We start from the raw sequence: 57,671 nt of genomic DNA, 5'->3' as shown, positions 1-57,671 counted from the left end.
ACCAGGAAATTGGTAACTACCGTTCATTCGCTCAATACGGTACAGGACAAACTGTTAATAATGGCGCCGCTGTAATTACTTTATTACCGGCTTACCTGGGTAACCCCGATTTGAAATGGGAAAGAACCAAGCAATTTGATGCCGGTTTAGAGTTAGGCTTGTTTAATGACAGGGTTAATTTGAATGCTGATTTTTACATACGTAATACCAGCGATTTGTTATTACAAACGCCTATTCCATGGTCGGCAGGTTTTACCACATCCAACGTTTATAAAAACGTAGGCTCGGTTAGAAATACAGGTATCGAGCTAAGCCTGAATACCGTGAACGTTAAAAGTAAAGATTTCGAATGGTCGAGCACATTATTGTTCACCAGTAACAAAAACGAGGTTACCAAGTTGAATGATGGCAATGCCGATATCTTCCCGGGCCCTAACTTCTTAGGCCAGAACTACGTGATCCGCGTAGGCGAACCTATTGGCTCATTCTATGGTATGACCAGGCTGGGTACTTACAGTGATTCACCTGCGGATATTGCTGAAGCTGCTAAACATGGTTTAAAAGCAGGTGATCGTAAATACATTTACAATGCCGATGGCAGTAACTATTACAGCATCATCGGCCGTGCCAACCCTAAATGGACAGGTACTGTAAGCAGCACCATGAAATACAAAAACTGGGATTTTTCATTCGATATCCGTTTTGTACAAGGTGTAAATACAGCAGCTAACTTTAAACACTCGGTTGAAGACAGGCAAACCATATCAAACAGTTTAGCTACTGTATTGAACGGCTGGACGCCAACCAATCAAAACACTTTTGTATCGCAGGTGCGTAATTACAAATACGCGCAAGATTCGCATTTTGATACCTGGTGGGTAGAAGATGGTTCATTCATCCGCGGTCAAAACTTTGTATTGGGCTATAGCTTGCCGGGCGCTGCCTTGCAAAAATTAGGAGTAAGCCGTTTCCGCATTTATGCCAGTGTACAAAACTTGTTCGTAATTACCGATTATACAGGTTACGATCCGGAGGTTGATACCTTTAATAACAGCTATGGTTCAAATCCTGCGTTTTCACAAAACATTGATTTCTTCGCTAACCCTCGTCCGCGCGTGTGGAACCTTGGTTTACAGGTAGGATTTTAATACTTGCGGATATGATCAATAAGGATAGAAAAACAGCAGAGAAGGATTTAGTACAAACCATCTAAAATCGAATTAAAATGAAAAAATTAAGAAATATATTAATTGTGGCGTGCGTGTTGTTAACATGCTCATGCAAAAAATTCCTGGAAGAAAAGCCGTCATCTTTCTTAACCCCCGAGTCTGATCTGTCGAGCGCTAAGGTAGCACGCGCGTTGGCCTATGGTGGTTATCAGAATTTACAGGGATTGTTAACAGGCCAATCGGGCTCGTACGGTGGTAATACCTGGAACCTGATGGAATTTATGACCGGTAAAGCCAATAGCGATTTGGGGCAAACAGGTTTTGTAAACTTTCAAAACCTTATTTACAGTAATACTTCGTTCTATTTTGACACATGGTGGCAACAAATGTATTTAGGCGTAGGTGCAACCAACCTTGCCATACAAAGAATACCAACCATTAACGCAGCCGGCCTTACCGAAGTTGATAAAACCAACTTATTGGCCGAGGTACGTACCTTACGCGCATTATATTATTTTTACCTGGTGCGTATGTATGGCGCAGTGCCTAAAATAACCGAACCGGCTAAAGATTTGAACCTGAATGTGCCGCGTGTGGCAGCTAAACAGATCTATGATGAGATCATCATCCCTGATTTGCTGGAAGCCGAAAAATCAACCCTGCCATGGAAAGATGTAACCGGTAAGGTATCGATGGGCGCGGTAAAATCATTACTGGCCGATGTGTATTTAACTTATGCAGGTGCAGCTATTAATGGCGGGAACCAATATTACGCCGAATCGGCCAAACGCTCGTTGGATGTAATTAAAAATGGCGGCTATACCTTATTTAACGAGTATACCGACATGATTAATCCGGCCAATAAAAACCAACAGGAATTTATTTTCCAGGTGCAGTTTGCAGCCGCGGTTCCTATTACCAATCCGCTTACCCCGCTTACTATTCCTAACTTTTCAACCATCTCTAAATACTCGGATGAGTATGGGTCGGTATATCCAACAAACCAATTTATTGCGTCGTTCCCGGCAGGTGATAAAAGGGTGAAAGAAAAACAATTCTTTTACACCAGTTATAAGAGTATTAAGGACAATACCATCATCACCTTCAAAAATCCATACATATACAAATGGTTTGATGTGGGCGCTGTTACTAATACAGCTAAGTCAGATCTGAACTATACCATTTATCGCTTAGCCGATGTAATGTTGCTCTATGCTGAAGCATCAAACCGTGCCGAAGGCTCACCAAATTCAGATGCCCGCGACTACGTAAATGCCATCCGCGACCGTGCCGACCTTGCCCCGATTGGCGCATTGGGGCAAACCGCGTTTGAGCAGGAGGTTTGGGTGCAACGCTATTACGAACTATGCTTTGAAAACAAAATGTGGTTTGATATGCTGCGTACCCGCAAAGTGCATAATGATGTTACCGGTGCCTGGGATAATTTTGTTGGCCACACTACTGTGTTCGGCAAAACCTTTACCGAGAAACAATTACTGTTCCCGCTGCCTAAGCAGGAAACAGACATTAACCCTAACTTATTGCCAAATAATCCTGGCTTTTAAATAGGTTGTGTTTTAAAAGGAAAAGGAGGCTGCATTGCCTCCTTTTTTTGTTTAAGGTAATATGTAAACCTAATATCCCAAGTGTACATGCTTTTTACGCCCATTTGCAATGAGTGCTTAACATGGGCTTGAGATTGCATCGTAAGAATAAAAAAACTCAAACTAAGCAGCCTTATCCGTTTGAGCTGTAGTTACGGCCTTTTTTCTCTTCAATATCTTTGAGCTTATTAATACGCCTTTGCTCCAATTTTTCTAATTTATTATTCATGTTATTGCGTGCGTCGTTGCGCTTACCGGCATCTTCGTATTTACCATTATTGTACTCATCCATTATTTCCTTTTTCTCGGCCTTGTAAAGAAAGTCGAGGGTGCTTATGTCGAGTTTATAGGTGAAGGTTGCCAATACCTTTTCAAAATCATCCGTGCCATATTTGGGTTTGTCTGAATCTGCATTTTTTAAAACGTCGATCGTCATGGCATATATCTTTACTGTATAAGTTTTAATCAGATTATGTATTTCACCACTATCGGCCCTACCATTAATCTCGGTACTTTTCGCGTTTTGCATTGATGCAAGACTTTTTTCCAACGATGTCACTATGCTATCGCGCTGATGTTTGGACATCTTCACCATTACAGGCAAATTGCGATAATCGGGCATCATATCTTGCGCCCATAAATTGGCGTACGAGAATACAAGTACAAAAATGATGAAGAGATTTTTCATGATAGAACAGGCTATGGTTAATTTTTTAAGTAGGAACTTAAAAGTAATAAATTATTTTATATCAAGAGTTACTACTAAAAAGAGCGTCATTGCTTCGGTCCTACTACCCATGACGTGTTAAGAAACTGTCATTCTGAACGCAGTGAAGAATCTTCTTCGCTATGCTTATCTACGATAGATGCTTCGTTCCTCAGCATGACAGTGGAGAGGGGGAGCCATCGTAATTTTACCTTCAAAGTCAAAAAGGAATTAAAATTCTCGCAATGACGAGTTTTTCTCTGCCCATTTTTCTCCTCTTGCGCTCATTTGCAATGAGTGCTTAACATGGGTTTGCGATTGCATCGCACCTAAAACAAAAAAAGCCTCCCCGCGAGGGAAGGCTTCCTGAATATTTAATTCCGTTGCCGGAGATTATTTTTGTTGTCTGCGGATGATGTTTAATGCGCCACCGGCTTTAAACCACTCAATTTGCTGAGCGTTGTAGGTATGGTTAACCGCGAATGAATCTTCGGTGCCATCAGCATGGTGTAATACTACGGTTAACTGTTTGCCCGGAGCAAATTCGGTTAAGCCCAGGATGTCGATCTTGTCGTCTTCCTGAATTTTATCGTAATCGGCAGTGTCGGCAAAGGTAATACCCAGCATACCTTGTTTTTTAAGGTTGGTTTCGTGGATACGGGCAAATGATTTTACCAGTATGGCACGTACACCCAGGTGACGTGGCTCCATGGCAGCGTGCTCACGTGATGAACCTTCGCCATAGTTCTCGTCGCCCACTACTACAGTACCAATACCGTGTGCTTTGTAATCGCGCTGGGTAGCCGGTACCGGACCGTATTCGCCGGTTATCGCGTTCTTAACACTATCGGCACTATTGTTAAAATAGTTGATAGCGCCAATCAGCATGTTGTTTGAAATGTTATCAAGGTGACCACGGAACTTCAACCACGGACCAGCCATCGAAATGTGGTCGGTAGTACATTTTCCTTTAGCTTTGATCAGCAATTTCAGGCCTTTCAAATCTGTACCTTCCCATGGTGAGAAAGGATCAAGCAGTTGCAAACGTGCCGAAGTTGGGCTAACCTTTACTTCAACCTGGCTGCCATCTTCGGCCGGGGCCTGGTAGCCTGCATCTTCTACCGCGAAACCTCTTACCGGCAGCTCGATACCTTGTGGCTCGTCAAACTTAACCTGCTCGCCGTTTTCGTTGGTTAACGTATCTGTAAGTGGGTTAAAAGTAAGATCGCCGGCGATAGCAAACGCGGTTACAATTTCAGGTGATGCCACAAAAGCGTGGGTATTAGGGTTACCATCCTGACGTTTAGCGAAGTTACGGTTAAACGAAGTGATGATAGAGTTACGGCGTGTAGGATCATCTGTATGACGGGCCCACTGACCGATACAAGGACCGCAAGCGTTAGCCAAAACTACACCGCCCATTTCGGCAAATGTACCCAGGTAACCATCGCGGTCAACAGTGTAACGCACCAGTTCCGATCCCGGAGTGATGGTAAACTCTGCCTTGGTTTTCAGTTTTTTATCGATAGCCTGTTTAGCGATTGATGCCGAACGGGTAATATCCTCGTAAGATGAGTTGGTACAAGAACCAATCAAACCAACCTCTAAAGCGGTAGGCCAGTTGTTCTCTTTAACCGCGGTAGCGAATTTAGAGATAGGCCATGCCAGATCCGGAGTGAACGGACCGTTAACATGCGGCTCAAGCTCGCTCAGGTTAATTTCAATTACCTGGTCAAAATATTGCTCAGGGTTGTTGTAAACTTCTTCGTCGCCAGTTAAGTGCTCGGCAATAGCGTCGGCTAATAATGCGATGTCTTCGCGTTCGGTACCTTTAAGGTAAGCGGCAGCTTTTTCATCGTAACCGAAGATAGATGTAGTAGCGCCAATTTCGGCCCCCATGTTACAGATGGTACCTTTACCGGTTGCTGATAATGAACGTGCGCCTTCGCCAAAGTATTCAACAATAGCGCCTGTACCACCTTTTACGGTAAGTATACCGGCAACTTTCAAAATAACATCTTTAGCTGAAGCCCAGCCCGATAATTTACCGGTTAATTTAACACCTATCAGTTTAGGGAATTTAAGCTCCCATGGTAAGCCTGCCATTACGTCGCACGCATCGGCACCACCTACACCAATAGCTATCATACCTAAACCACCCGCGTTAGGCGTGTGCGAATCGGTACCTATCATCATACCACCCGGAAAAGCGTAGTTTTCTAACACTACCTGGTGAATGATACCTGCACCGGCTTTCCAGAAACCGATACCATATTTATCAGATACTGATGAAAGGAAATCGTAAACTTCCTTATTTACATCATTTGCTGTAGTTAAATCGGCAACAGCGCCAATTTTTGCTTGTATTAAGTGATCGCAATGTACGGTTGATGGTACAGCAACCTGCGGACGGCCCGCCTGCATAAATTGCAGCAGTGCCATTTGCGCCGTAGCATCTTGCATGGCCACACGGTCAGGTGCAAAGTCAACGTAGTCGGTACCGCGTGTGTAAGCTTGTTTAGCGTCACCTTCAGAAAGGTGGGCATATAGTATTTTTTCAGTAAGAGTAAGAGGTTTACCGGTCGCTTTACGGGCAGCATCAACACGGGTGCTGTAACGATCGTAAACTTTTTTGATCATATCTAAATCAAAAGCCATTCTATTTTTGATTTTTAGGTGAGTATAAAAAGGAAAGGGATAATCCTGTTCCTGCATTCAGCGGCGAATTTACAAATTATAACAAACAAATCTCGTCAGCGTTGTGTACAAATGTTATTTGGATATGTTCTAAATAGTGTTGCATGCCAACCAAATAGATTCCGGTTGTTATAATATCAACTAAAGCTAACGAATTAATTTTGCACCCTGATATTGAATATGCTATATAACAACATTTACCCTGCCGAAGCCACCGATCACCCCGAAATAATTGCCGTTTGGGAAGCATCCGTAAGGGCAACGCACCACTTTTTAACCGAAGACGATATCCAGTTTTACCGCGACCTGATACTCAACCAATACCTGGATAAGGTAAACCTGTATTGCACTAAAGATGGCGACGTGATCACGGGCTTTTTAGGCTTAAGTGACGACATGGTACAAATGCTTTTCATCCACCCCAATGCACGCGGTAAAGGCCATGGCAGCCAATTGCTCAACTTTGCCATTAATCAGCACGGAATAACCAAGGTAGACGTAAACGAACAAAACCAGCAGGCCCTCGGCTTTTACCAGCGCTTTGGCTTCACCATTATTGACCGCGCCGAAACAGATGCCGTTGGCAGGCCGTATCCGGTGTTGTCGATGGAGTTATTGTAGTGTTGTAGGTTGCAGGTTGTGTGTTGTAGGGGGGGAGGCTTGGGGCGGCGGGTAATTAGTGCAAAATCTTAAACGCGTCATTGCGAAGAATGAAGCAATCTCCTATTTGCAGAGCGGCCCTGTATTTGTTTAAATTAATACGAAATGTTAAAACGCGTCATTGCGAGGAACGAAGCAATCTTTAAACTATACAAAGCGACTTGCTTGGGTAGAGATTGCTTCGTTCTTCGCAATGACGCGTTTTTCTTTGATTAACCTGTCTATTATACGTATACGCTTTATTACTGGCCGCCAGTTTTCCAGTACATGTAAGCTATGGCCACCACTACCAGTATGATGAGCACTACCAGGCCGGTTTTGCCTTTGCGTTTGTCTTGCCTCATTAACCAAACTAAAAAAGCAACCAGCGGCAATACAAAAATGGCCCAAAAAATCATCGAAGGTCCGTTCATGGAGAATTTAAATTAAGATCCGGAAAAGCAGCAGCGCCACAAGTTCCATAAGTGTGCTGCAAATGTAAGTTTTATAAATCAAGTGCAAAAGGAGATTAGTCGATGGACCATAGTCGATAGTCCATGGAAAACCAAACCCATGGACTATCGACTATGGTCTATTGACCAAAGAACTAAAAAGGCATCCTCGCCAGCGGGGCTACATCCTGCCCAATAAAATCGCCTTTCAGGTATTTGTGGTAACCTGCAATGGCTATCATGGCGGCATTATCGGTACAGTATTCCATTTTGGGGATAAAGGCATTCCAGCCGCGTTTGGCGCAAAGCTCCTGCAAGCCCAGGCGCAAACCGGTATTGGCGGATACACCACCCGCCAGCGCGATATCCTGAATATTATATTGCAGGGCGGCCTTTTCCAGCTTGTTCAATAATATGGTAGCGATGCGTTTTTCAACCGAAGCGCAAATATCGTTCAGGTTTTCCTGCACAAAATCGGGGTTCTTGGCAATATTATCCCTGATGAAGTAAAGGATAGAGGTTTTTAACCCGCTAAAGCTGAAATCCAGTCCGGGTATTTGTGGTTCCGGGAATTTGTAGGCATCGGCATTACCCAGCCGCGCGTATTTATCAATCAGCGGACCGCCGGGATACGGCAGGCCGAGTATTTTGCTCGTTTTATCCATCGCTTCACCCGCGGCATCGTCGAGGGTTTGGCCAATTACTTCCATATCGAAATAATCTTTCACCAGTACGATCTGCGTATGGCCGCCCGAAACGGTAAGGCATAAAAATGGGAAACGTGGTTTGTTATCGCCTATAAAATGAGCCAGCACATGCGCCTGCATGTGGTTTACCTCAATAAGCGGCAAATTTTTGGCCAGCGCGAAAGCCTTGGCGAATGATACTCCAACAAGCAGCGAACCTAAAAGTCCGGGCCCGCGTGTAAAAGCCACCGCATCAATATCATTTTTGTTTACTTTTGCGTTCAATAATGCTTGTTGTACGGCAGGAACAATATTTTGCTGATGAACCCTTGAGGCAAGCTCAGGGACAACGCCTCCGTAGGCTTCGTGTATGGTTTGGTTGGCAATAACGTTGCTCAACATTACACCATCGGCACAAATGGCGGCAGAGGTTTCATCACACGATGATTCTATAGCTAAAATTACAGGCACAGTTTTTAATATTATTTAAAGCTATTATTTACCGAATATTGTAAAACCCTACGCGGGAATGCTTGTTTATCAAGCGTTATTCGGTAATTGAATAGCTCACTCAATCAGTCATTTAAATAAAAGGCAAAGTTATTAAAAAAGTACTCAAAATAACGCTGATAATAGTATTGCTCATCTTACTGATGGTAAGCGTATTGTTAGTAGCATTTCAATATAAGCCTGTACAAACCTGGGCGGCAAAAAAAGCTACGGCTTACCTGTCCGAAGAGCTGCATACCAAAGTTGATATCAAAAGCCTGTACATTAAACCATTTACATCGGTTGTGCTGGAAGGCCTGTACGTGTTGGATAAACAAAAGGACACTCTGTTAAGTACGCCCAAATTAACCGTTGAACTCAACGGGTTTTCCATATTCAGCAGTATCAAGAAACGGTATATCGATTTTGAATCGATACAGTTAGATAACGGTTCATTTTACCTTAAAAAGCAAAAGGACAGCACCACCAACCTTAAGTTCATTATAGATTATTTCAGTTCGGCCGATACCACGAAAAAGGCAGGCAAACCGTGGACGCTCGATTTCCGGAAGATAGCCATCAACGACCTGCATGTGCGTTACAAAAACTTTTTGGTGGACAGCGCGGTTAAAGGCGTAAATTTTGAAGATCTTGATGTAAACCATTTCAGCACCGTGGTGCTCAATATGGATTTGAAAAGCCACCTGTTTAAAGCCAACCTGCGTAACCTTACCTTGCAGGAAAAAAGCGGGTTCTTCGTTAAAAACCTTACCACTGATGCCACGGTTGATACCAACCAGATTGAGCTGAAAAAGCTTTACCTGCAAACCAAAAACTCTATACTAAAAGATTATTTTAAGATGAGTTTTAACTCGTTTGATGACTTCAGCAATTTTGAGCACCGGGTACGTATGGATGCCAATTTTATGGCCTCGCACCTGTCGTCAAACGATGTGGCTTACTTTACCGACTTGCAAAAGATCCGTTTTGAACTGGGGGTTTCGGGCAGGGTAAAGGGCAAGGTAGATAACCTTAAAGCCAAAAACGCTACCATTACCGCGGCGCAAAGCACCTATATTAAAGGTGATTTTAACCTGAAAGGCCTGCCCGATTGGAACAATACCCTGCTGGAACTGGAATTTGAGCAGGTAGCCACCAATAAAAAAGATGTTGATTATTTATTCCAGCGTTTTACCGGCAACCCCAAGGCGCAGGTACCGGCCATTGTTTCAAAATTTGGCAATGTAAACTTCAAAGGTAACTTCAGCGGTTTGCAGAATGATTTTATAGCCTACGGTACGTTTAAAACCAAACTGGGCCGTTTCGATACCGATATCAACCTCAAAATAAACAAAGCCGGTGTGCCCAGCTACAGCGGAAAGCTTACCACCAACCAGTTTGATGTGGGCAGTCTGATCGACGATAAAACACTTGGCCGCGTTACCCTCAGCGGGCAGGTTAAAGGTAGCGGCGACGACCTGAAAACGCTCAACATAGCCGGTAATGCCAATATTAAAAGCTTTACGTTTAAAGGTTACAGCTATAGCAACATCACTACGCATGGCACGTTTCGCCGTAAGTTTGCCGATGGGGTGGTATATGTGAACGATAAAAACATCAAGCTGAAACTCGACGGCTCTATCGACCTGGCACCTAAGCTACCGGTTTTTGATTTCACTGCCGATATTACCGATGCTCACTTAAACAAACTGAAACTGATTAAAGATACAGTGACGGTGAGCACTACCATGCGTACCAAGTTTTCGGGCAATAACCTCGATAATTTGGATGGCGATATCTTCCTGTCATCAACCCGCATTGTTGACCCGCGGAATAATTATGTGGTTGATTCGTTGTACCTGGCGGCAAGCGGCACGGGCAGGCAAAGGCTGCTAACCTTCCGTTCGGATATTGCTGATGGCAGCATTACAGGTAATTATAACCTGGCTACCCTGCCATCTTATTTTAAATCTATCGCCAAAAAATATATCCCGTCCTTAAAAACAGATATAACCCCGCCTAAACCACAGGATTTCGATTTTAACCTGAAAATAAAAGATATCGACCCGCTGCTGGTGGTATTTATGCCACAGTTGCGCATCCCGGAGCAGGGTAATTTTGTGGGCGAATTTAATTCGGCCAGTAACACGGCAACACTTAGCGGCTACATAAAAACCATTAAGTACAACAAAATAGTTTTTCACGATCTTATTATTGATGAGGGCACTACCCAACAAAACCTGGGGGCCAACTTATCCTTAAGCAAGGTTGATATTACCGATAGTTTGTTTGTGAAGGACATCAACATCACCAACTTTATACAAAACGATAGCCTTAACTTCAACATCAAACTATCTGACAAGAACGCCGCCAACCAACTGGATCTTTACGGACTGGTAGAGTTTGGGCGCGATACCACGGCCAAGCTGAAGCTGCTGCCATCGGAAGTAGTGCTGGAGCATGAGAAATGGTCGCTTGAAGAGCAGGTACGTATCCGTTTGCTGGATAACGGCAGAACACAGATCTCGGGCTTCGATCTTTCTAACGGCGAACAAAGCGTAAAAATTGACGGATTTGTATCAAGCAACCCGGCGGATAAACTTAATCTCACCTTCGAGAAGTTTGCCATGAGTACGCTCAACCAGCTTACCAAACCGGCGGGCATCGCTTTAAGGGGCGCGCTTAACGGTACGGTGGTTTTTAGCTCGCTTACTAAATCGCCGGAGATAGATGCCGATTTGGATGTGGATACGCTGATGATGAACAAAACCCAGGTGGGTAATGTGAAGATTGTTTCAAACCTTGATAATAATCGCCAAAAGGCCATTGTGCATGTAAATATAGTTAATCGTGGTTTAGAAACCCTCGATATTGAGGGTGCTTACTCGCTGGCGAAGGATGAAGAGAACGTGCTTGATTTTGATATCAACATGAACCAAACGGAGGCTATCATATTTACGCCTTTCATAAAAAACCTGGTGTCGGATGTTAAGGGGGCTATATCCACCAACCTCAAGCTCACGGGTTCTACCAAAAGTCCGAGGCTTAACGGCGACATTACGCTATCCAACACCGGCCTAACGGTTAACTACCTGAAAACGCCTTATGTAATTAATGATAAGCTAACGGTTGATAACAGCGTAATCCATATTGATAAAATGTCGATAAAGGATACTTTGGGCGGCGAAGGTATTGCCGATGGCAAGGTTGACCTCAACAATATATCAAACCCTGAACTGGATATCGCCCTTAACGCTACCAACCTGCTGGCGCTTAATACATCGTTTAAAGATAACCACGTTTATTATGGTAAGGCTTACGGAACCGGGCGTTTCGCCTTTAGCGGCCCTATCGATAACATGAAGATAGATATTAAGGCCAAAACAGAGGAAGGTACCATATTCAACATTCCGCTCAATACCTCGTTTACCGCTAACGATTACGATTTTATCCGCTTTGTAAAGCATAACGATACCACCAAGGTGGTAGACGACAAAACCAATAAGTTCAATGGTGTTACGCTTAATTTCGACCTCTCGGCCGATGAGAAAACAGTTGTAAAGATAAGTACCGATTACGGCCAGCTGGAAGGCAAGGGAATCACCAATAACCTTAAGCTGAACATCAACAGCCTCGGCGATTTTGAGATGTACGGCGATTACCTCATATCATCTGGTAAGTTTGAATTTACGGCCAAAAACTTCATCAGTAAAAACTTCCAGGTAAACCAGGGCGGTACCATCCGCTGGACGGGGAACCCGGCCAATGCCGAAATTAACCTGAAAGCTATTTACGAGGTGCGTACCAATATCGCGCCGCTATATACTGCGGCGGGCCTTACATCGCCTCGTGGTAACCAGCAGGTATTGGTGCAATCGCAATTGATATTAACCAAATCGCTATTACAACCAAATATCGATTTCGACTTTACCTTCCCTACCGACCCATCAATTAAGGAAGACGTAAATACTTACCTCGCCGATAATAATAACCGCAGCCAGCAGGCGCTAAGTATTATTGTACGCCGTAACTTTAACTCGGGTTCAAATGGTGGTAACCTCGATCAACAGGTGCTAAGTACTGCCAGCGACGCGGTGAGCGAGTTTGCCTTTAACCAGCTGAATAGCTTTATAGCGCAATCAAACATTAAAAACGTGGATTTGAACATCCGCTCGTTCAACGAAGCCAGTGCATCTATCCGTTTATTTAACGACAGGCTGATACTTAACGGAAGTTTATTCAACAATACGGGCAGTAATAACCTGTTTGTAAACAACAGCAGCTTGTTCAACTCTAACTTTAATAATTTAACAAAAGATTTTGAGGCACTGTACCGCATAAGGCAGGATGGCAACCTTACCGCGCGCTACTCGTACAGGGTATTGAGCGGAACGGCTTTAAACACCATTAGCCAGCTGGATGTGCAGTATGTAAACGGTATTGGTTTGGTTTACCAGCGCGATTTTGATACGCTTGGCGAGTTTTTGAGAAGTATTTTCCGGAAGCCGCGAACCGGCGGCAATTCGCAGAAACCTACGCCTGCCCCTATTCCGCAGCCTCCGTTAAATTATAAACCTCATGATGATGAGGAAGAAAATTAATTATCGCGCATAATGGCGTGATCCATTTTATCGCGCTTGGTACGTAAGTAGTTTTCGTTGTGCGGGTTTGATGCTATCTCGATAGGCACATTCTCAACCACCTCTAAACCGTAACCGATAAGGCCTGCACGTTTTTTAGGGTTGTTGCTCATCAGGCGCATTTTTGATACTCCCAGGCTACACAATATTTGCGCGCCGATGCCGTAGTCGCGCTGGTCCATTTTAAAGCCCAGTTGCAGGTTGGCTTCCACGGTATCCAAACCATTTTCTTGCAGGTGATAGGCTTTCAATTTATTGATCAAGCCTATACCACGGCCTTCCTGATTCATGTATACGATAACGCCTTTACCTTCTTTCTGTATCATTTCCATAGCCTTGTGTAGCTGCGGACCGCAATCGCAGCGGCATGAGCCAAAGATATCGCCGGTTACACATGAACTGTGCACGCGTACCAGTATAGCTTCATCGGGCTCCCAGGTGCCTTTAACAAGCGCCATGTGGTTTTCGCCGGTGTTTACCTGTGTGTAAGCCACCATATCAAAATCGCCAAACTCGGTAGGCATCTTCACCGAAATTTCTTTGGTAACCAGGCTTTCGGTATTTAAACGGTAAGCGATAAGGTCTTTAATAGAGATGATTTTCAGGTCGAACTCTTTTGCCATGGTTAGAAGTTCGGGTAGGCGGGCCATTTCGCCGTCTTCGCTCATTATTTCGCATATCACACCGGCAGGCTCAAACCCGGCCAGTACGGCAAGGTCAATAGCGGCTTCGGTATGCCCGGCACGGCGCAACACACCGCCATCTTTAGCTATTAACGGGAATATATGTCCTGGGCGACCCAGATCCTGCGCTTTTATAGTAGGATCAATAAGTGCCAGTGATGTTTTTGAACGATCAGATGCCGAAATACCCGTAGTACAACCATGCCCCAGCAAATCAACCGAAACCGTAAAATTGGTTTCGTGCGAGGTGGTGTTGTTGGTTACCATGGGCTCCAACTCCAGTTCGTGCGCGCGCTGCTTAGTAATTGGGGCGCATATCAAGCCACGACCGTAACGGGCCATAAAGTTGATCGCTTCGGGTGTGGCATTACGGGCGGCGGTTAAAAAATCGCCCTCGTTCTCGCGGTCTTCATCATCCACAACGATGATCATTTTGCCGCTTTTTATATCTTCAATTGCTTCTTGTATCGTGTTCAGCATTTCTGTAGCAGGTTTAATATACCATAGGGTATATTATAAATAATAAGTAAAGTTAACTTATAAAAAGCACTTTAGGGTCGGCACTGTGTAAAATCAACAGGGTGGGGCGTTTTACGCCATTTTGCGTTTAAGCAGTTTATTGAAGAAGCGTTTGTATGCTTCCATATCAAACAGGGTAGAATCGGTAGCGGCTTTGTACGACAGGAAGATACCGATAGGCGTAAGCACAAAAATGGCTATCCACATACCTATTATAGGCGGGGTACCACCATCTTTAACACCCTTTTCGCCAATGGTTGATATGATATGGTAAAGCAGGAAAAACGCGACAGAAACCACCACCGGTAAACCAAGCCCGCCCTTGCGGATGATAGCTCCAAGTGGCGCCCCTATCAGGAACAGCACTAAACAGGCTACCGAAAGCGTGAATTTTTTTTGATACTCCACTATAGATCGGCGGATGTTGTGCACCTCTTCCTTATTGGTATCGGCACGGCCTTTAACCAGGTCGAGCACGGTTTTGGCTTCGTTGGAGGCTATGGAAAGCGTGTTTCTTTGGCTGGCTTCGTCCATTCCCTCAAAAATTGTTTTTTTTGCCGGAACAATATGCTTAACCACCATTGATTTTTTAGGCACATTAAAATACTTAACATACGCGGTTAGCAGCTTATAAGCGCTTAGGCGCGCGCTGTCTGTCACCCGCTCGGCCGAATCGCGGAAATGCGAAAGCTGCCGGATGTTCATCATTTGAAAAGCCGACTTAAACGCGTCTTCATCTGTGCGTTTAATTTTAAAGTTATCCAGTGAGAACTTTTGCTCGGTTTCGGCAAAGCGATAGCGCACCAGTTGCTGCCGTTGATCGTTATAGCCATTTTTGCCCGGTCGTTCCTCGTAACGGATGCCGTCCTTCAGTTTTAATACAAGGTATTTATCGCCCGCGGTACGGTACATGGTCCCCTCTTTAGCAAGCGTCACATTCAAATTATCTGAAGGTGCGGGTGGTTTGGGTTTCTCGTAGATCATGATGCCATACAGCGTTTGCCCGTCTTCGCCCTTACGCTGCACGCGGATGCTGTAACCGGTAAAATCATTACTGAAAACACCTTCCTGCAACAACTTGGCCGATTTTTGCTGCCGCACATCGTACAGTAAGGAGTAGTATTTAAGATTGGCAACCGGCAGCATGTAATCAGAAAATACAAAGGCAGTGATGGCCAGCAGCGTTACCACAATAAACATGGGCGCCATAGCACGGCGAAGCGAGATACCGGCCGATTTGATAGCCACCAGCTCGTAGTTTTCGCCGAGGCTGCCATACGTCATGATGGAAGAAAGGAGCACAGAGAGGGGCAGCGCCATCGCCACGTTAGTGGCCGAGGCATATAGCATCAACTCCAAAATAACATACCATTCAAAGCCTTTACCAATGAGGTCGTCGACGTATTTAAATAAAAATAGCATCAGCAACACAAACATCACTATTAAAAAAGTGACGATAAACGGCCTTATAAATGACTTAAGTAATAAAAGATGTATCTTCTTCACGCTGCAAAAATAAGGAATGGGATATATTCCTTAAGCCCCCAATACACTAATGAGGTATTCGATAGAATTATCCCAAATCAATTTGCGCTCAGCAATGGTATCTTCAGTAGCGAAATCGGTAACACTTAAGGCTACGTCGTTCGTTAGTTCGTCTTGTATAATTTCCATTTCGAAATAACACTGCGGCTCGTCATCTATAAACTTAAATCTTACAGATTTATTTTCACGCGTGTTAATCAATTTTGCTTTTTGTTGTTCGCCATCCCAGGTAAAGGTATAAACCTGATCGCGGATGGTAACATCATCTGCAAACCACTGTGTCAGTCCGTTAGGCTCGCTTAAAAAGCTGTATAAAATCCTCGGAGACGATTTTATTTCATATTCAATAGTAAATTTTTTCTTCTCAGACATAATCAGGGTTCTGCCCGTTTTTAGCACCAGGCTGTAAAAGTTAACATTTTTTCTAAAGAAACTTAAATTATCCTATATTTGCAAACCTTTTTACAAAGGACGTTGATAAACGCCCATAAGAGAGAGGTAACACACATAAATAAACGGCGGGGTAGCTCAGATGGTTAGAGCGTAGGATTCATAACCCTAAGGTCGGCAGTTCGATCCTGCTCCCCGCTACATGGTAAAAGGCCACTTGAAAGAGTGGCCTTTGTTGTTTCTGTACGGTGTAGTGATAACCCGACCACAGGCTAAATCGACCAACATGAGATGTGATAGTGGGCAAAGCGGATTCTTAATCGATTTGCCCATATTTTTCCCTCAAAGAAACCGTCTTAACGATATCAAAAGCGTGTATGCATCATTCAAACAAGTAGTTCGATATTGGGTGCTATCGAAAATGAGGTTTTCGGGGAACATCGAACCGGTTATGTGCGCTTTCTTCTGCGGGTCATAAATTAATAAAAAATTAGGTGGCCTATGTTAATTGATATCTTTCTGTTATACGTATATTACATTATTGCTTAGCGCTATCAATCCAAACGGGGCCCAGTAAACCCGATTCTAATATCGGGGTATTTGCATTAAGCATATCAAAACGGAATGATTCGTGAGTTTTAGTTAGCCGTTTAGCCACGGGAAGGCTTAAATCGAACACAACACGATTGGCCCAAAGGTTAGTAACTTCAACTTCTAAAATATTCCCTTTTTCTTTTACGGCATCAGTGATATCTACCCGCCATGGCGCACACCATAGTACGCCTAAATTCTTTCCGTTAAGTTTTACTTCGGCAACGTTTTTTACATCTCCTAAATCTATTATGATCCTCTTCTTGCTTTTTTGGTCGTTTGTTTTTAAGCTATTCAAATCAAAAGTTTTCCGGTAGGTGGCAGTACCTGAATAATATTTGATGCCATCTTGGGTATTGTCAGTCCAGCTTTTTAATTCAGATAATTCGGTATGCGCCGGTCCGCCCCATTTTGGATCAAAAGATACGCCCCATGTACCCGCCAGTTTTTGCTCATGGTTAATAACAGGAAAGTTCTTCTTATTAACAGCATTGATATTGGCGGTTGCGGTTTTTCTAAATACTATAAATAGCGAACCAAAGCTATCAAACTCAAGGGGCAATGTGGTTGCACCATTTGCCTGCATGTAATCATTTGCATTGAATGTTTTACCTGTTAAGGCATCCCATACCTCGGGAACCTTCCCGTTCACCCGGAATGTAAATGCACGCGATTGCTTTTGATTGGTTCGGTTAATAACAAAGTAGATCTCCGCATCCTTTGCCGAGCGGTGGATATAATCAAACTCATCAGATTTATCTGCCTGATTTGCAAATTCAAAATCAGGGATCACACCATCTTGTGATAGCACCTCTTTTTCGGTTTTTCCCCAAATTATACGTCCTTTACCAACTTTTCGTTCTGTTTTCGTACGTCCATCCAGATCTCCCCAAATCTCAGTTGCAATTTTCTTTATTTTAATATCGGTTTCATTATAATCTTTAAGTTCTCCTGCATTTTCGGGCGGCGGGCCAACTATTGTTGCACCATTGTAAACCAGTTCCCTGATCTTTTCAATCACCGGTAACGACATGGCTTTTGAAGCTTCAAGCGGCACCCCGAGACTTTGATACGAACCTACTTGCTTTGCAATATCAGGATCAGGTGATACACAGTTTTGAAGCACTAACAACTTATAACTCATTCCATCAGGTAAAGTGATCAATCCGTTTTTAACTGTCATCCTATTCAGCAATACGTCGGGATTACTGTAATCACAATCGAAGCCCGGGCCAAGTGTTGGGATATTATATTTAGGTGGTGCCAGCAGCGGGGGCCTTTCTCCTAAATAAAAACAAACATCGGCAACAAATGTACCCTGTTGCAGCATAAACTGGCACCTGTTGAGGTAGGTGAAAAACGGCTTAGATTGCTCCCACCAGGTAACATTTGGCGTAAAGTGGGTGCCTGCACAATATTCATAACCGGGTTTACCGTCAGAAGGAGGCTGCGATGTGGCCGAGTGAAGCATTAAACGATTAATACCTTCGCAAAATGCATCGTTGGCATAAGGCTTAAGATCAGATGGGCCTAACGTCCAATGGGTCGCATTTTTTTCCTGCTCGGTGAAAGCCTCGGCCTCGGTCTGCCTTTTCCCGTAAACATGTGCCGCAGTAGCGGTCTGTTTTAGGTTTAGGCGCGACATCCTGTTTTGGTTATATCCTCCCGAAGCATTGCGATGCCCGTTCACCCAAAATTCACCTGCAACTATATCTTGTGTGCTAAAATTCTTTAAAACGTCCATCGGAGATATATCATTCGGTCCGCCTGCTTCACTGCCTGCTTTAATACCATTTTTATGGCAGAGTTCGGCAAAGTGTCCGTAGCAGTTCTCTGCAATACAATCTTGAATGGTCCGGTTAAAATCATCCTTAAAACGCTCTGAAATTTCCGGGCTTTTAACCGTGTAGCCTGCTAAAACAGGCATGAAATGTTTTAAATCGTATCCCCTGAATCGCTTAAACTGTTCGGCGAAATCCTGTGTCCAGGTTAATTTTCCGCATTCCCAGCTGTCGCTCCACAAATAATCAATATGTCCGCCTGCCTTTTTTGCCTCTGCAATAACCGTTTTTCCCAAATAATCAAAATAGTTATCTAATGCCCTTTTACTCAGATAATCAATTTCGTAGCCTTCTCCGCCTTTAAATGTATCACCTTCAGGATAGGCTTTCCATTTACTCCACGGGTGCCCGGTAAGCGTGTACCCGCTTCTAAGTATCACCCATTTGCCTGTTGGTACATTCCATGCCATTGATCCATCAGCGGCCAATTTATCTGTAATGTCTGTAACTGATCCCTGATCAACTAATTTTCCGTCGTCCAAAACACGGAACGCCTGAACCATGATATCGTGATAATAGCCTTCAACCTGCTCTGGCAAGGGAAGTTTGCCCACAAATTTCGATCCGCCGTTAACTTTCAGCTCTGCCCAAACTACCTTTTTCATGGCATCGTCTTTTGTTACAGATGGCCCCATAAATGTCCATCCTCCGGCCAGGTTAAAACCAAACTCTATATGTAACCGGTTGGCTTCTTTAACCGCATGCCTAAACAGGGTCCTCCATTCTTTGCCTAAAAAGTCTACGCCTAAAAGTGGTTCTTTACCACCGTATCCACCGTTGCAAATCAGGTTTACACCGCTGATGCCCTTTGCTTTAAATTCGGTCAAATCCCTTGTTATTCCCTCTTTAGTAACCCTGTTGTATATCCAAAACCAATAAACTCTTGATTTAGCCGAATCAGGAGGAGCAGTAAAATATTTTAAGAGCTTGTCGGAAACCGTAGACTGTTTAACATGATTAGTCTGTCCGAAAGTCATATTTGTGCCAAGTAGCGCAAGCGCCATAAATAGCACTTTGAATAAGGTAGATTGCTTTACACTCATCAATTAAAGGTAATTTAAGTTAAAGGTATTAATCGGTTTATATGCTAATTGCCAATATTGCATTTAAAATGCATATTAACCGTCCTGCACTGTCTGTTTAAACAATCTGAGTGTATTCTGTAGAACTTCAGACATTCAATCTTTACTTCCAAGAATAAATAAAGCCAAACCTTCCACCCTCCCCTTAGTGTCTTAACATTTTCTAATCACTCTCTAATCAAATCTTAATTTAAGTCCACCAACAGCCATTAAACAGGTCATTTTTTTGTATCTTTTTAGTTATTGAGGCTTTATTTCAAAGGGCTTCGTGTAATTAATGGTTATATTTGCGACAATGCAATTAGTAAGATTTTTAAGAAAGTCGGCCATTAAAGGAACTCTGGGAATGCTGCTCATCACAGTATTCGCCATCAAATGCTGCGACCTTTTTATTGACTGCTATGTTGCTTACAATAAGTCAGTATCGGTAAAAAATATTGCTGATAACAACGACGATAACCCTAACGATGAGAACCGGGATGTTAACGAGGATTGCTTTGAAAAGAGCGAGAAAAAACTTTATTCCTGTTTCGATAATGCCATCTCTTTTAAATCGCTTACCTGGGTAACTCCTTTGTCTGTTCACTGGTACGTTTACAGTTTCAGTATTTTTACAGAACCACTTAGGGTAGTACTTACCCCGCCTCCAAACCCCGCTTTAGTATAACATAATTATTATTGGCTTGCCCGGCGCTATTGGTTCCGGTATGGTATGCTATGATTTGTGGCCATGTGTAGTATACTACAGGTACAAGATTATGTGCTGTTTCCGTGCGGGTAATTCATCCTAATCCAAATCAGGTAAGCCCTTTATCCACTATTTACTATTAGTTTTTTAACCTGTTTTTATGAAAAAAAATAAGCATGTAAATGCTATTACGCCCTGGCAAAGGCTGGTGCGTATACTACACTACGAACGTAATACCATTAATTACATTTTTATTTACGCCATACTCATTGGCTTAATTGGTTTAACGCTGCCATTGGGTACCACGGCGGTGTTCAACCTGCTCTCTAACGGTGCCATGTACAGCTCAACCTATATACTTATAGCGGTGGTGCTGATAGGCGTTGTTATAGGCGGCTCGCTTTTAATTGGTCAGCTTACGCTGGTTGAGTTTTTGGAGCAAAAGATATTTACAAAGGCCTCTATGGAATTCGCGTTCCGCTTGCCCCGCATTAAAAAGGAAGAACTGCACGGCGAGCATCCACCCGAACTGGTAAATCGCTTTTTTGATATACTTACTATACAAAAAGGCTTAACCAAGCTGCTGGTTGATATTGTGGCGGCATCGGTCCAAATATTCTTCAGCGCCATATTGCTTTCCTTTTACCACCCGGTGTTTATGGTGGTGGGGCTTTTGGCTATTTTGGTGATCGCGGCTATCATACTGCTATACTACAGGCAGGGAGTAGAAACAAGCATTGACGAATCGGGCCATAAATATGAACTGGTGGCTTACCTCGAAGAAGTGGCCGGCGACCTTGATAAATACCGAGGTAACCCCGAAATGATGGATAGCATTGTAAAAACTACCGACGAGATCACCTCAAAATACCTGGGTTCGCGTAACGATCATTTCAGCATACTAAAAAAATTCTTTTTGGGGTCGGTAGCGTTGCGTACCATATTGATGGGCGGCCTGCTGCTGCTGGGCTCGTACTTTGTGGTTGAGCGTGAAATGACGTTCGGCCAGTTCGTGGCAGCCGAGGTGATCATTGTACAGATCAGCTACGCGGTTGAAAAATTATTAACCAACATGAATACTGTTTTTGATATGGTTACCGGCAGCGAAAAGCTGGCAGTAGTAACCGATCTGGAATTGGAGGAGGCAAAATAACATGGCTAAGTCATCAAAAAACAATCTGCACAACCAACACATGGAAGATTTGGCTGTGCGCTCGAAAAATGAACTTATTAATGTTAATAGTTCGCGCATGCTGGGCCGTATCATGCTGATATGCCTTATTCTTTTCATTATTATACTGATGCTGCCCTGGCGGCAAACCATACCCGGTCGCGGTACGGTAACCGCCCTGCACCCCGAAGACAGACCACAAACCGTGCAAAACCAGATAGGCGGCCGTATTGAACGCTGGGCTGTACGCGAAGGGCAGGAAGTTAAAAAGGGCGACACGATATTGGTTATCTCCGAAACCAGCCAGTCGTACTTTGACCCTGAACTGCCTTTGCGTTTGGATGAGCAACTGGAAGCCAAAAAAGGCAGCGAAGTAGCCGCCGTACAAAAAATGGATGCTACAACCGCGCAAATAAAAGCGCTTACAAGCGGCCTGCGTTTTCAACTATCGTCTGCCGAAAACAAGGTGCAGCAATCAGAAAACTATGTAAAAATTGACAGTGCCGATTTAGTAGCGGTTCAAAACTTTTATGAAACCACCAAGGCCCGTTTAGCGCGATACGAGTCGGGATACAAAACGGGGCTGTTTTCACTTACGGATATAGAAACCCGCAGGCTGAAATTGCAGGAAGATAACGCGAAGGTTATCGGTCAGCAAAATAAGCTGAACAACTCCAAGCAGGCATTGCTTAATGCCCGTATCGATCTGGATAACATCAGGGCCAAGTACCAGGAATCGTTGGCTAAGGCGCAGTCAGATATGAGCTCGGCGCTTTCAAGCAGGGCAAGCGTGCGCGGCGAGATCGCTAAGCTGCGTAACGATATTTCTAATATCTCCATACGCCGCGGACTGTACATTGTGCGCGCGCCGCAGGATGGTTATGTAGTAAAAACGATGAAAGCCGGTATTGGCGAAAACATTAAAGAAGGCGAATCAATTGCCACCCTGCAACCCAAGAACCCGCAGGTAGCTGCCGAGCTTTATGTGAACGCGATGGATGTACCGCTGATACTGGATACCAGCGATGTGCGCCTGCAATTTGAAGGCTGGCCATCGGTACAGTTCTCGGGCTGGCCATCGGTAGCCGTGGGTACTTTTGGCGGGCAGGTATGGGCTATCGACCGCGTGAGCAGCAATGGTGGTAAATATCGTTTGCTGATAAAATCTGCCAACCCTGTGCCTCAAAATGACGAGCCTTGGCCGGTACAGCTGCGCCAGGGTTCGGGAGTTTATGGGCGTATCATCTTGCGGTCGGTACCGCTGTGGTATGAGATATGGCGACAGTTGAATGGTTTCCCGCCGAGCCTGGAAAAAGAGCCATCAGAAAAGAGTACCGATGGAAAGAAAGGATAATTAAAAAATGAGCATGAAATTAATAAGATATTTAACTACCATACTGATAGCGGTGATACTGTTAAGGGTTGATGCGTATGCACAAACCGGGCAGGCGGCTGATACCGGTAGGGTATTCGAGCTTAAAGATCTGGAAGAGATAGTTTTTAAAAATCACCCCATTGTAAAACAGGCATCTTTGCTAAGTGACGCTGCCAAGGCCACCGTGCTGCAATCGTTAGGGTATTTTGACCCGGCGCTGAAGGCCTCCTTCGGTCGCAAATTGTTTGGCAGTACCGAGTATTACAATAACTGGGGCAGCGAACTTAAAGTGCCGCTGTATATTGCCGGTGCCGATCTTAAACTTGGTTACGACCGTAACGTAGGCACTTATACCAACCCCGAAACACGTACCAATACCGACGGACTTTCTGCCGTAGGCATTAGCATTCCGCTGGGGCAGGGCTTACTGATAGATGCCAGGCGAAGCACCCTTTGGCAGGCCAAAGCGATGGTAGCTTATGCCGAAGCCGACAAGGTGAAGCAAATAAACAGCGTTTGGTACGCTGCCGTTAAAGACTACTGGAACTGGTACTATACCTACCGCGAATACACACTGATAAAAGAAGGTGTTGACCTTGCCCTGAAAAGATTTGAGGCAGTAAGCCGCCAAACCCTAATGGGCGATAAACCGCCGATTGATTCGGTAGAAGCCAGTATTACCGTGCAAGACAGGCAGCTGCAACTGGCAAAAAGCACGGTAGAAATGCAAAACGCCATGCTGGTACTCTCCAATCATTTATGGAATGAGCAGGGTACACCGCTCGAATTGCCTGCTAATGCCGTACCGCAACCGGTTAACGAGAATATTACCTTACCCGGTAATGCCGTGCTCGATACCTTGTTGGGCCAGGCCAGCCAGCAACACCCCGAACTGGTTAAGCTACGCGCAAAAGGCACCCAGCTGGATATTGAACGCCGCTACAGGCAGGAGGTGATGAAGCCAAAGATCAATATCAGCGGATCACTGATATCATCGCGAAGAAATTTTAACTCGTACGTGCCCGATTATTACGATTTTAACTGGAGCAATTATAAGGTTGGTATTGAGTTTGCATTCCCGTTATTTTTACGTGCCGAACGAGGTAAACTCAGGGAGGTGAAAATTAAGCAGCAGCAATTAAATTACGATCTGCAACAATCGGGCAGGGAGATAGGTAACGATATTACCAAATCTTACAACAGCCTCACGGCCTATAAATCGCAATTGAGTGTTCAAATACAAAGCATCAACAACCAGCAGGTATTGCTTAGCGGCGAACTCCAAAAGTTCGACCTGGGCGAGAGTACCCTGTTCCTGATCAACAGCCGCGAGAGTAAGCTGATTGATATGAAGATAAAACGCGAAAGCATGATATCGGGCTACCAGAAAACCCTCGCCGAACTTTATTACAAAGCAGGGATACGCCAAAATCAGGCTAATTTATAATAGTATATATATGTGGATAAAGAGGGGCTGTCTTAATAGGCAGCCCTTTTTGCGTTTGGTGATATTTTGTAGATTAGTAGCACATTAATTAAGCGAACGATCCCCAAATTCACCACCCACCACCATGCAGCACCAGGAATTTGAACCACCACAGGAACTTCGGGATACCATAAAGTGCTTTTGGTATAATACCCGGGATTTTGGGGAGGAGCAATCGGATTTTGAGGTGGTGCCTGATGGTTATGCCGAAATTATTTTTTATTTCGGGAACCTCCAAAGCGTGGCTGCTGACGGGAGTATGCAATCATTGCCGTCGCCATTTATGATGGGGCTGCTTAATCAGCCTGTTACTTTTTATACGGAAAATCGCTTACAGGTCATCGGTGTAAGGTGCTTCCCCTGGACGGTGTTCGACCTGCTCGGGCTATCATCCGGGAAAGACGGCGTACGCATATTTGAACATCCCATAGCCCGGCTTCAACCCCAATTAAATGAGTGTATCATTAACGGTAAAACAGCCGACGCGCTGGCTTTGGTAAAGCAGTATTTTTTAGATGCACGCTTAAAGGTTGCAACCAGCAGCATGCTCGCCAAGGCAGGTGCAGCTATGCGGCAGGCAAATGGTACGCTATCCGTAAGCCGGGTAGCCGAAGCGGCACATGCCACAGTACGAACACTGGAGCGCAACTTCAAGCAATCGTCGGGTTATTCGGTTAAAGATGTATCTGGCCTCATGCGTTTTGAGCAGGTACGCAACCGTTTATGGCATCAACCCAATGTTAACCTGGCAGGCCTGGCCCATGAACTGGGCTATACCGATCAATCGCACTTAAGCCGCGAATTTAAACGCTATACCGGCACTACCCCTGCGGCCTTCGCCCGAAAAGCGAAAGAAAGGCAGTTCAATGTAAACGATTTTGTCGCGTTTGTACAAGCCTAACCTGATCGCATTCCCCAATTTTGTGTTGATAAACAACACAAAACGATGTTACTAAAAGACAAGAAAATAGCCATTATTGGCGCAGGCCCGGTAGGGCTCACCATGGCAAGGTTACTACAGCAAAACGGTGTAGATGTAACCGTATACGAAAGGGACGAAAACCCGCAAACAAGAATATGGGGCGGCACGCTCGACCTGCATCAGGATTCGGGACAGAAAGCCCTTGAAAAGGCGGGATTGCTAAAAAGCTACTATGCTACCGCGTTACCCATGGGGATAATTATTGCCGATGAACATGCCGAGATCTTATCTACCAGGGATATCACCCCCGAAAACCGGTACGACAACCCCGAGATCAACCGGAACGATTTAAGAAAGATACTGCTCGGCATCTTGGCCGACGACACCGTGGTATGGAACAGTAAACATACGGGCCTGGAAGAGCACAACGGAAAATGGCTTTTACATTTTGAGAACAAACCCGACGCGCTTGCCGATGTGGTGATTGGCGCCAGTGGTGGAATGTCGAAAGTAAGAGGTTACGTAACCGATACCGCGGTGGAAGAAACCGGAACCATCATTATACAGGGTGATGTTCCGCAACCCGAAACAAGGTGCCCCGAGTTTTACAACCTATGCGATGGTAAAAGGATAATGACCGCGCATCAGGGTAATTTATTGGTGGCCAATCCATTCAATAACGGGGCTTTAACTTATGGCGTGATCTTCAAAAAACCGGAAGAATGGACCAATGGTGTCGGGTTAAACTTTCAGGATAGGGATAGTGTTATCGCGTTTCTTTCAGAAAGATTTTCCTCATGGGATGAACGCTTTAAGCAATTATTTCAGTCGACATCACTCTTTGTAGGCTTGCCAACAAGGAAGTTGCCTCTTGATAAATCGTGGAAAACCAACCGCCCTCTACCCATAACACTTATTGGAGATGCCGCGCATTTAATGCCGCCTTTTGCAGGCAAGGGCGTAAATACCGGACTAATGGACGCGCTGATTTTATCGGAGAGCCTTACCAATGGTAAATTTGATACCATACAAAGCGCTATTGAAGCTTACGAACAACAAATGTTTGTTTACGCGGGCGAGGCACAGCTGGAATCGAGCCAAAACGAATTAGAAATGCGTTCGCCCGACTTTACCTTTCAAAGGTTCTTTCCACAAACATAAACCGGTAACGCTGTTAACGGGGCTTACAACCTATGAGCCGTACAAGCAAGTTATTTGAGCCGTGGGCGAAATTTGATGAGGCGAACAACACCCATCTTTGTATTGTTAATTTAATAAAAAACAGCAAATGACAACAATACAAAAAATACCTCTTGGCAATAATGGTCCGCTTGTTTCTAAACTTGGTTTAGGCTGCATGCGCATGTCGTCCGTATGGGGCGGTCCGGTAAATGACGAAGCCGAAAGCATAGCAACTATACAGGCAGCTTTAGACAACGGCATCAACTTTCTGAACACCGGCGATTTTTATGGCGCAGGCCACAACGAATTATTAGTAGGCAAAGCCATCAAAGGCAGGCGCGATGATGCCTTCATCAGTGTAAAATTTGGCGCTATATTTTACGGAGGCAAATGGCTCGGATTAGATCTTAGGCCTATAGCCATCAAAAATTTCATCAACTACTCGCTGGTGCGTTTAGGTATTGATACCATTGACCTTTACCAACCATGTCGCTTAGATAACAGCGTACCGGTAGAAGATGTGATTGGCACCGTTGCCGACCTGATAAAAGAAGGTAAGGTACGCCACCTCGGCGTATCTGAAATTACGGCAGATCAGTTACGCAAAGCTAACAGCGTACACCCGGTAACCGCTTTAGAAATAGGCTATTCGCTTGCCGATCGCCAAATAGAAGCCGACCTGCTGCCAACCGCTAAGGAGCTGGGCATAGGTGTAGTAGCCTTTGCCAATACAGCCGAAGGCTTGCTTACCGGCGAAATGAAAGCCCCGCTTGCAGCGAATGACTACCATAGTCATTTCTCGCGCTTTCAGGGAGATAACCTGGTGAAGAACCTCGAAAAAGTGGAAGTGTTAAAGCAAATAGCTAAAGACAAAGGCTTAACCCCAACACAGTTGGCCATTGCCTGGGTAAACGCGCAAGGCGATCATATTATGCCATTGGTGAGCATGAGCCGCAGATCTCGCCTGCCCGAAAATACACAGGGCATGGACATTGTGCTTACAGCCGAAGAACTGGATACACTTAATACTACTTTTGCGCCGGGCGCTATACTTGGCAGCACATACCTGCAACGCTAAGCAATTGGGGCTTGCATAAAGCCCCAACTGTTTTGTTATCTTTATAACAGATGATCAATCCAACTGAAATAATTCCGGGGGTGATATTTTACTCTTATCTATCGGCTATGCGGAAAGATAAGGTGGCCTTTTTGGAGCATAACACGCTGGTAATGCAGGTTTCGGGGCGTTTTACATTAGAAACCGCCAGCGAAAAGATCTCGATGGAACGGGGTGAGATGCTATTGATCCGGAAAAATCAATTGGGCGAACTTACCAAAGTGCCGCTCGAAGGCGAAGACTACCAAACCATTGTTATTTGCCTGAAAGAAGACCTGCTGAGGCAGATTGCCCTGGAAGAGCAAATAGAGATAGGGCATAAGTACACCGGCGCGCCGAATATCCTCATCCCGGGGAACGATTTTTTACGGGGCTTTTTTCAGTCGGTGCTTCCTTATGTGCATCACCCTGATGAAAAGATAACGCAAACGGTGGGTATGCTCAAGGTAAAAGAGGCTGTACAACTGCTGCTGCACACCATGCCGGAGTTAAAGGACCTGCTGTTCGATTTTTCGGAACCTTATAAAATGGATCTGGAAAAATTCATGCTCAATAATTTCCATTTCAATGTACCGGTCGAAAAATTCGCGCAACTTACAGGCAGAAGCCTCGCGGCGTTTAAGCGCGATTTTCAAAAAGCCTTCGGTATGGCACCCCGGCATTGGCTGCAAGAAAAACGGCTGACGGAAGCCCGGCACCTGATAGAGAACCGGCACCGCAAACCATCATCCATTTACCTTGATTTGGGTTTTGAAAGTCTGTCGCATTTTTCGCACTCCTTTAAAAAGAAGTTTGGCAAAACACCTACCGAATGGGTATAAAAGGGCAGCCTGTTATTAAGGCAGCAACTGTTCTGTTTTAGCAAGAAATTTTTCTACAGCATCTTTAATATCTATCCCCGATCTTTCTGCCAAAACAATGAGCCACCAAATGTTTTCGCCCAATTTATGTTCCAGCTCTTCTGCAGATTTGGCTTTAGGCCAGCGATGCTGCTGCGACATGATATTCCGGCCAACCAAGCCGGCATCGGTAAGGTAAGCTAAAGCATCTTCCTCTACCGTCCATTCGGTACCGTGGTGCTGCACTTCCAGTTTATGGTATTTCTCCCTCAACGCCAAAGAACGGTTTACGATCTCATCAAAATTATTTATACTCATTTCGTTTTTGTTAGTGTATCAGGTTAGCCTTTACAAAAGCTATTTTATCATCCTTAAAAGTAAAATCAAATGTACCGCCTATTTTCCCTTCCGGGAAATCACCAGTAAATTCTACTTCGAGGTGCGCATGCTCATCATCATTAACTACCAGCTCCACCAGTTTGGTTTGTGTATGGTAACCGATAAAATAGCTTACAAAATAATCTTTAATACCGGTGTGGCCTGTAAATTTTCTGCCAACAGACGGGTCATCCAAAACCGCGTCGGCCAGATAAAGACTCAGGTGTTTTTCAACATCGTATTGATTGCCTGTGCTTAACCAGGCCTCTATAAACTTTGTGATCTCTGTATTTTTCATTTAGCAAAGCTGGATAAATTTACAGGAACGAGGTTCGCCAAAACAGCGATATGTGTTGCTGTTTTGACGGCAGTCAACGTTTTTGATCACAACCTGCGGTGATAATTTTGGCCGCTGCACCAATGGTTGTAAATATATTTGTAAAAAGATAGTAGCATTCTCTTATCGCGACATTGAATTTCATATATTTTTAATAGCTTACAGCTTATTAATCCCCTAAAAATTTATATGGAACAACGCGCATGCACTATGGAGATTGCCGAAGCGAATAACACTCGTTTTGAGCAGGAAGTGTACAATTTTTTGCGCGTGTGGGTCCACAATCACGAGGATGAAACGTTGCTGCAATTTGATCAGCCGCTGGAAAAATATTTAGCCAATGACGCGCTGCGCGATTTTTTTCTTAATACGCAGCACCCCATTCAAAAATTATTACAGAACCGTTCCATCGCTTCTCACCTGGGCAGGCGCGCCCGCAATGTATATTTTGATCCCACAACCGGCGACCCGTTATTGGCCCGTACCGAGCAACGCATCTATAACCTGGCCCGCCGTATGGATAGCGAGCAAATGCATATCCCATTTCGCTCGGTGCACCCCAACAAACAAACCGAAGCGGGCGATATCGCGGATATCAGCACCTATCCTGAAGAATCAGAGATCCGTTACAATAGCGGCAACCACTTTACCAGTCGCCCGGCCAACGGGAATGTTTTTGATGAGAACAGCAAACGCTGCACGGCAAAATCAGAAGGCAACCTGCACGTATTTTTTAAACGTGGCTTTTTAGAAGACCGCTTACAAGATGTAAAGGAACTTACCGCCACGATGCATGAGGCAGGTGAAACCCGGCCGCAATTTTTTGTGATATATAGCAGGCATTCGCAGCAGGAGGGGCATTTCGGGGCTTCTTTGGTGATTATGGATCCTGCCAACCCCGACTTCCCGCAACGTGTTATGGTTTGCGATACCTTGTTAAAAGAACTGCCGCAGCACCCGCGCTGGTGGAATCATTTTATTACAGAATATTCGAACGTTTTTGGTGACGCGATAGTGGAGATAGTGGAAGACCTTTCGCACCCGCTGCAAAAGGTAAATATTAAAGGCGATAACCCTTACCGGCACGATTGGGACTGCCCTTACTATGCAGCCAGCATGGCCGATGCCCTGGCCGATCTGGTAAAACTCCATCCCCAACTCATACTAACCGGAAGCACGCACGATATTCATAACGCTATGAAAGATACCATGCCCGATTATTACCAGCCTGGCTATGAAATTAAAGACAGACCGGGCATTCAGCAAGCCAACCGCCTAAAACGGTGGAAAAGCGGCCGCGAAGTAATTAAAGACCTCGCGGCAGAGAATAGCAGGAAATCGTCTTTTGAGTTTTAGGGGATGCTTTTATTGTAATTGCCTCGAAAAGCTACCCTTGTTTACAAGTATAACAGATAGGATAATTATGACTACGCCAAGCCATTGGTAAGTTGAAACATGTTCGTTAAGTACTACACTTGCTGATATAATAGAAACCGGAATTTCTATAGCTGCAATAATAGAGCCGATGCCTATACCTGTTAAGGGGATGCCTTTGGTAAAAAGTAACGGCGGCAAAATGGTGCCGAAAATGGCCAATGTTAATCCCCAGATCAAAATAGAGGCATCGTTAAAATGAGTAATGATAGCCATGTTCCAAAACAAAACTATGGCTATTAATCCACCCAAAACAAGGTATTTGCTACGTTGGTAATTGGGTAAATGGGTTTCAACGTTGCTTGATGAGTAAAGCGAAATGGTATAACACAAACCCGCGCCAAGGCCAAGCGCCAACCCCTTCCAGCTTAGTATCGTAGTTTGAAACAGTATATTGGTTGCCAATACTGTTCCCCCTATAACTAACAGTGCCCCCAATATTTTTATAATTTGAAATTTACCTTTCTGCAAAATAATTTCCAGCACAATGCTCATCCAAATAGATTGCATCAGGAGTATTATGCCCATTGAAACAGGTATAAACTGTATGGATAAATAATACAAAGTGCTTGTTAAACCGAGCGAAGTACCAAACAGCAATAGCCTGATCTTAGAACCTCGCGGTATTTTGCGGTCAGATTTATCCTGATGGGTTTTAACGCGCGAATAGATAACCAAAAAAATAACGCCAAATAAAAACTGCATAAAGGTGAGTACACTGGTATGCACACCCGTGCCATTGGCATATTTTACAATAGTGGCCAATATGCCGTAACTTATTGCACCCAGCAATACCAATAAAACTCCCGCTGTTTTAGGGCCTTTCTCCATCATAAAGTCACTATTATTTTAACGGCACAAAGCTGGCACAATTAATCTTTTAAAGCCTTTACATATGTTGATGTTTTAAAGATTTAAATCTTTACGGATGCGGCTTAACTGCGTTGGTGTTATCCCCAAAAAAGAGGCGATATGATGTTGCTTTAAGCGATGCAAAACAGGCTGATACTCTTCTTTAAACTTTAGGTAACGGTTTTTAGCGGGTTCGTATTTTAAACTGATCTCCAGATTCTCTTTGGCCACTATCCAGTTTTTTTCGATATAGCTGATGTGGTACATGGCCAAATCATGGTGCACCTGCATCAATGCCCTGAATTTACTTGCCGAAAACTGCAACACCTCGCTATCCTCTAAAGCAGCAATAGCAAACAAACCCGGTTTTTGCTCTATCAATGCCGACATGGAGGCAATAAATGTATGCTCGGCAAAAAATTTCTTTATAATGATATCGCCATTTTGCGCAACATAGTAATAAGAAAACAGCCCTTTATTTACAAAATAAAAATACTTGGGCACTTCCCCCGCATTCAGCAGTAATTCGCCTTTAGCTATGCTTTTTTTGTACAACAGTTTGATTACGTCCTGCTTACAGCTATCGCTCAAAGGGTAATAAAGCTGCATTTTTTGAATAAAGTCGTCTGTAGGCATATAAAGTAATGTAAAAGCCCCAAACATTTAATTTGAGGCTTTCTGTATTTATTAAGAAAAATGCTTTTTATTTCACACGCTCCACGTATTCACCTGTGCGGGTATCCACTTTAATTTTATCACCCTGGTTTACAAAAAGAGGAACTTTTATTTCTACACCGTTTTCGGTTGTTGCGTTTTTGAGCGCGCCCGATGAGGTATCGCCTTTAACGGCAGGCTCGGTATAGGTAATTTCAAGCTCAACGTGGTTTGGCGCGGTTGCCATAATAGGCTCTTCGCTCTCGAAAGATACGATAACGTTCATGCCCTCTTTAAGGAATTTAACCGCCGGACCGAACAACGCTTTCGGAATGTTATGCTGATCGTAAGTAGTGTTATCCATGATCACCATGTAATCGCCTTCTTCATATAAATATTGAAAGTCGTTGGTTTCTACACGGCAGATTTCTACCTGCTCGTCGGTAGCCAAACGGGCTTCCACAATTTTGCCTGTTTTAATATTACGAAACTTATCTAAATAGAATGCTCCGCCCTTACCTGGTGTACGATGTAAAACTTCGGTAACCGTTACCAATTCGCCGTTGTAACGTAATATGTTACCTACTTTAATTTCAGATGCCTTTGCCATAAAATATGGTTGTAAATTTTTTGAGCCCAAAGATAGATTAAGTTATGATAACCTTGGTCTAAATTTTTATAGTGGTGATTTATAGTGCTAAAAGATCTGTTGCCAAATGGTGGTGCGGAGATAGCACCGCAGGTGTTCGGAAGATTTCTTAATTCCCTCCTTGGGGAGGGGTGCGTTGGGAATAGCGGTGGCAGGGAGGGGTTTATACGTTCTCTTATTAAAAAAATAGAAGTGGAAACCCCTCCCTACACCCTCCCAGGGGAGGGAATCGCGCATCCCCACTTCTTGTTTCTTCCAAAAAATGCACGGGGAAACTCTGACCACAGGCTGAAATGTAAGTGTTAGTAACAAAGGCTTAATTCCCTCCTTGGGGAGGGGTGCGTTGGGAATTGCGGTAGCAGGGAAGGGTTTATACATTTTTTTATTAAAAAACAGCGATGAAACCCCTCCCTACACCCTCCCAAGGGAGGGAATCGCACATCCCCCCACTTATTACTACGTCCAAACACTAATCATAGGTTAAATAATTAATTAAAAATACCTGATACACCATGGTATTAATGTTTTGTTATGTTTTTTTTAAGCGGACGAAGTTTTATTTGCTGCCGTACCAATTATTTGGCCGGTTGCCTTTAATGCCGGCTTAACTATTACCTGCTTTATGAAAAACACTACTGTAATGCCGCCATAGCGGTAATGATGCTGCTTTGCGGCTCATTTTAAACAACCAATCAATTACATCTTAAAACCGAATTATGAAAAAAATCATTTTTTTACTTGTGGCTGGTCTGTGCCTTTTGGTGATGGCCTGTTCAAAGAAAGACATCCGCCAGCCCGAACTTCAATCGCCGGGCAGCCAGGTTAAACGTGCCAACGCTTCGCCTGTGGGCGATGTGGTAGGCAAAATTGTGGTAGGTTACCAGGGCTGGTTTGCGGCCATTGGCGATGGATCGCCCATTAATATATGGTGGCACTGGGCCGACCCTAACAATCAAACACCTACTACAAGCAGTATCCGCATAAAATCGTGGCCGGATGTGCGCGAGTACAGCACTACCTACGCTACTTCGCTGCCTAATTTGGGCAACGGGCAGCAAGCGCGCTTATTCTCCAACTATAACGACCAAACCGTTAATACGCACTTTTTGTGGATGCAGCAAAACAACATCGACTGCGCGGCGCTGCAACGCTTTAATCCCACAGGCGGCGAAGGTCCCATCCGCGACGTGGTGACGGCCAAGGTAAAAACAGCGGCTGAAACCTATGGCCGCAAGTTTTATATTATGTACGATGTTACCGGGTGGACCAACATGCAATCAGAAATTAAAACCGACTGGACCAATAAGATGTCGGCCTACACCTCATCATCGGCCTATGCCAAACAAAACGGCAAACCGGTAGTGTGTATATGGGGTTTCGGGTTTAATGACCCGGGCCGGCCATTTACCGCCGCGCAATGTTTAGATGTGGTGAACTGGTTTAAGGCGCAGGGATGTTACGTTATCGGTGGTGTGCCGCGCGAATGGCGTACCGGTGTTGATGGTTCACGGCCGGGCTTTATCGGTGTTTATCATGCCTTTAATATGCTATCGCCATGGTTAATTGGCGCGGTAGGTAACGTAGGCGATGCCGATAATATTTATAACAACCACATGGTGAGCGACCAGGCCGATTGCAATGCCAACGGTATAGATTACCAGCCATGCGTATTACCCGGCGATTTGCAGGAACACCAGCGCGTACACGGCGACCTGATGTGGCGCATGTTTTATAATGCCGTTAGGGTAGGCGCGCAGTCTATTTACATCTCCATGTACGATGAGTACAATGAGGGCAACCAAATTGCCAAGACCGCTGAAAGCGCCGCCTTTAAACCCGCCGGAACAAATTTTGTTACGCTCGACGAGGATGGCACCGCCTGCTCTGCTGATTACTACCTGCGCCTCACCGGCGATGGTGGCCGGATGCTGAAAGGGCAGATCGCCTTAACAGCTACCCGCCCTACCCAACCCGTAGTTGGCGGTGGTGGTACGGTACCAATTGGGCAGGTGGTTACCCTTAAAGGCAGCAATAACCAGTATGTGAGTAGCGAGAATGGTACGCAGGCCATGAATTGTAACCGCCCCGCAGTTGGCGGTTGGGAACAGTTTACCGTAGTGAACGCGGGCAGCGGTAAGGTGGCCCTGCTTAACTCGGGCAAGTATGTAAGCAGCGAGAATGGCACGCAAGCTATCAATTGTAACCGTACCGCTATTGGGCCGTGGGAACAGTTCGACTGGGTAAACAATGGCGATGGCACCATCTCCCTGCGTGGCAACAATGGCAGATACCTATCAGGTGAAAACGGCTCACAAGCCATGACCTGTAACCGCACCACCATCGGCGCTACCGAAAAATTCAGGGTAAATCAATAAGCATAGCAGCAGGTAATTGGTGCAAGGGCCGCTCTGTAATGGGGCGGCTTTTTTATTGTTCAATTGCGAGGTACGAAGCAATAACGTAGGGTGCTATGTTAAGCTTGTGCAGTAATTAACGTTAGTCTGCTCTTGGGCGCAGTGCCCCATTACTTTTGAGGGCAAAAGTAACAAAACCCTTGTCCAGCAGAAGGCTTCTTTTCCGCACAAGGCCTATGCCCTGCAAATCAGGCAGAACTTAGGGCTGGAACTTTTGCCCCATGCTTCGCCGCTCACTCCCACCCACATGCAACAAGTTCAAATGCCCGCCTTTGCGCTCCAGGCCACCACAGTTATGCCCGCTTTCGCCCGAAGCTGTTTGCTGACGGGAAGAAGTATATTGAGGCCATGTAGAGCAACTCTGGAAATTGGAAATTAATTACGCAGTAATCCGCTTCAACTCCTCTTTAACCTTGTTGAACCAAACACGGCCGCTTTTCTTTTCAACAGCGCTAAGGTGGGGCACTTCGTTAAGTATTTCTATGAATACATCGGCGGCATCTTCTTCGCGCTCGTTACGTATCAGGAAGAGGCCGTATTGGTACCGCTGTTCAAAATTGCTGTAACGGCCTTTCATCGCCCTGAATTCCTTTTCGGCAGTGGCAACGTCGCCGGTATGCTCCAATGCTATGGCGTAAAGGATATGCGCGCGCGATTGCGGAAATTTTGATGAGCCACGAATTTTAGCCGCCAATTGTATCACCTCGGGGTAACGCTCCTGCTCGCTGTAAGCCACCATCAGCTGGCTCAACACATGTTCGTTATCAGCAAAGGCTCCGGTAAGGCTGCCCTCGTAAATGGCGATGGCTTTTTCATTTTGTTTTGCAGCTAAATAGGCATCGGCCAATTGTATCTTATTGGCGAAGGTGTCAGTAAACTTAAGGTTGTCTTCCAGTTTTTTGATCTTACTGCCGGGGTTCAGTATTTCGCCCACGTTCACCTTTGGCGCACTCATACGGCGCGATGGCAGCATTTCGTTGAAAATATATACCAGGCAGCCCACAACAGGTAAAAATACAATGATCCAGATCCATTTGCTTTGTGTACCCCGCTTGTATGAATGAAAAGCGCAAATTGCCTGTAAACCTATAATGATGTAATAGTAATAGCCTTGTTCGAAAAACATTATGTGACAGTTGTTACCCAAAAGTAATGATTTACAGGAATATTGTTGAAGCGATTATTGTATTGAGGATTATAAACTTAAGAGTTGTGAAACCTTAAAAATCTACCCACAGCAGATAATACGTTTTTTGTCTGTTATGATAAGTATGAAATCCGGGGATTTAAGATTGGATAGTGTGGGGCTATCTATTCATAATCAATTGTTCATAGACCATTGTCATTGCGAGGCACGAAGCAATCACGTCTCGTTCTTCTGCTTGTGCTGCTATCAACATCGGTCTGCTCTTGGGCGCAGAGCCCCATTACTTTTGAGCACAAAAGTAACAAAATGCTTGTCCAGCAAAAGGCTTCTTTGCCGCACAAGGCCATTGCCCTGCAAATCGAACAGAACTTTGGGCTGGAACTTTTGCCCCGTCACGCATCCCCATCCTCATGCAACAAGTTCGCTATGCCCGCCTTTGCGCTCGTGGCCACCAACGTTCTGCCCGCTTTCGCCCGAAGCAGTTTGCTGACGGAAAAGAGAGCTACAGCCCCTTCATCACTTTCACCAGCATATCGGCAATAACCTGATAGCCACTGTCTGACGGATGCAGACCGTCATAAGTAAAAGCCACGGCATCTAACGGGTAAGGGTATTCGTCAGTTTGCGGGTTGAAGGGGATATTGGTATAATCGGGGTAGGTATAGTTGCGGTACTGGTTGGTTTGCGGGTCTTTGAGGTATTTGTATTTTACGAGCTTGTTCACCGTCATGCCGCTTTTATTGTACAGGTCAATCACTTTAAAATGTTCGTGTTTGCCAATGGTGTTAATTGCCGCCACAAACTGCGCCAGTGTTTGTCCGTTCTTTTCTTTGTATGAGCCCCAGGCGTTGTTATTTTTATCGGCGATGTACACAAAATCGGTACGCTGCATCGGGGTAATCAGGATGATCTTAGCATCTGGGTTCAAGCCGCGCAGTTTGTCGACGATCACCCTGAACGCGCCACTGGTGGTGCCCGTGCCGGTATTGTCGGTATAATCTTTAATGGTGCCCACTTTTTGGCCCGACCACCAATCGTTAGTTCCTAAAAATATGGTATAAACATCGGCTTTGGTAATGCCCAGCTTTTCAATTTCGTTGGCAATGCCTATGCTTGTCCACCCGTTATGGCCCTGGTTGGTAAAGTGAATATTGGGGAGCTGCTCGGTAACGCGGGTCATATAACCTTTGGTTACACGGTTGCCCGTTTCGTTCAAATGATCGTTCAGGTAAGTAATAGAGTCGCCGATGGCTACCCAACTGATCTCTTTTTTCGGGGTAAAAGCGCTGATGATTAAAGCGGCAACAGCCAGCAACCATAATTTTCTCATAGGGATAAGCTTTTTATTTACAGATGATTAGCCAACCAGCCACTTGCTTTTTGGCAGGTATGATAATATTTTAATGATCACGTAAGTGGTAATGAAGGTACACACAGCCACAAGCGGTACTTTAATGGCGGCGCTATCAAAATGTGCGTCCAGCAGGGAATGGTAAAAGTTAAGCACCATAATATGGGCAAGGTAAACACCATAACTTTTGGCAGATACATCAAGCACCAGTTTGTCAAATGCGGAAGTTGGATTGCTTAGTTTTACATTTTTGATCAGCAGGAACGCCCCGGCGCTCATCATGGCTACGTTAATTGTTTCAAAACCCCAGGTAAGTTCAACCGTCATTACAAACTTTTCGGTAGGCAGGCGGTGTAAAAAACCGTAAACCGTAATAGCGTAACCCACCAGCAGCAACGCGATGCCGAGTGTATAGTTCCAGGCCTTTGCCTCGCTATGGAAGCGTTTAATATATACGGCTAATACTATATAGCCTAAAAAGCCTGAGAAATAATATAGCATTGGCGTATGGTTCCAAAAGGCTTCGCCCCAAATTTCGGGGAATATTAAATGGATATAAGGTAAACTGAAAGCTATTGCCCAAAGCACGAGGTAAAACTCCATATTCTTTTTACTCGCGCTTTGTATCCATGGCGATAGTATGGGCGCAAACAGGTATAAACCCAGCAGCATGTACACAAACCACAGGTGCCCTATCTCTACACCATAGTTTACGGGTATTTTCAGGATATTGGTGAAGGCGGTATTTAGATCCGCCGTCCCCATAAAATATTGATAGAAAGCATACTGCACACACCATATAGCAAAGGGTATGGCTACCCGGCTAAAGCGCTTTTTAAAAAAGGTATTCACATCATTTACCGGGAACAGGAAGAAGCCCGAGATCATTACAAACAGCGGCACACAAATACGGCATAACGAATTTAACCAGCCCACCCAAACCGCATCGGCAGTATTTAAAACGGCAGCCTCCGGGCCTATGTAATAAAATTCGCCTGAGTGCACCTGTATCACCATATAGCAGGCAATTACACGTAGTATATCCAAACCATAATTGCGGGCGGGTTTAACAGTAGTCATGCAGTAGTTTATAATGTTTGAGCGATCAAGTTATTTAAATTTCTATAAAAAGATCATTTTTAATTATAAAGGCTGCAAATGCCCTGATTCTTGACTCTTAATTCTTGGCTCTCTTTACCTCGCTATCCCCGTTGAGTTCAATTGCAGATCGTACAGTTTACGATAATAACCGTTCTCAATCTTCAATAGTTCCTGGTGGGTGCCCGATTCTTTTATTTCGCCGTGGTCGAGCACGATGATACGGTCGGCGCCTTGTATGGTAGAGAGGCGGTGGGCAATCACAACCGCCGTGCGACCCTGCATCAGCTTATCTATAGCGTTCTGTATCAGTATTTCGGTTTCGGTATCAACTGATGAGGTGGCTTCGTCCAGTACCAATATGGCCGGATTATAAACCAGCGCGCGGATGAAAGAGATCAGCTGCGCCTGGCCGGCAGATAAGGTAGCTCCGCGTTCCATTACGTTATAATCATAGCCTCCGGGCAGGCGTTCAATAAAATCGTGCGCGCCTACATCTTTTGCTGCCGCGATGATCTGCTCGCGGGTAATGCTGTTGTTATTGAGGCTGATGTTGTTGGCAATGGTATCGCTAAACAAAAATACATCCTGTATAACCGTAGCGATTTTCGATCGCAGGTAACTTACCTCGTAATCCTTGATGTTGTGCCCGTCGACCTTTACGCTGCCCTTGCTGATCTCGTAAAAACGGTTGAGGATATTAATGGTAGATGATTTGCCCGCGCCGGTAGCGCCAACCAGGGCCAGCGTTTCGCCCGGCTTTACGTGGAAGCTGATGTCCTTCAATACCCAGTTCTCATCATTATAAGCAAACCAAACATTCTCGAATAAAATATCGCCCTCTAATGTGGCGGGTTTTAGTTCACCATTATTTTCGGCAATTTCGTTGGTGTCTAATACCTTGAAGATCCTGTCGGCACCCACCATGCCCATTTGCAGTGTGTTGAATTTATCGGCCAGTTGCCTTATCGGGCGAAACAGCAAGTTGAGCAGGGTAATAAAAGCGATGATAGTACCCGCGGTTACCCCTTTCGGATTGGCCGAGAAAGCACTGAGCTCTTCATCCGTAAGGATACGTTTGCAGCCATACCATACCAGCAGACCTATACAAACGGCGAACAGGATCTCCACTACCGGAAAAAATATAGAGTACGACCAGTTTGAGCGGATGTGCGCGTCGCGATGTTTTTGGTTTACATTACGAAACTTGCGGAACTCCTGGTCTTCACGGGCGAAGTATTGTATAATGCTGATGCCCGAAATGTGTTCCTGTAAAAAGGTGTTCAATTGTGCTACCTGTGTACGCACCTCCTGAAAGGCCGATTTAATAGCCTCTTTAAATACAAAGGTAGCTGCCAGTAAAAAAGGCATCGGTATAAGGGTGATCAAGGCCAGTTTCCAGTCCTCGTGCAGCATATAGGCGATGATGGCTACCAAAACCAGCATATCGCCCATAATGGAAATTAAACCTTCGGCAAAGATATCGGCAATGGTTTCCAGGTCAGATACGGTACGGGTAATAAGCATCCCGATAGGTGTCCGGTCGAAATATTTCAAACGCAGATCGGTAATGTGATTAAACACATCAATCCGCAAGTCGCGGATAACAGATTGCCCCAGCGCGTTGGTTAAATAGGTTTGGTAATATTGCGCTACTGTTTGCACCAGTAACTGGCCAATCATCAGCATCACCATAAAAACCAGGCCGTCGTAATCGCCGGTCATGATGTGGTTATCCAGCGTTTTTTCAATCAAGATAGGTTGCACCAACACAATCACCGCCAAAAAAACGGTAAGCAGCATACCTATAATAAAGGTTTTATTATAAGGCTTTACGTAATGCATTACCCTGCCCAGCAATTTCCAATCAAGCGCTTTTCCGGTTACTTCTGCCATGTTAATCAAGTATCAAGTAGTGAGTATCAAGTATCAAGTATTTTTGAGGTATAAAGTAGTTGGTATAAAGTACTTTTAATCTGAATCTTTTGCCATTATGCACCGCATAAAGATCGTCTTGATACTTGATACTAACTACTTGCTACTAAATATAAGAATACCTTACCTCTGTTAAATATAAACCGCAGGCCGGTACCGATGTGCCTGCTTTGCTGCGGTTTTTGCTTTCAATTATATCGCGTACGGCTTCGGGCGGTATGTCGCCTTTGCCTACCATTATTAATGTGCCCACAATAGCCCGTACCATATTGCGTAAAAACCTGTCGGCCGAAATATGGAAAACAATGCTGCCATCATCTTTCATTACCCATTCGGCGCCACTTATTTTGCAATTATTGGTCATGGTTTGGGTATTTGATTTGCTGAAGCAGCTAAAATCAGTATACTCCATAATAATAGCGGCGGCACGGTTCATCAAATCCAGGTCGGGCACATCGCGCAGCAACCACGAATAACCATGCTTAAACGGATCTTTATTAAAATGAATATGGTACTCATAAGAGCGCAAGGTAGCATCAAAACGCGCGTGCGCGTCATCGGCCACCTCAATAATATTTTTTATAGCGATATCATGCGGAAGCAAAGCATTAAGCCCCCCCAGCCCCCTGAAGGGGGAGCTTTCAAAAGCATTTGCCCCCCCTTCAGGGGGCTGGGGGGTAACATGCAGATAAAACTGCGTTGCGTGTACACCTGTATCGGTGCGGCCGCAGCCAATTGTTTCTATGGGGCAACGCAGCAGCGTGCTGAGGGCTTTGTTCACCAGTTCCTGCACGGTTACAGCGTTGGGCTGTACCTGCCAGCCATGGTAATGCGTACCATCATAAGCCAGTTCAATAAAATAACGTTTTGCGTTTACCACGGCGCAAAGTTAATAAACCGCGGCCTATGTTTATGGCTTGTGGCACGGCTATAAAAAATCCTGACACGCGGCTTATTTATTTCAAAGGCATTCACTTATCTTTGCCCGTAAACGCAGGGCAACCAATGGTGAAATAACCACCTGATAAAGCTGCCGGGCGATATAAATATTTAAAACAACATGATACAACGCATACAATCTATTTATCTTTTTTTAGCCACCTTGGTGTTATTCGCCCTGTACCTTTTTCCGCTGGTGCATAATGTAAACCTTAACGGGGTAATATCAAGCATCAACGTACAAGGTGTTTACCAGGAAATGGCCGAAGGCAAGGTATACAGCATCGAGTTTATCGCCATTAAAATATTAACCGCCGTGGTGGCCATATTGCCAACGATTATCATTTTCTTTTATAAAAAGCGCAAGCAGCAAATAGCTTTATGCTACAGCGCTATATTGGTTATAATAGGCTACAGCTTTTGGATGGCGCAAACGGTAAAGGGAGTATCTGAAGGTGCTTTGGAAATCAATACCAGCAATATGGGTATCGGTTTATTCCTGAGTTCGGTAAGTATTATATTGGTTATTTTCGCGTTAAAATCAATACAGCGCGACGAAAAACTGGTGCGCTCGGCCGATAGGTTAAGATAATCATGAAGAAAAGCATTAAGATAGCCGTATTTGTACTAACCGCCTTCGCATTTATCAGTTGCGATAGGGTAACCAAAAACCTGGCGAAAGAGCACCTGCAATTTGAAGCGCCGAAATCATACCTCAACAATTTTTTCAGGCTGGAGTATGTAGAAAATACCGGTGCCGCGCTTAGCCTGGGCGATAACCTGCCGCAGCCTTACAGCTTTATATTGCTGAGCATATTGCCGCTGCTGTTTATGCTGGTAATGATAGGTTATACCTTTTACAACATTAAAAAGCTCGATAGCCTGAAACTGATCGCTTTGTCGCTGGTTATTTCGGGCGGCCTGGGTAATATTATCGACAGGCTGCTGTACGACAGGCATGTTACCGACTTTATGAATATGGGGATACTGGGCATCCGTACCGGTATATTCAACGTGGCCGATATGTGTGTAACCGCAGGCGCTATCATGCTCATCATCGCATACCGAAAAAACGCGGAACCGGAGCAACCCCAGGTAGCATAATTTAAGATAGCTGCCATCTTAGTTCGCTCAATAACAGTATGTATGTTTATTGAGATGTGCTTTTTGCAAGATAAGTAGGGTTATTCCGCTACGCTTTTCACGCCTCCGTCATACTTAAAACTAAATCGGCGCATTACTTGCATTTTGCTAAACATTTTAGGATTTTTGCACTTTCTTATTGAGCCGGTGGTTAATGGCCGCAGGCGATAGCAATTTAACCATGGCTTGTAAACAAGTTGCCGTGGAAATACCAAAGGATACCAATGATCAACGAAGCTGAAAAAGACGCGCAAAAACATATTATAATAAAAGGGGCAAGGGTACACAATCTTAAAAATATTGATGTAGCCATTCCTAAAAACAAACTGGTAGTGGTAACCGGTATGTCGGGTTCGGGCAAGTCGTCATTGGCTTTCGATACCCTGTATGCCGAAGGCCAACGCCGTTATGTGGAGAGCCTTTCATCATACGCGCGCCAGTTTTTGGGCCGTATGAACAAACCCGATGTTGATTATATTAAAGGAATAGCCCCGGCCATAGCTATTGAGCAAAAGGTGATCACCTCTAACCCGCGCTCAACCGTGGGTACGTCAACCGAGATATACGATTACCTGAAACTGCTTTTTTCGCGCATCGGCAAAACCATATCGCCGGTATCGGGTGGCCTGGTGAAAAAGGACAATGTTACCGATGTGATCAATTTCATCATGACGCTGCCCAACGATACGCAGGTAACCATACTTTGCCCGCTGCATCCGCATAATAACCGCAGCCTGAAAGAAGAGCTGGCGGTACTATTGCAAAAGGGTTTTGTACGTGTGGAATACAACGGCAAGCTGGCCCGTATTGAAGCCTTGCTGGAAGATGAAACCATTACCTCTGATGCCTCATGGGTAATTGACGATGGCGAAGGTTCATCCGGCAAGAACAATAAGAAAACCATTCAGAATAAAACACAGGTACGCATAGTTATTGACCGTGTTACTAAAAACGAAGAAGACGAAACGGTAAGTCGCTTGGGCGATAGTATCCAAACCGCCTTTTTTGAAGGTAAGGGGGATAGTTTTGTGCGCTACCAGGAGCCCGAAGCTACTGAAGAAACCGAACGTTTCTTTTGCGACCGCTTTGAGTTGGACGGTATCCGTTTTGAAGAACCTACGCCCAACTTTTTCAGCTTCAACAACCCTTACGGTGCCTGCAAAAAATGCGAAGGTTACGGTAAGGTAATTGGTATTGATGAAGATTTGGTAATCCCCGATAAAAGCAAAACCATATATGAGGGCGCTATTGCCCCATGGCGCGGCGAAAAGATGCGCGAGTGGAACGATGCACTGGTGAAAAGCGCGCTGCAATTTGACTTTCCGATACACCGCCAGTACAATCAGCTGACCGAAAAGCAGCAACGTTTGCTGTGGACGGGTAACAAATATTTCCGTGGGTTGGATGCCTTTTTTAAGGAAATGGAGGAGCAAACCTATAAGATACAATACAGGGTGCTGCTATCCCGCTACCGCGGAAAAACTACCTGCCCCGAATGTAAGGGAAGCCGCTTAAGGCAGGATGCATCGTACGTAAAAATAAACGGCAAATCAATTACCGATGTGGTGCTGATGCCTTTAGATAAAGCCTTCGAGTTTTTTAACGGACTGCAATTATCAGAGAACGATGCCAAGATAGGCAAACGCCTGCTGATGGAAATCACCAATCGCCTCAACTTTTTGAACGATGTAGGCTTGAGCTATTTAACGCTTAATCGCTTGTCGAACACTTTGTCGGGCGGTGAATCGCAGCGTATCAACCTGGCTACTTCATTGGGCAGTAGTTTGGTGGGGTCTGTTTATGTGCTGGATGAACCGAGTATTGGCTTGCACCCGCGCGATACGCAACGATTGATCAGTGTATTGAAATCATTGCGCGACGTGGGCAATACCGTATTGGTGGTAGAGCACGAAGAAGAAGTAATGAAAGCCGCCGACCATATTATTGACATCGGTCCCGAAGCTGGTACGCATGGCGGTCAGCTGGTGTTTTCGGGTACTTATAATGAAATTATAAAGGACGAAAAAAGTCTAACCGGCGCTTATTTGAGCGGCAGGCAAGAAATTGCCATACCTGCCACCCGCCGCAAATGGAACGACTTTATTGAAATAAAAGGTGCCCGCGAAAATAACCTGCGCCATGTTACCGCTAAGTTTCCGTTAGGGGTGCTTACCGTGGTTACAGGGGTATCGGGTTCGGGTAAAACCAGTTTGGTGAAACGCATACTGGCGCCTGCCCTGCAAAAAACACTGGGCAACTATAACGGCGAGCAAACAGGATTGTACGATAGTATTGATGGCGATTTTAACAAGATTGAACAGGTAGAACTGGTTGATCAAAACCCGATAGGGCGTTCGTCGCGCTCAAACCCGGTAACCTACGTAAAGGCTTGGGACGAGATCCGTAACCTGTTTGCGGCGCAGCCTGCCGCTAAAGCTTCAGGTTTAAAGCCATCAGCGTTTTCGTTCAACGTAGAGGGTGGTCGTTGTGATGTTTGCCAGGGCGAGGGCGAGGTAAAGATAGAGATGCAGTTTATGGCCGATATCTTTTTAACCTGCGAAACCTGCGGCGGCAAACGTTTCAAACAGCACATTCTGGATGTGGTGTACAATGAAAAAAACGTATCTGAAATACTGAACCTTACCATTGATGAGGCGCTGGAATTCTTCGCTAAAGAACCAAAGATTCTCGCTAAAATAAAACCATTGGTTGATGTAGGCTTGGGTTATGTTCAGTTGGGGCAGTCCTCGAACACGCTATCAGGCGGTGAGGCACAGCGGATCAAGCTGGCATCCTTCCTGGTGAAAGGGAATAACACCCACAAAACACTGTTCATATTTGACGAGCCAACCACCGGCCTGCACTTTGCCGATATTAAAAAGCTGCTGAAATCGTTCGACGCATTGTTAGAGCATGGCAATACCATTATTGTTATCGAACACAATATGGACGTAATTAAATGTGCCGACTGGGTAATAGACATCGGCCCCGAAGGTGGCGACAAAGGCGGTAACGTAGTATTTGAAGGCCTGCCCGAAGACCTGATCAAAGAAAAGAAATCGTACACCGGTAAATTTTTGAAAGAAAGGTTCTCTTAGGTGGGTTGTAGGTTGTGTGTTGTAAGTTGTGAGGGGGAGGTTCGTGGTTCGGGGTTTAATCCTTTTGTCATTGCGAAGAATGAAGCAATCACGTCGCGTTTTAACTTCGTATAGCGAACAACAATTCCTGCTGTCGCGAGTTTAGCATAACGTAGCTCGTGACTTACGCATGGGGTAAGCTTTCAGCTTACAAAAACATGATGCACAGCGGCCGGAGGCCGCGTAATAGTCGTCACTCGGCTGTAGCCGTAGCGACTGTTGTTTTTATCTCAAACCTCAAACTTCATCACTTCTCATTAAAATCTCTGCGTACTCCGCGCAAAACTCCGTTGCCTCTGCGGTTAAATCTTCTGCTAACTAATGCTCATCCACCACAAAATGACATTATCTTCAAAAATGCTTAACTATATTTAGCTAATGAACAAGTGGCTGCTGTGCTTTTTATATTTAACTATTAATGCAATAGCATTTACTTCATGCCATCAGGGGAGCTCAACAGATGGTAAAACCGTGTTCAGCCTGAACCTCGAAGAAGGCCTTACCTCGCTCGACCCAGCCTTTGCCCGTAATAAGAACGCGCTATCAATGGATAACCAGTTGTATAACGGATTGGTGCAAATTAACGATGGCCTAAAGACCGTGCCCTGCATAGCCAAAAGCTGGGATATCAGTGCTGACGGTAAGCAGTACACCTTTCACCTGCGTAACGATGTGTATTTTCATGATGATGCCCAGTTTAAGGGAGGGAAAGGCCGCAGGTGCGTAGCGGCAGATTTTGTGTACAGCTTCGGCAGGCTGATCGATCCTAAAGTAGCTTCATCAGGTTCGTGGATATTTAGCGACAAGGTGAAGGGCAAGGAGGCATTTATAGCAGTTGACGACACTACCTTCCGCATTCAGCTGAAACAACCCTTTCCGCCGTTGTTAAGCCTGCTTACAGCCCAATATGGCTCGGTAGTGCCGCATGAGGTAGTTGATCATTACGGAAAAGATTTCAGGAGCCACCCGGTAGGTACCGGTCCGTTCAAGTTTAAATATTGGAAAGAGCAGGAGGTAATGGTGCTGTTAAAGAACGAACATTACTGGGAAAAAGACAGTACGGGCAGGCCGTTGCCTTACCTGGATGCTGTTAAAACCACCTTCATCAGCGATAAGCAAACCGCCTTTATGGAGTTTATTAAAAAGAAACTCGACTACTTTAACGGTATCGACGGCAGCTACCGCGATGATATACTTACCAAGGGCGGCAAGCTCACCAAAAAATACCGGGGCAAGTTTACAATAAGTATCAGACCGTATTTAAATACCGAGTACCTTGGGATATTGGTGGATAGCAATCTCGGCATCGTAAAACATTCGCCGCTGAAAGTGCTGAAAATACGGCAGGCTATTAATTACGCTATCGATAAAAAGAAGATGGTTAAATACCTGCGCAACAGCATTGGCACGCCGGGTTATGCGGGGTTCATCCCCGAAGGGATGCCGGGTTTTGACGCAGCACAGGTGAAAGGCTATAGCTATGATCCTGAAAAAGCACGGCGATTACTGGCCGAAGCCGGTTTTCCGAATGGCCGCAACCTGCCCGAAATTGTGCTGAACACCACCACTACCTATCGCGATTTGATAGAATACATACAAGGCCAGCTGGAACGCGTGAACATAAAAACCCGGGTAGAAGTAACACAAGGTGCCAGTTTGCGCGAGTTGATCGCCAAAAACGGGGTGAATTTTTTCCGTGGTTCGTGGGTGGCTGATTATCCCGATGGGGAAAATTATCTGTCGTTATTCTACTCAAAAAACAAAATACCTTTCGGCCCCAATTATACCGGGTTCAATAATAAAGCCTTCGACGCGCTGTTTGAGCAAACCTATAATGTAAAAGATGAAGAGGCCCGTTATGCTTTGTACAGGCGTATGGATAACTTGGTAATGCAGCAATCGCCGGTGGTGATATTGTATTACGATAAGCTGGTGAATTTGTACCAAAACAACGTTACAGGCTACAGCCAAAACGGGCAAAACCTTTTGATTTTAAAACGCGTAAAAAAGTTGTAAATACAGGCTGATAAATAGCTTTTAATTATATCCGAAAAAACTTTATCTTTACGTTAAACGTAATTACAGTTATATAGTCAAACAATTAAATTTGCATTTTATTGTAATTTTTGTTTTATTTGAAATAAACAAATTTCTTCACCCCTAAAGAAAATCCTATAGAGTAGAAACTTTACTTAACATTTTAACGAACTTAATTTAAGTACAAGTCATTCTATGGATTTTAAATTGCAAAGTGATCAGGATCTAATCCATCTTTATATCTCGGGTGATGAAGCGGGGCTGGTAGAACTTATACGCCGTTATCAAACCAAAATTTACACGTCCATATACCTGCTGGTTAAAGATGAATACCTTGCCGAAGATATATTTCAGGACACCTTTATAAAAGTTATCAATACACTTAAAGCCGGCAAATACAACGAAGAAGGTAAGTTTTTACCCTGGGTTACACGTATTGCCCATAACCTGGTTATTGACCATTTTCGCCGCGAAAAGCGTGCGCCTATGGTAAGTAATGGCGACGACTTTGATATTTTTGAAGTGCTGGGCAACTATGATGAAAGTACGGAGGACCGCATGGTGCGCGAGCAAACCCATAAAGACCTTAAATCGCTTATTCAGCTATTGCCATCGGAGCAAAAAGAAGTATTGATTATGCGTCATTTTGGCGATATGAGCTTTAAGGAAATTGCCGATATTACTGATGTAAGTATCAACACCGCGCTGGGCCGTATGCGTTACGCACTCAACAACCTGCGCAAAATGATGCAGAGCAAAGAGCTTAGTCTGAAAAATTAATTTCATGTAAGAGCCGTAAGCGCGGTATCTTGCTGATGTAAAGAGGATTCGCGCAGCGTAATAAATATATTACACGCCGTTATAATATTACCACAATCAGTTGCCTAAAAATGCGTTTATATGCATATAAAGCCCGTTTGGTAAATTTATAACGGCGTTTTTATGTGTCATATAGGGTAATAAAATACCTTATAATTAAATTGCCCCACCCGTTATTATACTCAAACAAAAAATTTCATCAAATTTTCATCTTTCTATAAAATAATTCTAAACCCGGTGCGTTATAGTTTCGTATAATTTATTAAAAAACGCTTATGGGAGAAACCTCTACAAAAAACTTATTTGCAGTCACTAATAATATGATAGTGAAGGAGAAAAACGCGACAGAAAATCTGGATGCGGACGAACTGATATTTTATCATTCCCTCCGCACTGACATGGCTCTTCTGGAGAAGAAGCCAAAGCTGCAAACCATTCATCACATATTGGATTACTCTAAGAGTCTTCGCTAAGCTGATGATAAGGTATTTTAGTTGATGGATCATAGTTCGCAGGAATTGGTAACATCAGTTTGGTATCAGATTAGATTGAAAATACCGATACGAATGCCCGCGAACTATGACCCATTAGCTGTTTCTACAGATCATGGCAATGTACTATTTGCACTGTAGTAAGCGGCCTGCTATAAAATCAGGCGTGGGTTTCGCTCTTAACCGCTATCTACTTATATCTTTGCTGCATGCTAAAGAAAGAACGCTACCGGCATTTTGTTGAATACTTTTCTAAAAATCAGCCCAACCCCGTTACCGAACTTCATTATAATTCGCCCTACCAGTTGCTGGTGGCCGTAATCCTATCGGCCCAATGTACCGATAAGCGCATTAACCAGGTAACCCCGGCGCTATTTGAGCGTTTTCCGGATGCCGAAAGCCTGGCCGCATCAAACCCCGACGAAATATTTACTTATATACGCAGCGTAAGTTATCCTAACAACAAGGCCAAACACTTGGCCGGTATGGGTAAAATGCTCGTGCATGATTTTAACAGCGTAGTGCCCGCCGAGGTAGACGAGCTGCAAAAGCTGCCCGGCGTCGGCCGAAAAACCGCTAACGTAATTGCATCAGTAATATATGATGCCCCGGCCATCGCGGTGGACACCCACGTTTTCAGGGTGTCGAACAGAATAGGGCTTACCACCAATGCCACCACGCCGCTCGCCGTTGAAAAAGAACTAACAAAATACCTGCCGCAAGATCTGCTGGGGGTAGCCCATCACTGGCTGATATTGCATGGCCGTTATATATGCGTGGCAAGATCGCCCAAGTGCGATGTTTGCGCGCTTACCTGGTTTTGCCGCTACTACGAACGCAATAATACCGAAACCGCCCTGCTGAAAGCCGAAGCCCTAAAACTTAAAAAAGCCAAAGACGCGAAAAAGAAGAAAGCCCAAACTACCCTGCACAAAGAGCTAAGCAAACGCAGTGTTGATAAATGATGGTTGCTTGATGATATGGAGTTAGGTATGTTTACTTAGTAAAGTTGCAGACTCGTATTCCTCACCAACTGTCATGCTGAGGTACGAAGCATCTTTCTGCGACCTTTAAAGCGAAGACGATTCTTCACTATGTTCAGAATGACAGTTTTTCCACTAAAAAAAATAATTACTAATTTTTTTAGTAATTGATAAATAAGTTTTTATATTTGTTACAGATATTTATACCATGAGTAACGCAGATAAATTGAAGGCATTACAGCTTACATTAGATAAGCTGGAAAAATCATACGGAAAAGGAACCATCATGAAACTGGGCGACAGTGTAGTGGAACCTACTGAAGTTATACCTACCGGTTCTATCGGTTTGGATATTGCTTTGGGTGTGGGCGGTTTACCTAAAGGCCGTGTTATTGAAATATACGGCCCGGAATCGTCGGGTAAAACAACCCTGGCTATCCATGCTATTGCCGAAGCACAAAAGAAAGGTGGCATTGCTGCGTTTATTGACGCGGAGCACGCTTTTGATAAATTTTATGCCAAAAAATTAGGTGTTGATGTAGAGAACCTGCTGATATCACAACCGGATAACGGTGAGCAGGCGCTTGAAATTGCCGATAACCTGATCCGCTCGGGCGCTATCGATATCCTGGTGATCGACTCTGTTGCCGCATTGGTACCTAAAGCCGAAATTGAAGGTGAAATGGGCGATTCTAAAATGGGTTTACAAGCCCGTTTAATGTCACAGGCTTTACGTAAGTTAACCGGTACCATCAGTAAAACAGGATGTTGCTGTATTTTCATCAACCAGCTGCGTGATAAAATTGGTGTAATGTTCGGTAACCCCGAAACCACTACCGGTGGTAACGCCCTTAAATTTTACGCGTCGGTACGTTTGGATGTACGCCGTATATCACAAATTAAAGACAGTGATGAAGTTTCAGGTAACCGTGTTAAGGTGAAGATCGTAAAAAACAAAGTTGCGCCTCCGTTCCGTATTGCTGAATTTGATATCATGTTTGGTGAAGGTATTTCAAAATCGGGCGAGATCATTGACCTGGGTGTGGAGTACAACATCATTAAAAAAGCAGGTTCATGGTTTAGCTATGGCGATACCCGCTTAGGCCAGGGTCGTGATGCGGTTAAACAACTGATACTGGATAACCCTGAACTGATGGAAGAACTGGAAACCAAAATAAAACAAACAGTAACCGGCGAAAGCTTACAAGTAGAACCGGCTTAAGTTATTCGATTTTAATATTTATTATGTGAGGCCTTTCCGCGAATGCGGAAGGGTTTTTTTGTTTTCGCTTTTATTTAACCGCAGAGTGCGCTGAGGTTTTCGCGGAGTACGGGGAGTTTTTAATGGATAGTAGGTATGAGTTTCTTGTTTGAATTATAAAAGCTTTGACAACTTTTTAAAAGTTGTCAAAGCTTTACGCATATTTATTCTCTTTCTAACTCCGCGAAACCTCTGTTATCTCTGCGGTAAAAAAATGATCATCTGATGGGAACAGATTTGACAACTTTCAAAACTTACAGTATTGTTTCTCTCAGCGTACTCTGTGTTCCCCTCCTCAGCGAACTCTGCGGTAAAACTCTTAAAGCAACTAATCAATCTAACTTAAAAATCCCAGATACCGTTATTTTTAGTGAGTATTACCGGCTCGCCATCGGTTACTAAAATGGTATGCTCGTGCTGCGCTACGTAACCGCCTTTATTGCCGATCAATCCCCAGGTATCGGCACCTTCGTTAGCGTAGGTTGATTGGGTAGAGATAAAAGTTTCAATAGCCACAACCGAATTTTTGCGGAAACGGGTTTTGTTGAATTTATCGTAGCAATTCAGTATCTCGTGCGGTGCCTCGTGCAGGCTACGGCCAACACCATGACCGGCCAGGTTCTTGATCACCTTAAAGCCATGTTTAGCCGCCTGTGTTTCTATCAGTTTACCTATGTCGGCAATTTTAACACCGCCTTTTATCTGACTTAAAGCTTTTTGTAAAATCTGTTTAGAGGCATCAACCAAAGCTGTATGCCCGTTAATGTCTTCGCCCAACACAAATGATCCGCCATTGTCGGCCCAAAAACCATCCAGTTCGGCAGATACATCTATGTTTACCAAATCACCTTCCCGAAAAATTTTATCAGCCGACGGGATACCATGTGCCACCTCGTTGTTTACACTGATACAGGTATGTCCCGGGAAATCATAAGTAAGCTTTGGTGCAGATACTGCGCCTAACTTAGCCAACATATCACCACCAAAGTCGTCCAGCTCCTTTGCCGACATACCCACACGGCAATGCTCACGCATAGCTTTAAGAGTTAAAGCAACCGCTTCGCTTACTTTTTGCATTCCTGTTAGTTCGTCGTTAGTGCTGATAGACATGGCGTTATTATTTAATTATTCACAAAGATACCCAACCTGTAGTTGAATAACATAATTAAAATGTCAGGTTCGGGCAGGTGGATGCATCGATACCTGCGGTTCAATATCCTCTATCCAGTCTTCATTCATGTGCTCAAATACATATTCATATCTTTCGGAATCGTTCTTATCAACAAATTCACATTGCATTGTCCAATCGCCATAGCCGTAAATTAGTTGAGATATGTAAAATATGTCACCATTGGATAGTTCAGCAAAATAAGCGGTACACTCATCTTCTCTTAATTTTGTAATGGAAACAACCGTATGTAATTTATCGTAGTCAAGTTTTTCCCATTTATACAACCGGGTTATGTCGTTGTTTGGGGTAATATAAAATGAGCTTGTGTTAAAAAAAAGATAACTTTCACTAAACTCAAATAAAACGTATAAACCAATATTCGGTTCGTTTTCGTCATAAAACCAAAAGACATTTTGAATATTGTTGCTTAGAATATCTGTCATTGCTTATTAATAGAAATAATGGATTGCTAAATTATTGCAATGTTGGTATTTCTCTTGTTGCTGCTTCTTGTCGTGATGCATCTTTATCGCCATTCTGAATTTTTACCCAATCTTCTTTATTGATCGTGGTGGTATCTATAGCAGTTTTTAACCTTAATAAAGGAGTGATAGGCCTGCTCAATACAATAGTAAAATCACCCGGTTCGGTGCCGCCCCCTGTAGCGCCTAAGTCAACATAGTGGCGTACTATCCTGATATCATAATTGTCCTTATTTACAAACAAAACACCGGAATCCACCCATGCTGACATGTAAGAGCTAAGTGTAAACAACCCGAATAGTACACAAGTTGTTAATCCGGAAAGTAAGCTGAATAAAACAGCCGGAGTTCTATTGTTTTTATGTGGACGGTAAATGGCTATGTATGTGGCCACCGGTATTGTAGCAACGGGTAGTATATAAATAGTGGTATAAAATATACCTCTATCTTGTTGATTTGTAAAATATACAGGCACAAAGTTGCTGCACAAAAAAATGAAAATGCAAAGACCTGCTATACTATATAGAACTTTATTGAACATTGTGACATGCTTAGATTAGTACAATTTAACATTAATTCCGGTTTTTGCTTTACTATTTATGCAAATCAAAAATTCCCCCTTTAGGGGGTTAGGGGGGGGAAGCTATATCCCTCCTTACTCCAAACCTCCATCGCCTTGGGTAGCACGTACTCCAGCCGGTTGAAGGCTTTTATACTATCGTGAAATACTACGATGGAATTTTCTTCGGTATGTTTCAATACGTTTTTCAGGCAATCCTCCGGCCTCAAAAGCATATCGAAATCGCCGCTGAGTACATTCCACATAATGATGTTGATATCCGGTCGCGCGTTTTTAAGCAAGGCCACCTGCGATTTTTTTATGCGCCCGTAAGGCGGCCGGAACAGCGGTGTATCTAAAAGTTTATTGGCCTGTAAAAAATTATCCAGATAAATATTATCATCCGTTTTCCACCCTTTCAGGTGGTTAAAGGTATGGTTGCCTATAGCGTGACCGGCATTTTTTACCTCTTCGAAAATCTCCGGATGCTTGCCTACATTATCGCCGATACAAAAGAAAGTGGCTTTCGCATTGTACTCTTTTAAAATATTTAGTACAAATGGTGTAACAATGGGTATAGGACCGTCGTCAAAAGTCAAATAAATACAACGGCCATTGGGTTTGGCATCCCACGTTAATTGCGGGTATAGCTTTTTTAACAGCCAGGGTGTTTTAACAAGGTACATTTTACAAATTACGCTAAATGTTTCATTTTAAGTAACAAAAAACTTTGGTAGAAATACCGCATTTCTTACCATTGTACGATCAATCCTCATGAAACTAAACATACTCACAAAAATAAAAGTAACCGGAATTAGCCTGGCCGCGCTATCAATAATAAGCATTAATGCCCACGCGCAGGAGAAAATTGGATTGCAGCGTGCCGTAACACTCGCTCTTGAGCGTAACCTTACCATAAAGCAAGCGCAGTTTAACGAGGCCTTAACCAACGAAGATCTTAAGCAATCGCGATATAACCTGCTGCCCAGCGTAAGTGCTAATCCGCAGGGATCGCTCAACTTTGGTCGTAGTGTCGATCCGTCAACCAACCAGTTCACCAATCAGCGTGTTTTTGGTTTAAGCGGGAGCGTAAACGCGCAGGTAGTGCTGTTTCAGGGCGGGCAGTTACGTAACCAGATCATCCAAAACAAAATCTTGTTAGAGGCCGACCGCACCAATACCGCCAAGGTAAAGAACGATCTTACCCTGAATGTGGTAACTACCTACTTGTCGGTTTTAACCAACCAGGATCTGGTAACGGCAGCCATTCAACAAATAGATATTGCCAAACTTACTTTAGACAGGGCGCAGAAAAACTTTAACGCCGGTAACCAAACGCTGGCCGATCTGTCGCAGGCCAAGGCCCAACTGTCAACAGCCGAGCTGAACCTTACTAATGCCCAAAACCAGCTGGAATTATCTGTGTTAACATTAAAACAATACATGGAAATGGCGCCCGGTACCGAGATAGAAATTGAACGCCCGGATGTTAGCAAGCTGGCTATCCAAACGAAATACAATGCCGAAGAAGTTTTTAAAACAGCCCTGAATGTTAACCCGGACGTACGTTTAGCCGAAATACGCAGGGATGGTTTTAAACAAGCTATCCAGATAGCGCGCGGCGCGTACTACCCAAGTTTGGTATTATTCGGTTCGGCAGGTACCAATTATTCTGATGCGCGTAGCCTGCTTAGCGGATATGCACCTACCGGTAGAGATGAAATTACAGGTTATTTGAACGGCGATCTGTCGCAGCCGGTTACTATGCCGGGTATAGCGCCGATCACCAGCAAATACCCTTTCAGCAGGCAAATATCTGATAACTTTAACCAATCGGTAGGGTTAACCTTGCAGATCCCTATTTTCAACAGGTTTACCACACGTACCGCGGTGCGCAAGGCAAAAATAACTTACGAAAATGCCGAAGTAACCGCGCAATTAGCTAAAAACAACTTAAGCAAAATCATTTACCAGGCAGTATGGGATGTGCAGGCTGCCGAAAAAAGATTGCAATCAACCTCGCAAACTTACGAGGCTAATAAAGAAGCCTACAACGTAATACTGCAACGCTACAACGTTGGTTTGGTAAACTCGCTCGACCTGAATACCTCACTTACCAACCTGAACAAAGCGCAGTTTGATATGATCGAAGCTAAATATCAGCTTGTTTTCAGGAGCAAGGTGATTGATTACTATCTCGGAAACCCTATAACATTATAAAACATACAAAATACTGATCTGATCATGGGAAAGACTACTAAATATATTTTGATAATAATAGGTGCACTTATCGCATTGCTTATTATTGGTAAGGTAACCGGATTTATTGGAGGGCCAACCAAAACACAGGTAGCCACCGAAAAATCGGCCGAGCGTACCATTACCGAAACAGTATCGGCCAGCGGGAAAATTAAACCGCACATAGAGGTTAAAATTAGTGCCGAGGTATCTGGCGAGATCGTCGACCTGCCAATTAAGGAAGGCGATGTGGTTAAAAAAGGTCAATTGCTGTGCCGTATCCGCCCGGATATTTTAAAGTCGGGTTACGAGCGTGCTGTGGCATCATACAATACACAAAAAGCAAGCGTAGGTAATTCGGCCCAAATGTTAAAACAGGCCGAGGCTACTTTTAACAACCAGGCATCGATATACAAACGTAACAAAGAGCTTTTTGATAACAAGGTGGTAACTGCCGCCGAATTTGAAAATGCCAAAGCCGCTTACGAAGGCGCAAAGGCCAGCTATGAGGCAGCCAAACAAAATGTTATCGGTTCAAAATTCGGATTGGAGCAATCACAGGCTTCGGTTAAAGAGGCGCAGGACAACCTGGCTAAAACAAGTATTTTTTCTCCGGTTGATGGTGTGGTTTCAAAGCTATCTATTGAAAAAGGCGAGCGTGTATTAGGAACCATCCAAATGGCCGGTACCGAAATGATGACCATTTCTGATTTGAGCGAAATGGACGTAAACGTTGATGTGAACGAGAACGACATTAACCGTGTAAGCCTGGGCGATGAATCGACCATTGAGGTAGATGCCTTTTTAGGGAAGAAATTTACCGGTAAGGTAACCGAGATAGGCAGTTCGGCCAATGTGGTAGGTACCAATGCCGACCAGGTGACCAACTTCACCGTTAAGGTGCGTATCGATTCGGCTTCGTACACTGGCCTCATCAACAAAAACGCGTCGAACCCATCACCATTCCGCCCGGGATTGACGGCTACAGTAGAGATCAGCACCAACAAGGTGAAAGCATTGGCAGTGCCTATTCAATCGGTAACTACACGTGCCGAAAAGAAAGCGGAAACAACCAAAAAAGATGAAGACGACAGCAAAAAGAAAATAAGCGAACCTGTAAAAGAGTACGTGTTTGTATACAGCGTTGGCAAGGTAAAACAAGTGCAGGTAACCACCGGCATACAGGATGATACCTATATACAAGTATTAAGCGGCCTAAAAGCCGGTGAGGAAGTGGTGTCGGCACCATACCCGGCCATATCAAAAACGCTAAAAGATAAAGAAGAAGTGGAGAAGGTGGATAAAAGCAAGCTCTTTACCAAAGATGCTAAAGTAGGCGAATAACAAACCAAAACCATATACAATTACCAAGGCTTGCACCGTAAAGGTGTGAGCCTTTTTTGGTTGAGGGGCTGATGCCTTCCAAGTAGCATAGCCATTAATCAAGCATAAAAGTTGAAAATAACTTTTGTGGTAAAAGCGAATCGTATAGCTAACTCACCCGGTCTACGCTTCGCTGGACCGCCCTCTCTCCGGCTTTGCCGCAAAGAGGGCTTAATAAAATGAGTATACAAACCCCTCTTTACGCTTGCGTAGAGGTACTGTCTTTAAAAGCAAATAATATTTAATAATTTTGATCATTCAATGAG

Annotated in this window: 46 protein-coding genes and 1 tRNA gene (1 of these 47 running past the window's edge); 25 read left to right on the top strand and 22 right to left on the bottom strand. The window is 44.4% G+C overall.

All coding sequences use genetic code 11. The features are described from left to right. Together AC07NA_RS25125 and AC07NA_RS25120 are read left to right on the top strand one after the other, a co-directional pair. Positions 1-1,148: the 3' end of a SusC/RagA family TonB-linked outer membrane protein gene (locus AC07NA_RS25125; protein WP_494900721.1), read on the top strand. 1,951 nt of this gene lie to the left of the window's left edge; 1,148 of the gene's 3,099 nt are visible here — the last part of the coding sequence; its start codon lies off the left edge, out of view; its stop codon occupies positions 1,146-1,148. Positions 1,149-1,225: 77 nt separating this feature from the next. Then, a complete protein-coding gene (locus tag AC07NA_RS25120) occupies positions 1,226-2,734 on the top strand; it encodes a RagB/SusD family nutrient uptake outer membrane protein (protein WP_494900719.1) in 1,509 nt (502 codons plus the stop codon). Between the two features lie 172 nt (positions 2,735-2,906). Here AC07NA_RS25120 and AC07NA_RS25115 read toward each other — a convergent pair whose 3' ends face one another. Beyond that, complete coding sequence (locus tag AC07NA_RS25115; protein WP_494900717.1) at positions 2,907-3,461, bottom strand: hypothetical protein; 555 nt, start codon at positions 3,459-3,461, stop codon at positions 2,907-2,909. A 411-nt stretch (positions 3,462-3,872) separates the two neighbouring features. Next, positions 3,873-6,137 (bottom strand): aconitate hydratase, encoded by a 2,265-nt coding sequence (locus tag AC07NA_RS25110; protein ID WP_494900715.1) that lies wholly within the window; start codon positions 6,135-6,137, stop codon positions 3,873-3,875. Between the two features lie 219 nt (positions 6,138-6,356). Here AC07NA_RS25110 and AC07NA_RS25105 point away from each other — a divergent pair, with 219 nt between their 5' ends. After that, the gene (locus tag AC07NA_RS25105; protein WP_494900713.1) at positions 6,357-6,797 is read left to right on the top strand and encodes a GNAT family N-acetyltransferase; all 441 of its coding nucleotides are present in this window, start codon (positions 6,357-6,359) and stop codon (positions 6,795-6,797) included. Positions 6,798-7,078: 281 nt separating this feature from the next. Here AC07NA_RS25105 and AC07NA_RS25100 read toward each other — a convergent pair whose 3' ends face one another. Then, entirely contained in the window at positions 7,079-7,249 is a 171-nt protein-coding gene (locus AC07NA_RS25100) for a hypothetical protein (protein ID WP_345213943.1), read from the bottom strand. Between the two features lie 173 nt (positions 7,250-7,422). Next, positions 7,423-8,424 carry a tRNA (adenosine(37)-N6)-threonylcarbamoyltransferase complex transferase subunit TsaD gene (gene tsaD, locus AC07NA_RS25095; protein WP_494900711.1) on the bottom strand — a complete coding sequence of 334 codons (1,002 nt, stop codon included), beginning with the start codon at positions 8,422-8,424 and terminating at the stop codon, positions 7,423-7,425. A 167-nt stretch (positions 8,425-8,591) separates the two neighbouring features. On the opposite strand from tsaD, the gene AC07NA_RS25090 reads away from it, so the two are divergent. Further along, positions 8,592-13,043: a translocation/assembly module TamB domain-containing protein gene (locus AC07NA_RS25090; RefSeq protein WP_494900709.1), complete on the top strand. Its 4,452-nt coding sequence runs from the start codon at positions 8,592-8,594 to the stop codon at positions 13,041-13,043. On the opposite strand, the gene AC07NA_RS25085 is transcribed toward AC07NA_RS25090, so the two are convergent. From AC07NA_RS25085 to AC07NA_RS25075, 3 genes are all read right to left on the bottom strand, one after another. Beyond that, positions 13,040-14,245, bottom strand: a complete 1,206-nt coding sequence (locus AC07NA_RS25085) for a bifunctional 3,4-dihydroxy-2-butanone-4-phosphate synthase/GTP cyclohydrolase II (RefSeq protein WP_494900707.1) — start codon at positions 14,243-14,245, stop codon at positions 13,040-13,042. The two genes, AC07NA_RS25090 and AC07NA_RS25085, sit on opposite strands and share 4 nt — an antisense overlap. Positions 14,246-14,356: 111 nt before the next feature. After that, positions 14,357-15,790 (bottom strand): LptF/LptG family permease, encoded by a 1,434-nt coding sequence (locus AC07NA_RS25080; RefSeq protein ID WP_494900705.1) that lies wholly within the window; start codon positions 15,788-15,790, stop codon positions 14,357-14,359. Positions 15,791-15,820: 30 nt separating this feature from the next. After that, entirely contained in the window at positions 15,821-16,201 is a 381-nt protein-coding gene (locus AC07NA_RS25075; RefSeq protein WP_345213938.1) for an START-like domain-containing protein, read from the bottom strand. Between the two features lie 145 nt (positions 16,202-16,346). Here AC07NA_RS25075 and AC07NA_RS25070 point away from each other — a divergent pair. Beyond that, positions 16,347-16,420 (top strand) — tRNA-Met (locus tag AC07NA_RS25070). Positions 16,421-16,757: 337 nt separating this feature from the next. On the opposite strand, the gene AC07NA_RS25065 is transcribed toward AC07NA_RS25070, so the two are convergent. After that, the gene (locus AC07NA_RS25065; protein WP_494900733.1) at positions 16,758-19,628 is read right to left on the bottom strand and encodes a glycosyl hydrolase; all 2,871 of its coding nucleotides are present in this window, start codon (positions 19,626-19,628) and stop codon (positions 16,758-16,760) included. Positions 19,629-20,028: 400 nt separating this feature from the next. Between AC07NA_RS25065 and AC07NA_RS25060 the strand changes: the two genes are divergently transcribed. From AC07NA_RS25060 to AC07NA_RS25025, 8 genes are all read left to right on the top strand, one after another. Beyond that, positions 20,029-20,400, top strand: a complete 372-nt coding sequence (locus AC07NA_RS25060; protein ID WP_494900704.1) for a hypothetical protein — start codon at positions 20,029-20,031, stop codon at positions 20,398-20,400. Between the two features lie 181 nt (positions 20,401-20,581). Next, positions 20,582-21,574, top strand: a complete 993-nt coding sequence (locus tag AC07NA_RS25055; RefSeq protein WP_494900702.1) for an ABC transporter transmembrane domain-containing protein — start codon at positions 20,582-20,584, stop codon at positions 21,572-21,574. Between the two features lies 1 nt (position 21,575). Next, a complete protein-coding gene (locus tag AC07NA_RS25050; RefSeq protein ID WP_345213915.1) occupies positions 21,576-22,946 on the top strand; it encodes an HlyD family secretion protein in 1,371 nt (456 codons plus the stop codon). A 13-nt stretch (positions 22,947-22,959) separates the two neighbouring features. Further along, positions 22,960-24,414, top strand: a complete 1,455-nt coding sequence (locus AC07NA_RS25045; RefSeq protein ID WP_494900700.1) for a TolC family protein — start codon at positions 22,960-22,962, stop codon at positions 24,412-24,414. 124 nt (positions 24,415-24,538) lie between these two features. Further along, on the top strand, positions 24,539-25,354 hold the full coding sequence (locus tag AC07NA_RS25040) for a helix-turn-helix domain-containing protein (protein WP_494900698.1): 816 nt from the start codon (positions 24,539-24,541) through the stop codon (positions 25,352-25,354). A 45-nt stretch (positions 25,355-25,399) separates the two neighbouring features. Beyond that, entirely contained in the window at positions 25,400-26,536 is a 1,137-nt protein-coding gene (locus AC07NA_RS25035) for an FAD-dependent oxidoreductase (RefSeq protein WP_494900696.1), read from the top strand. 127 nt (positions 26,537-26,663) lie between these two features. Further along, positions 26,664-27,635 (top strand): aldo/keto reductase, encoded by a 972-nt coding sequence (locus AC07NA_RS25030; RefSeq protein WP_494900694.1) that lies wholly within the window; start codon positions 26,664-26,666, stop codon positions 27,633-27,635. A 50-nt stretch (positions 27,636-27,685) separates the two neighbouring features. Then, positions 27,686-28,495: a helix-turn-helix domain-containing protein gene (locus tag AC07NA_RS25025; protein ID WP_494900692.1), complete on the top strand. Its 810-nt coding sequence runs from the start codon at positions 27,686-27,688 to the stop codon at positions 28,493-28,495. A gap of 15 nt (positions 28,496-28,510) precedes the next feature. Here the strand turns inward: AC07NA_RS25025 and AC07NA_RS25020 are convergent, their stop codons facing one another. Together AC07NA_RS25020 and AC07NA_RS25015 are read right to left on the bottom strand one after the other, a co-directional pair. Beyond that, positions 28,511-28,831 (bottom strand): MazG-like protein, encoded by a 321-nt coding sequence (locus tag AC07NA_RS25020; RefSeq protein ID WP_494900690.1) that lies wholly within the window; start codon positions 28,829-28,831, stop codon positions 28,511-28,513. 10 nt (positions 28,832-28,841) lie between these two features. Next, a complete protein-coding gene (locus tag AC07NA_RS25015; protein WP_494900688.1) occupies positions 28,842-29,189 on the bottom strand; it encodes a nuclear transport factor 2 family protein in 348 nt (115 codons plus the stop codon). A 228-nt stretch (positions 29,190-29,417) separates the two neighbouring features. Between AC07NA_RS25015 and AC07NA_RS25010 the strand changes: the two genes are divergently transcribed. Continuing rightward, positions 29,418-30,584, top strand: a complete 1,167-nt coding sequence (locus tag AC07NA_RS25010) for a hypothetical protein (protein ID WP_494900686.1) — start codon at positions 29,418-29,420, stop codon at positions 30,582-30,584. A gap of 9 nt (positions 30,585-30,593) precedes the next feature. Here the strand turns inward: AC07NA_RS25010 and AC07NA_RS25005 are convergent, their stop codons facing one another. From AC07NA_RS25005 to efp, 3 genes are all read right to left on the bottom strand, one after another. Then, positions 30,594-31,496, bottom strand: a complete 903-nt coding sequence (locus AC07NA_RS25005) for an EamA family transporter (protein WP_494900684.1) — start codon at positions 31,494-31,496, stop codon at positions 30,594-30,596. 72 nt (positions 31,497-31,568) lie between these two features. Next, positions 31,569-32,150: a Crp/Fnr family transcriptional regulator gene (locus AC07NA_RS25000; protein WP_494900682.1), complete on the bottom strand. Its 582-nt coding sequence runs from the start codon at positions 32,148-32,150 to the stop codon at positions 31,569-31,571. 67 nt (positions 32,151-32,217) lie between these two features. After that, positions 32,218-32,778 (bottom strand): elongation factor P, encoded by a 561-nt coding sequence (gene efp, locus AC07NA_RS24995; RefSeq protein WP_345213902.1) that lies wholly within the window; start codon positions 32,776-32,778, stop codon positions 32,218-32,220. A gap of 755 nt (positions 32,779-33,533) precedes the next feature. On the opposite strand from efp, the gene AC07NA_RS24990 reads away from it, so the two are divergent. Then, a complete protein-coding gene (locus AC07NA_RS24990; protein ID WP_494900680.1) occupies positions 33,534-35,192 on the top strand; it encodes a hypothetical protein in 1,659 nt (552 codons plus the stop codon). A gap of 418 nt (positions 35,193-35,610) precedes the next feature. On the opposite strand, the gene AC07NA_RS24985 is transcribed toward AC07NA_RS24990, so the two are convergent. The 5 genes from AC07NA_RS24985 to truA all read right to left on the bottom strand — a co-directional run bounded on the left by AC07NA_RS24985 (position 35,611) and on the right by truA (position 41,642). Further along, positions 35,611-36,357, bottom strand: a complete 747-nt coding sequence (locus tag AC07NA_RS24985) for a PLDc N-terminal domain-containing protein (RefSeq protein WP_494900678.1) — start codon at positions 36,355-36,357, stop codon at positions 35,611-35,613. A 523-nt stretch (positions 36,358-36,880) separates the two neighbouring features. After that, complete coding sequence (locus AC07NA_RS24980) at positions 36,881-37,708, bottom strand: SGNH/GDSL hydrolase family protein (RefSeq protein WP_494900677.1); 828 nt, start codon at positions 37,706-37,708, stop codon at positions 36,881-36,883. Positions 37,709-37,735: 27 nt separating this feature from the next. Further along, complete coding sequence (locus tag AC07NA_RS24975) at positions 37,736-38,809, bottom strand: acyltransferase (RefSeq protein ID WP_494900675.1); 1,074 nt, start codon at positions 38,807-38,809, stop codon at positions 37,736-37,738. A 114-nt stretch (positions 38,810-38,923) separates the two neighbouring features. Then, the gene (locus AC07NA_RS24970; RefSeq protein ID WP_494900673.1) at positions 38,924-40,723 is read right to left on the bottom strand and encodes an ABC transporter ATP-binding protein; all 1,800 of its coding nucleotides are present in this window, start codon (positions 40,721-40,723) and stop codon (positions 38,924-38,926) included. Between the two features lie 145 nt (positions 40,724-40,868). Then, on the bottom strand, positions 40,869-41,642 hold the full coding sequence (truA, locus tag AC07NA_RS24965; RefSeq protein ID WP_494900671.1) for a tRNA pseudouridine(38-40) synthase TruA: 774 nt from the start codon (positions 41,640-41,642) through the stop codon (positions 40,869-40,871). Positions 41,643-41,822: 180 nt separating this feature from the next. On the opposite strand from truA, the gene AC07NA_RS24960 reads away from it, so the two are divergent. The 8 genes from AC07NA_RS24960 (at position 41,823) to recA (ending at position 51,533) form a co-directional block, all read left to right on the top strand. Further along, positions 41,823-42,293 (top strand): DUF4293 domain-containing protein, encoded by a 471-nt coding sequence (locus AC07NA_RS24960; protein WP_494900669.1) that lies wholly within the window; start codon positions 41,823-41,825, stop codon positions 42,291-42,293. 2 nt (positions 42,294-42,295) lie between these two features. Continuing rightward, positions 42,296-42,805, top strand: a complete 510-nt coding sequence (gene lspA, locus AC07NA_RS24955; protein ID WP_345214325.1) for a signal peptidase II — start codon at positions 42,296-42,298, stop codon at positions 42,803-42,805. Positions 42,806-43,068: 263 nt separating this feature from the next. Next, positions 43,069-45,942: an excinuclease ABC subunit UvrA gene (uvrA, locus tag AC07NA_RS24950; RefSeq protein WP_494900668.1), complete on the top strand. Its 2,874-nt coding sequence runs from the start codon at positions 43,069-43,071 to the stop codon at positions 45,940-45,942. A gap of 417 nt (positions 45,943-46,359) precedes the next feature. After that, on the top strand, positions 46,360-47,997 hold the full coding sequence (locus tag AC07NA_RS24945; RefSeq protein ID WP_494900667.1) for an ABC transporter substrate-binding protein: 1,638 nt from the start codon (positions 46,360-46,362) through the stop codon (positions 47,995-47,997). Between the two features lie 216 nt (positions 47,998-48,213). Then, positions 48,214-48,798 carry an RNA polymerase sigma factor gene (locus AC07NA_RS24940; protein ID WP_494900666.1) on the top strand — a complete coding sequence of 195 codons (585 nt, stop codon included), beginning with the start codon at positions 48,214-48,216 and terminating at the stop codon, positions 48,796-48,798. A gap of 314 nt (positions 48,799-49,112) precedes the next feature. Further along, positions 49,113-49,310 (top strand): hypothetical protein, encoded by a 198-nt coding sequence (locus AC07NA_RS24935; protein ID WP_345214321.1) that lies wholly within the window; start codon positions 49,113-49,115, stop codon positions 49,308-49,310. A 227-nt stretch (positions 49,311-49,537) separates the two neighbouring features. Next, entirely contained in the window at positions 49,538-50,293 is a 756-nt protein-coding gene (gene nth, locus AC07NA_RS24930) for an endonuclease III (RefSeq protein WP_345214320.1), read from the top strand. A gap of 226 nt (positions 50,294-50,519) precedes the next feature. Beyond that, a complete protein-coding gene (gene recA, locus AC07NA_RS24925) occupies positions 50,520-51,533 on the top strand; it encodes a recombinase RecA (protein WP_345214319.1) in 1,014 nt (337 codons plus the stop codon). A gap of 381 nt (positions 51,534-51,914) precedes the next feature. Here recA and map read toward each other — a convergent pair whose 3' ends face one another. The 4 genes from map to AC07NA_RS24905 form a co-directional block, all read right to left on the bottom strand. Next, positions 51,915-52,682, bottom strand: coding sequence for a type I methionyl aminopeptidase (gene map, locus AC07NA_RS24920; protein WP_494900664.1), 768 nt, complete (start codon positions 52,680-52,682; stop codon positions 51,915-51,917). A 63-nt stretch (positions 52,683-52,745) separates the two neighbouring features. Then, positions 52,746-53,186: a hypothetical protein gene (locus AC07NA_RS24915; protein ID WP_494900663.1), complete on the bottom strand. Its 441-nt coding sequence runs from the start codon at positions 53,184-53,186 to the stop codon at positions 52,746-52,748. A gap of 31 nt (positions 53,187-53,217) precedes the next feature. Beyond that, positions 53,218-53,496 carry a hypothetical protein gene (locus tag AC07NA_RS24910; RefSeq protein ID WP_494900662.1) on the bottom strand — a complete coding sequence of 93 codons (279 nt, stop codon included), beginning with the start codon at positions 53,494-53,496 and terminating at the stop codon, positions 53,218-53,220. Positions 53,497-53,846: 350 nt separating this feature from the next. Then, entirely contained in the window at positions 53,847-54,470 is a 624-nt protein-coding gene (locus AC07NA_RS24905; RefSeq protein ID WP_494900660.1) for a polysaccharide deacetylase family protein, read from the bottom strand. An 88-nt stretch (positions 54,471-54,558) separates the two neighbouring features. Here AC07NA_RS24905 and AC07NA_RS24900 point away from each other — a divergent pair, with 88 nt between their 5' ends. After that, entirely contained in the window at positions 54,559-56,004 is a 1,446-nt protein-coding gene (locus AC07NA_RS24900) for a TolC family protein (RefSeq protein ID WP_494900658.1), read from the top strand. Positions 56,005-56,028: 24 nt separating this feature from the next. Further along, positions 56,029-57,366 (top strand): efflux RND transporter periplasmic adaptor subunit, encoded by a 1,338-nt coding sequence (locus AC07NA_RS24895; RefSeq protein WP_345214315.1) that lies wholly within the window; start codon positions 56,029-56,031, stop codon positions 57,364-57,366. The last annotated feature ends 305 nt before the right edge of the window (positions 57,367-57,671 follow it).

The organism is Mucilaginibacter sp. GW821-FHT07G05, assembly GCF_059418565.1.
This window is presented reverse-complemented; position numbering and strand designations above follow the sequence as displayed.

Coding starts and splice junctions, on each gene's coding strand:
- AC07NA_RS25120 (WP_494900719.1), top strand. CDS start 1,226: ATGAAAAAATTAAGAAATATATTAATTGTGGCGTGCGTGTTGTTAACA.
- AC07NA_RS25115 (WP_494900717.1), bottom strand. CDS start 3,461: ATGAAAAATCTCTTCATCATTTTTGTACTTGTATTCTCGTACGCCAAT.
- AC07NA_RS25110 (WP_494900715.1), bottom strand. CDS start 6,137: ATGGCTTTTGATTTAGATATGATCAAAAAAGTTTACGATCGTTACAGC.
- AC07NA_RS25105 (WP_494900713.1), top strand. CDS start 6,357: ATGCTATATAACAACATTTACCCTGCCGAAGCCACCGATCACCCCGAA.
- AC07NA_RS25100 (WP_345213943.1), bottom strand. CDS start 7,249: ATGAACGGACCTTCGATGATTTTTTGGGCCATTTTTGTATTGCCGCTG.
- AC07NA_RS25085 (WP_494900707.1), bottom strand. CDS start 14,245: ATGCTGAACACGATACAAGAAGCAATTGAAGATATAAAAAGCGGCAAA.
- AC07NA_RS25075 (WP_345213938.1), bottom strand. CDS start 16,201: ATGTCTGAGAAGAAAAAATTTACTATTGAATATGAAATAAAATCGTCT.
- AC07NA_RS25065 (WP_494900733.1), bottom strand. CDS start 19,628: ATGACTTTCGGACAGACTAATCATGTTAAACAGTCTACGGTTTCCGAC.
- AC07NA_RS25060 (WP_494900704.1), top strand. CDS start 20,029: ATGCAATTAGTAAGATTTTTAAGAAAGTCGGCCATTAAAGGAACTCTG.
- AC07NA_RS25055 (WP_494900702.1), top strand. CDS start 20,582: ATGAAAAAAAATAAGCATGTAAATGCTATTACGCCCTGGCAAAGGCTG.
- AC07NA_RS25050 (WP_345213915.1), top strand. CDS start 21,576: ATGGCTAAGTCATCAAAAAACAATCTGCACAACCAACACATGGAAGAT.
- AC07NA_RS25045 (WP_494900700.1), top strand. CDS start 22,960: ATGAAATTAATAAGATATTTAACTACCATACTGATAGCGGTGATACTG.
- AC07NA_RS25040 (WP_494900698.1), top strand. CDS start 24,539: ATGCAGCACCAGGAATTTGAACCACCACAGGAACTTCGGGATACCATA.
- AC07NA_RS25035 (WP_494900696.1), top strand. CDS start 25,400: ATGTTACTAAAAGACAAGAAAATAGCCATTATTGGCGCAGGCCCGGTA.
- AC07NA_RS25030 (WP_494900694.1), top strand. CDS start 26,664: ATGACAACAATACAAAAAATACCTCTTGGCAATAATGGTCCGCTTGTT.
- AC07NA_RS25025 (WP_494900692.1), top strand. CDS start 27,686: ATGATCAATCCAACTGAAATAATTCCGGGGGTGATATTTTACTCTTAT.
- AC07NA_RS25020 (WP_494900690.1), bottom strand. CDS start 28,831: ATGAGTATAAATAATTTTGATGAGATCGTAAACCGTTCTTTGGCGTTG.
- AC07NA_RS25015 (WP_494900688.1), bottom strand. CDS start 29,189: ATGAAAAATACAGAGATCACAAAGTTTATAGAGGCCTGGTTAAGCACA.
- AC07NA_RS25010 (WP_494900686.1), top strand. CDS start 29,418: ATGGAACAACGCGCATGCACTATGGAGATTGCCGAAGCGAATAACACT.
- AC07NA_RS25005 (WP_494900684.1), bottom strand. CDS start 31,496: ATGATGGAGAAAGGCCCTAAAACAGCGGGAGTTTTATTGGTATTGCTG.
- AC07NA_RS25000 (WP_494900682.1), bottom strand. CDS start 32,150: ATGCCTACAGACGACTTTATTCAAAAAATGCAGCTTTATTACCCTTTG.
- efp (WP_345213902.1), bottom strand. CDS start 32,778: ATGGCAAAGGCATCTGAAATTAAAGTAGGTAACATATTACGTTACAAC.
- AC07NA_RS24990 (WP_494900680.1), top strand. CDS start 33,534: ATGAAAAAAATCATTTTTTTACTTGTGGCTGGTCTGTGCCTTTTGGTG.
- AC07NA_RS24985 (WP_494900678.1), bottom strand. CDS start 36,357: ATGTTTTTCGAACAAGGCTATTACTATTACATCATTATAGGTTTACAG.
- AC07NA_RS24980 (WP_494900677.1), bottom strand. CDS start 37,708: ATGAGAAAATTATGGTTGCTGGCTGTTGCCGCTTTAATCATCAGCGCT.
- AC07NA_RS24975 (WP_494900675.1), bottom strand. CDS start 38,809: ATGACTACTGTTAAACCCGCCCGCAATTATGGTTTGGATATACTACGT.
- AC07NA_RS24970 (WP_494900673.1), bottom strand. CDS start 40,723: ATGGCAGAAGTAACCGGAAAAGCGCTTGATTGGAAATTGCTGGGCAGG.
- AC07NA_RS24960 (WP_494900669.1), top strand. CDS start 41,823: ATGATACAACGCATACAATCTATTTATCTTTTTTTAGCCACCTTGGTG.
- lspA (WP_345214325.1), top strand. CDS start 42,296: ATGAAGAAAAGCATTAAGATAGCCGTATTTGTACTAACCGCCTTCGCA.
- uvrA (WP_494900668.1), top strand. CDS start 43,069: ATGATCAACGAAGCTGAAAAAGACGCGCAAAAACATATTATAATAAAA.
- AC07NA_RS24945 (WP_494900667.1), top strand. CDS start 46,360: ATGAACAAGTGGCTGCTGTGCTTTTTATATTTAACTATTAATGCAATA.
- AC07NA_RS24940 (WP_494900666.1), top strand. CDS start 48,214: ATGGATTTTAAATTGCAAAGTGATCAGGATCTAATCCATCTTTATATC.
- AC07NA_RS24935 (WP_345214321.1), top strand. CDS start 49,113: ATGGGAGAAACCTCTACAAAAAACTTATTTGCAGTCACTAATAATATG.
- nth (WP_345214320.1), top strand. CDS start 49,538: ATGCTAAAGAAAGAACGCTACCGGCATTTTGTTGAATACTTTTCTAAA.
- recA (WP_345214319.1), top strand. CDS start 50,520: ATGAGTAACGCAGATAAATTGAAGGCATTACAGCTTACATTAGATAAG.
- map (WP_494900664.1), bottom strand. CDS start 52,682: ATGTCTATCAGCACTAACGACGAACTAACAGGAATGCAAAAAGTAAGC.
- AC07NA_RS24915 (WP_494900663.1), bottom strand. CDS start 53,186: ATGACAGATATTCTAAGCAACAATATTCAAAATGTCTTTTGGTTTTAT.
- AC07NA_RS24910 (WP_494900662.1), bottom strand. CDS start 53,496: ATGTCAGCATGGGTGGATTCCGGTGTTTTGTTTGTAAATAAGGACAAT.
- AC07NA_RS24905 (WP_494900660.1), bottom strand. CDS start 54,470: ATGTACCTTGTTAAAACACCCTGGCTGTTAAAAAAGCTATACCCGCAA.
- AC07NA_RS24900 (WP_494900658.1), top strand. CDS start 54,559: ATGAAACTAAACATACTCACAAAAATAAAAGTAACCGGAATTAGCCTG.
- AC07NA_RS24895 (WP_345214315.1), top strand. CDS start 56,029: ATGGGAAAGACTACTAAATATATTTTGATAATAATAGGTGCACTTATC.